Consider the following 42,065-nt stretch of genomic DNA (forward strand, 5'->3'; position numbering starts at 1 on the left):
AACTCCGCCAGGGTGACCGAGGGCCAACCGGGCGAGTCCAGGCGGAACTTCGCCAGCCAGCGCCCGAGCTTGCCCGGCTCGGGCGGGCTTGCGCAGCAGGCGCGGGCGTAGAGCCTCACAGCGCGCTGGCAGACATCACCGACCACGCCACTGGAGTCGTCAATATTCCTCTCCATCTGCTTGCGCAGGCGGGTGGTGATGTGGAGCAGTGCGGGCGCCGCTGCCTTAGCGCCGTCGGCAGTATCTAGCAGGGGCTCTAGCTCGTTCAGGACGTCGCCCACGTCCTTGCCGTAGTCCATGGCGTCCCGGTAGCCGAGGAAGCGGCGCACTCCGGTGACAGACTTAGCCTGCGCCATCAGGTCCGCGGCAACCGCCTCCACGTCCCCGCCGACCAGGGACGCCGTCGTGCTCAGCGAGCGGAACACCTCCGCATTGGAGTCGGCGAGATTCAGGATCAGCTCGCGCAGCTGGTCCGCATCCAGGCCATTCAGATAGGCCTCGACGGCGGTGGCCGCCTCGTCCTCAGGGGCTGGTTCCTCCGCCCCCACAGGCTCGGCCTGCACCAGGGCACCGGAACGCTCGGCCGCCTGCAGCACGGCCAGGCCGACGGCCACCAGGTGCTTACAGAAGGCGCCCGAGGCGTGGTGCGGGCAGTTGCAATCGCCCGCGACCCCGCCATCCTCATCCTGCTGCCAGGTCAACCGAACCGAATAGGGGAAGGTGCCGGAAACCGTGGCGGTAGCCTCGCCGTCAGCGATTCGAAGTTCGCCGACCGCGTCCACCAGACCCTGGCCGCGCCCGTAGACGGCCCCGTCAGCGGCCGTGGCCAGGGCCGCCTCAGTAAGCGAGCCGAGTGATTCGATGCGCATACGCCTATCGTGCCAAAGGCCGGTCAAGGTGCAACCGGGACTGCACCAGAGGTCGCCCAGCGAACCCAAATCTGTCCATCCGTGACCACTTTGGTCCAAGGTGAGCTCAGAAGCCGATCGGGAACGTCGAGCTTTCCCCATTCTGGCGCCACTTGCTCATCTAGCAACGCGTGGGCCGTCACTCAAAGTGGTCACCGATGGACATTGAACTCTTCTCATCGGGTTCAGGATGTGGACGCCGGCATCGGAATCAAGACACCCGTCAAGGGCACAAGCGTCGACACCACCGCCGCCCTGGTCATCCTCAACCTGAACAACAGCCTCCCCTACTGAGAAAGGCTCACCGACATCCGCGAGTGCGCCGATTGTCCAATAAGCGAGTGCGTCGCCAGCGGGGTACGGTCCTCAGCAGCCTGCGCCTGCAGCCGCGGACACGCGATTGCGGCAGCATTGCCGAACGGGGAGACCCCTGTCGTTGAAGACCGGCGGCAGCGTCTCCTCAAACCGATGGAGGCGCTCTCGTTCACGCAGTCCCACGATCGCCGGGTCCCATCCCAGGATGGCGCAGACCGCGCTCACAAGTACTGCCCTGCGCCCGGCTGCGGCTCGAGGGCGCCGCCGAGGTCGCGGAAGCACCGGCATCGCGTCCATGCCTCGCGGTCGCCGATCACGTATATGCCCCTAAGGCTCCGACTTGCACGCAACCTATCCGAACCCGGCTCCCGAAACCGCATGATTCCGCGGTTTCACCGAAACAGCCTTGGCGGCAGAACACCTCCAGTGTGCAACGAGGCCCTCGTTGCACACTGGAGCGTCAACACCAAACCCCGCCCCGGCCACCACTTCCGCGTGATTCCAACGAAAAGACACGATCGGCCGACTTTGTCCTGACAGCTCCAGTGTGCAACCCGCACCGGCTCCACCCGGAGCTGGCCCCGCCCGGAACCTGTGCGGCCTGCACCGGCTCCACCCGGGGCCGCCCCAGCCTGGAACCGGCTCCACTCGGGGCCCGTCCCGCTCTCCCCGCATCTCCGCCAAGCCAGTCTCACCCCGCCCAACCACCCGGCTGACGGTTCCCGTCGTACCCCTGCGGCACACTTGCCCCATGACCACCCAGCCGCACTCGCCCGCGCGCGACCTCACCGACCTGCTCGAAAGCATCGGCGCGCGCGACAGCCGGCTGATTCACCTACAGCGCACCCCGGCCCGCCCCGGTCGCCACGGCGAGTGGCCCGCCTGGGCGGACCCCGACCTGATCGCCGCCTACACCCGCCTGGGCGTAGACCGCCCCTGGACGCATCAGGTTGCCGCCGCCGAGTCCGTCCACGCCGGCCGGCACACCGTGCTCGCCACCGGCACCGGCTCGGGCAAGTCTCTGGCCGCCTGGCTACCCGTCCTCTCGGAGGTCCTGGCCGCCCAACGCGCAGACACCGATGCCCGTATCTCCGCCTACGGGCGTCGTCCCACCGCCCTGTACCTGTCCCCGACCAAGGCACTGGCCGCCGACCAGGCTGCCGCCCTGGACCGCCTGATCACCGAGTTGGAGTCGGTTCAGCGCGAGGCGGGCGTCCCGGGCGGCTCACTGCGCACTGTGCACGCCGCCACCTGCGACGGCGACACGCCTCTGCCCGAGCGCGACTGGGCCCGCGCCCACGCCGACGTCATACTCACCAACCCCGACTTCCTGCACTTCTCGCTCCTGCCCGGCCACGAGCGCTGGAACCGCCTGCTGCGCTCGCTGCGCTACGTGGTGGTCGACGAGTGCCATGCCTACCGCGGCATTCTCGGCGCCCACGTGGCCCTGGTGCTGCGTAGGCTGCTGCGGCTGGTGCGCCGCCTGCGCCCGCACGGCCCCGAGCCCGTGGTGCTGTGCGCGTCGGCGACGGCGGCCGAGCCGGCACTCACGGCCGCCCGCCTGATCGGGGCGGAGCCCGAGGCCATCACCGCCATCGCCGACGACGCCGCCCCCACCGGCGAGCACACCCTCGCCCTGTGGCAGCCGGCCCTGCTGGATCCCTGGGCGGCCTGGGAGAACTCGGTGGCGGCCCTGGCGCAGGCGAGTGACTTCCCCGCCGCCGATCCCTTCCTGAACCGCCCGGGCGGCGTAACCGCATCTTCGGTGGAAGGCGATCCCTCCTCGGCGCAGACACCGACCAGCCAGGCAGGCCCGCCGCGCCCACCGGCGCCATCCCCCGCCTCCCGGCCCGCCGCGCCCGTCGGCCCGGACACGGACGATCCGACGGAGGATCCGGCGGCGCGGCGCAGCGCGGTGGTTGAGGCCGCCGAGCTGCTCGTGGACCTGCTCAGTGTGGGCGCGCGGGCGTTGGTGTTCGTGCGCTCGCGCCGCAGCGCCGAGATCGTGGCCGAACGGGCCCGGCACACGCTCGGCCTGTCCCAACCGGAGCTGGCGGACACGGTCGCCGCCTACCGGGGCGGCTACCTGCCCGAGGAGCGTCGCACCCTGGAGCAGGATCTGCGCCGCGGCCGCCTGCGGGCGCTGGCCACCACCAACGCCCTCGAACTGGGCATCGACGTCACCGGCCTGGACGCCGTGATCATCGCCGGCTGGCCGGGCACCCGGGTGAGCCTGTGGCAGCAGGCGGGCCGGGCCGGGCGCGCCGGCGGCCGCGGCGTGGCGGTGCTGATCGCCTCCGACAACCCGTTGGACGCCTACCTGGTCCACCATCCCGAGGATGTGTTCGCCGCCCCGGAGGCCACCGTATTCGACCCCGCCAACCCCTACGTGCTGGCCCCGCACCTGTGCGCGGCGGCCTCGGAGTCGCCCCTGCGGGAGGAGGACCTGCCCCTGTTCGGCCTGCCCGACGACTCCCTGCTGACGGAGCTGGCCGCCCGCGGGGCGCTGCGACGCCGCCCGACCGGCTGGTTCTGGAACACCAACCTGCCGGGCCGGGCGCAGGACCTGACCTCCCTGCGCGGCGACGGGCCGGCGGACGTGCCCGTGGTGGAGGAGTCGACCGGCGCCGTCGTCGGCACCGTGTCCGGGTCGTCCGCGGACTCCACCGTCCATCCTGGGGCGGTCTACATCCACCAGGGCCGCACCTACCTGGTGGAGGAGCTGACCGAGGAGGCGGCCGTCGTCAGCCGCAAGACGGCGGTCGGGTATCGCACGCGGGCGCGCGAGCAGAGCTCGGTGCGCATAGTCGCCGAGCGGGAGCGGCAGCAGTGGGCCGACGGCGTGGTGTGGGCCTTCGGCTCGGTGGAGGTCACCAGCCAGGTGGTCGGCTACAACAAGCTGGCGCTGCCGGGCATGGAGGTGGTCTCTCAGCATCCGCTGTCCATGCCCGAGCATGTGCTGCCGACGGCGTCGGTGTGGTGGACGGTGCCGGTGGAGCTCACCGCCCGCGCGGGGCTGGAGGCCGCGGAGTTGCCGGGCGCCCTGCATGCTGCGGAGCACGCCATGATCGGGATGCTGCCGCTGCTGGCCACCTGCGACCGTTGGGACATCGGCGGGCTGTCGACGGCGCTGCACCCGCAGACGCTGACGCCCACGGTGTTCGTGCACGACGCCCAGGCCGGTGGCGCAGGCTTCGCCGAGCGCGGCTTCAGGGCGGGGCGCGCCTGGCTGGAGGCGACGCTCGCAGTGGTCTCCGAGTGCTCGTGCACCGCCGGCTGCCCGAGCTGCGTGCAGTCACCGAAGTGCGGCAACAACAACGAGCCGCTGGACAAGGCGGGCGCGATCGCACTGCTGCAACTGCTGCTGGATGCGATCCCCGACGACGTCGCGGCCGCGTAATTCCGTCGGGGTTCGTTCACGCGGTGGCGGTCACGCCACCCCCGAGTTGTGTGCCCGCAAACGCCGCCGCCATGACGGCGGCGTAGAGCGCCGGTGACATTGGCCCGGCCGCCTCGAACGGCGTCCCGTGCCCGGTTCGGCGTCAGGTCGCTGAGCTCATGGAAGTTCCCGGCGGCGTCGGGAACCCTGCGCTCGACGCGGCGTCAGGCCACGGCCAGCAGCCAGGCGAGCCAGCCGCCCGCGGCCAAGTAGGGCCCGAAGGCGAGCGTGTCCTTGCGCCCGGCCCGGCGCGTGACCAGGAGTCCGATGGCCACGAGTCCGGCGAGTATGAAGCCCAGCAGCAGGCCGGCGACCACCCAATCCACCGCGATGTAGCCCAGCCACAGCCCCAGCAGGGCGCATAGTTTGACGTCCCCGAGTCCCATGCCGGAGGCGGGAATCAGCCACATCGCGAAGACGGCGGCCCCGGCTCCGAATGCGCACAGCACCGCCCGCCCCACCGTCCATGGTTCCGCAGCTGACGGTGCAATCAAGGCCATGTTTCCCAGGGCTCGTATAGCCATGACCGCCAGTAGCCAGAGCGCGGCGGTACCGAGCAGGCGATTGGGCAGCCGGTGGCAGACGGCGTCGACGCTGCCGGCCACACCCAGCAGGGCCACCACCGGCAGGGCGAGGGCTGTGTAGCCCACCGCCCCGTGGCCAAGTCCCCAAGCCAGGGTCACCGCGCACAGGATCGCCGCCAACACGCCCTGGGGACGGCGTTCCAGCAGACCCCGGGAGCGGACTCGCACAGCAGTCACATCGGTCATCCCACCCGCGCCGGTGGGCTCGGCCTCCGTGCCGGCCGCTTGGGCGCTTCGCCCGTCGGCGCACCCGTCTTCAGCGCGGCCGTCCTCGCCGGCGGTTTCGTCGGCTCCGCTGCCGCCGGCACCGCCGGTGGCAGCGTCGCTCCGACCGGCGTCCTCTTCTGAGGCCTGTTCCAACCGGTCGACGTAGCCCCGAGCAAAGCCGGAGGCGGGCCAGACGGCCACTCCTACGGATGCGACGGCCATGAGACAGACCGCCACCACGGGCAACACGGCAGCTGCGTTCACCATCCCACCTTCTCATGTCACGACGCCCTGGCACGGCCCCGCTGCGCTCCAATCATCGGGGGCGCTCGCCCCAAAACCCGCCCGCGTCGGTAGCGGCACCCGCGGTATGCCACCACCGACGCGACGGTTTTGCGCCGCTCGGTGCCCGCTATGAGCCAGCCGGCACCGGTCGGCCGGTCCTCCGGCACCGGGCGAACCCGGCCGAGTACCAACGAGGCGCGCCCAACCGTAAACCGGGCGAGGGTCGCCACCGTGACGCACCCGCCCGGCCACCGGTCATAGCGGGTTGACCGGTCCGGCGCGGGCGGCGGCGTCGGCCCGGCGTGGAACTCCGAGGATCCGGGTGAGCACCCCGACCGCTACGGTGACGTCCTCGCCGTCGACGGTGCAGGCGGCGAGTTCGGCGCCGTTGGCCCGGGCCACTCGCTGGGCGGTGGCGCAGGGGTCGGCCGGTGCGACCACGGAGGTCAGCGCCGTCGCCCCGGCGAGTGCGGCCAGGTCGGCGGCCGCCCGGGCCCGACCGCCGGCGGCCTGGGCCTGAATCAGCCCGGTGGCACCGAGCGCAAGGCACAGGGCGACGGCGATGATGCCGAGCACCATAACCGTGCCAGAGCCACGATCAGGCGCCCGCGCCAAGGCGTCGCCCGCCTGCTCGGGTCCGGCCACCGAGTGGCCCAGGCAGGACCGGCGGGAGCAGGTGCCGTTCATCTCCGAACCGCCCCCGCCGACGCCGGTAGACGGCGGCGGTGTCTCGGCCCGACTCATGGCGCACCTGCCTCGCCCCAGGTCGGCTCGGTGTAGGCGCAGGCCCGGGAGCGGGCCGTGAGGCCCAGGCCGCCCAGCGGTCCCGGAACCCGACGGCTCGCTGTCACGCAGGTAAGGTCGCCGGTCTCGACGCTCACCGTCACCGGTCCGCCCGCGCGCTGGGCGGCGCCGGCGACGTCACTGGACCCGATGGCGGCCTGCCGGGCGGCAACCCGGGCGGCGTCGGTGACCCGCAGCTGGGTGACACCGGCGTTGACGGTGGCGAGCACCAGCAGCAGGACGAGCACAACGGCCGGCATGGTCACGGCGAGCTCTGCCGTCACCATGCCGCACTCGCCGCCACGGGGTCCGCGTCCACGACAGCCTCTCGGGCCATGACAGCAGTGACAGCCGGGGCGCCGTCGGCAGGTTTCGCAGCCTCGTTCCGCCGGGCTTCCGCGGCCGACCGGCTCGGCCTGATCCCGTTCTGCGGCGTCGCGCGGGCGGTTCGCGGGCGCGGCTCCCTCTGGGCGTTGCGGCGTCCACATGACCGCCTCAGCCCACCGACAGCGCGGACTCGATGATGCCCTGCAAGACGCCGGTCAGGCTCCCCGAGCGCATGATCGCCAACAACAAGCCGGCGAAGGCCGCCGCTGCCAGAGTACCGATCGCGTATTCGGCGGTCGCCATGCCCGCTTCGCCGTCCCGGTCGGCGGCGTCGGCCTCGTTCAAGCCGGGCGGGGTGCCGTGGGCGAGGACCCACGCGTTGTGCAAGGTCAACAAGGTGTGCTTCATGATCTCCTCCTGGAGGGGTTGGGGCCGGCCGACGTTGGCCGCGCCCGCGGGCACCGTGCCCGCGTCACCAGCGTCAGGCACCCGCCTCGGCGGCGCATCTGGGCCTTTTGATCTCTGTGGATTAGGGGTGCACGAACCGCACCTGTGGACACTGGCGGCGTCGGCATGCACCTTTCCGGGCGCACTACATGCCGATCACGATTCTCAACATCGGGTTGATGAGCGATTGCGATTCCATGCTTCTGGGCAACGGCCGGTGCACAGGCCGGTACGGTGCTGATCGCCTGAGTTCCCCTCAGCTCCCATGAATCCCATCCACAGGAAGTCTCCATGTCGGCAGTGTCCGCCCACTCCCCTTCGGCTCGGTTCCCGCACGTCCTTCTTCGTGAACGTTGCCGAGCCGCATTCTTTGCTGCTATTGCCGCGTTGTTCCTAGCCGGCCCGACGCTAGTGGCCTGCGGCGTCTCCCCCGAATCCGAAGCGCAGCCGACACAGACCACCGCCGCCGCCCTGATTATCCCGGACCTGGTCGGGATGGATGGGAAGGAGGCTGCGGAAGCACTCGAACGGGCAGGATTCATCGAAAGGCCTACCTTCGCCGACATCGACGGTGAGGAGACGGTCATCATCCTCGAGAACTGGTCGGTCAGGGAGCAAAACCCCGCCGCCGGGACAACGGCCACCGCCGACCAGGTAATCACCCTCACGGTGAACCACGACGCCGCCGATGCGGCCGCTTCTGCGTCAGCCTCCGCGGCAGCGGCGGCAGAGGCAGAAGCCTCCGCTTCCGCCGCGGCCTCGGCCTCCGCTGCTGCGGCCGAGAAGGCCGCCCAGGAAGAAACAGCACGACAGGCCGAACAAGCCACTCAAGAGGCTGCACAGGCCGAACAAGCTGCCCCCGCGCCAGCGCCTCTGATGCCACAGCAGGACACGTCGGCGTACTACCAGAATTGCAGCGAGGCCAGGGCAGCGGGCGCCGCACCGATCTATGCCGGCGAACCCGGCTACCGCAGCGCACTTGATCGCGACAATGACGGAATCGCCTGCGAGTAACGCGGCACACGAAATCGAGTCGGCGTTTTGAAGCTCACCAGGACGCCATCATCAGCCCGGCAGGATATGCGATAGAGCCTTCTCCCGCCTCCCATGCGTCCAGATGGCCCTACCCGTGCCTCCCAGAGTCGGCATCCTCGAGTCCAGACTGGGCAAGACGCAGTAGCTGCGAACCTCCCATCTCGACACCGCGCACAGCCGAAAGGATCTTCATGCACGTCTCTGCTCACTCGCTCTCTCGCCGTGGTCTACTGCAGGGTATGCCCGTCGCCCTGACCGGCCTGGCGCTGGCGGCATGCGCCTCCGGCGAAGGCACCAACGCGTCGCCGGCGACGGTTTCCCCGACAGCCACAAACCCCGGCCCTACCACCGGCAGCCCACAACCCACCCAGGAGACCAACATGCCCGCAACACAACCCGCCTCGATCCGCATCACCTTCGGAGGCGCCCTCGACGGCACCGTCATGGAGGCGACTCTCGACGACAACGCCGCCACCCGCTCCCTACTCGCTCAGCTACCACTGGAGCTCAGCTTCTCCGACTACGGCGGCCAGGAACTAACCGCCTCCCTGCCGCAGGACCTGGACACCACGGGCATGAGCGCCGGCGCCCCGCAGCCGGGCGACATCGGCTGGTACGAACCCGGCAAGGTGCTCGTCCTGTACTACACGGCCGTCGGCTCCTGGCCGGGCCTGTACGTCATCGGACACACCGACTACGACGTCGTCCTCCTCGCCAGGCAGGCCGACCTGCCGGCGTCGATCACCCTGGCGCAGTGACGCGCCGGCCGAGCCGCCACTGACGCGTGTATGCGCCGAGGTGCGGGCAAGCCGCCGGGGATGGGCCGCCGATATCGGCCCGGTCGGGGCCGTGACGGCGCGATACTTGGGATCATGCTCCAGCCGTACTCCCCCTCCGCCGAACCACTCACCCGCATGGCGGACGGGACCGTCAAGCAGATCAGTCCCTTCACCGGCACCGAGGTGTGGACCGTACCCGGACGCGGCAACCGCCCCATCTCCCACCCCGCCGCCGAGGTCCACACGCTCACGCAGGCCGAGCGCACTCGCGCCTGCAAGTTCTGCCCGGCGCACTACACCGAGACTCCGCCGGAGAAGTCCCGCGTCGTGGCCACGCCCAACGGCGGCTTCGAGCGGATCGACGCCCTGCCCGCCGCCGAGCTGTTCGACACGGTCGCCGAGTTCCGCCGCATCCCGAACCTGTTCGAGATCCTGTCCTACGACTACTGGCACGCCAACCACGGCTATGAAGTGCCCGACGCCGCCCGGGAACGCATGGAGGCCTACCTGGCCGATCCGGCCGGCGCCGACCACGTGGCCCGGGTGGCCCGCGCCAAGCTGCGCGCCTCCGGCCAGAACCCCGACACCTGGGAGACCATGGACGCGGACGCTCGCCGACAGTACCTGGCGGCATTCTTCGCCGGCGGTCACGACGTGATCGTGGCGCGGCGGCACTACACCGACGACGCCGTCGACTCCTCCTCCCTGGCCGGCTCGGGCACCCTCACCCCGGCCGAGCACCGCGCCTACATCCGCCTGGCCGTGCAGGCCACGCACGACCTGTATCAGGCCAACCGCTGGGTTCGCTATGTGGCGGTGTTCCAGAACTGGCTGCGCCCGGCCGGCGCGTCATTCGATCACCTGCACAAGCAGCTGGTGGGCATCGACGAGCGGGGCGTGTCCTCCGAATTGGAGTTGCAGCGGGTGCGCGCCAACCCGAACCTGTACAACGAGATGGGGGTGGACTACGCCGCCTACCGGGGCCTGCTGGTGGCGTCCAATGAACACGCGGTGGCCTTTGCCGGCTTCGGGCACCGCTACCCGACGCTGGAGGTGTATTCGACGTCGCCCACCTGCGAGCCGTGGCTAATGAGTCGGGATGAGGTGGATGCCGTCTCCGACCTGCTGCACGCGCTGCATGCGGCTACGGGCGCGGACGTGCCCAGCAACGAGGAGTGGCACCACAAGCCGATCGACGTCGACCAACCGATGCCCTGGCACATCACCCTGAAGTGGCGGGTGTCTACCCTGGCGGGCTTCGAGGGCGGCACCAAGGTGTACCTCAACACGATCGACCCGTGGACGCTGCGCGACCGCGTGGTGTCCCGCCTGGAGGACCTGCGGGCCGACCGCCTGATCGCCCCGATGGCGGTGGGCGAGGAGTGCCCGACGACGCCGAACCGACTGCTGTACAACCCGGTGCTGACGCGTTGAGGCCCAGCTATTGCCAAGTGGGGCCTCCGTACGTACATCATCCGTACAAGGAGGAACCATCATGCCGCCCGCTAAGACCCAGCGGATCGACCTGCGCGCCACACCGCGCCAAGAGGCCCTGATCCAACAAGCCGCAGCCCAAACGGACCGCACCGTCAGCGAGTTCATACTCTCGTCCGCAACCATGGAAGCCGAGCGAGTCACGACGAGCCGCCGCTGGTTCACCGTTGACGACCCCACATTCGAACAAGTCATGCAGGTGCTCGACGCTCCCCTGACCGACACCTGGGGCTTGCCCCTGTTGTGTGGACACGAGGGGTTGGTTTATGCGGCGTGTTCCAACGTAGTGGCTGGCGTCGCGGGTGTGTGGTGGTTCTCGTAGGTGTTCGGGGGCAGGTTGTCGCAGTAGGAGTGCCGTCGCACGGTGTTGTACCGGGTCAGCCACCGGAAGACCTGCCGCCGGCAGGTCAGCTCGTCAGGCCAGGCGCGTTGGTCCATGAGCACTTCCCGTTTGAACGCGGCGTTGAAGGACTCGGCCAGGGCGCTGGTTGGCACTGGTGCCCACCGCACCCATCGACTGGGTAACACCAAGGTCCTTGCAGGCCTTGTGGAAGTCCTTGGGCGTGTAGACGCTGCCGTGGTCGGAGTGGAAGATGGCGCCCTGCAGGCTCCCTCGGGTGTGTGCGGCCGCCCGTAGGGCGTCGACCACGAGGGACGTGTGCATGTGGTCGCGCACCGCCCAGCCGACCAGGCGCCTGCCATACGCGGTCGATGACGGTGGCCAGGTACAGGTTGCTCCCGCCAGCCAGCGGCAGATAGGTGGGGGCACCTCCCACGCAGTGGGGGAATGTCCCCTACGTACTTGCGGTTGGGCGCATCCGCTGTGAAATCCCGCCCCATCAGATCGGGGTACTTCGACGCCGCCTGGTCCCGGTGCGGTGGTACGCACCCGGCGCCGCTTGCGGTACCCCGCAATGCCGCCGGCCCGCATCAGACGCGCCACCCGCCTTGCGGTTGATGCGTCTGTCGTCGCCCTTGTCGATCCCTTCGCCTGGTTCGGCGGCGGGTCCTGGGGGCTCCCATGGGCCGGTCACCGTGGATGATCTGCCGTATCCGCTCGGCCCGGGGCGGCATCGGCCGCGGCCCGCTCGGCTCGTCTGGGACCGGCCTGTTTCCAGGCGTAAAAGGAGGAGCGGGCTACCCCCGAGCAACTCGCACAGCCGCTCCCGCCCCATAGGTGGCTGCATGGTCGGCGACGAAACCGGGCAGGCGGCCTCTACCGGATCGTCTCCCCCGCGAAACATGCTTGGCCGCCTGCCGGGAAGATCTCCCGCTCCCGGGTCAGCTTGGCCCGCTCCGCCCGCAAGGCGGCGTTCTCCGCCACTCGGGCGGGCGACCCGCTCCTCCACCGACTCCCCAGCCGACGCCGACGTCTGGGCCCTGTCCCCAGTCTTGCTGTTGGGTTTGAGAGGGCTGGGGGCCGGTGCCCCGTCCGGACCGGTCTTCCGCCCGGTACCCCAACGGTGCAACCAGCCGCGCAGCGTCCCGCGGGAGACCCCCAGGTCCTGGGCGATACCACGCACGCATCGCCCCCGGGGTCGTCTCGTACAAGTCCACGCACCTGACGGCGCAAGCTCATCCGAGTAACTCTTCAACCCACAGGTCAGATCATCTCGCTCTCCCCAGCCACACAGAGCCGGAATCAGCGTGTCCAACAAACAGGGCCAAGGCCCCCAAGACAAACGCCACAACCAAGCCATACTCGCACTCGCCCACCGCCGCATCCTCATCCTATACGCCATGATCCGAGACGGCTCCCTCTACGACCCACCAGCCCAACAACTACCCACCGCCGCTTGACAAGCCACGTAGGGGCACCCCCCCGCCGCCGGCATAAGGCGCATGCCATGCTGCGAACAGCACGAGCGATGATCGAGCATCACTCCAATCCTTTCTCGCGGCCATGCTCGAACCCTTCCGTAGAAGGCTCTCGAGCCTCGTTCGAGACCACGCTAAGGTCGGGGTCTGCAATCCAGCTCTTGAACTTCGCGATGTTTTCAGGACTAGAAAGCAGCTCCTCTTCATTAACATGAGAGCCGTCTTGATTATCATAATCCATCCAGGTATAATCATATGGCTTCCCACTGGGATCCGTATATGCGCCGGCCGGCAAATACCCCCGCTCATCGAGCTTCGCATAAGTTTCAGCGAATAGCCGATCCTTAACAGCAGTCTGCATGTCCTTCGCATCTTTTTTGGCCTGTTCAGAATTGGACGGTAAGGCGTCGCCGCCCGCGTCGAGCATGTAGGACTCGACAATGCTTAACGCCTTACTAGCCACAGCGGACTGCGGCCCCGGGATGAAGCTCAGCCCTTTACCAAAGGCACCGAGGATCATTTGGTTGGTCGCGTCTTTTTCGGCCGCCTCGTCGCCGCGCCCCTTCTCCGCCGCACCTTGAATGTATCCAAGCAAACAGCCATCGTAATAACGCGTTTGGGAAACCTGATCATACGCGTCCTGGTAGGTCGCGTCCGCAGGCAACTCATCCAGCGAGCTATCCAGGCGCTGCGACGTATACCTACCTGCCGCGTCCGAAACGGTCAGCAGCGCAACATCATCCTTAAGCGTCTCCTGCAATAATAGTCTGATTTCATCCCAGTGAAGTTCATCCCATCTAGTTGGTTGATCCTGAAGGAACCGAGTTGGCGGCTGTGAGTCATCTCGTCCACTCGCAGCCTGATCGATCTCGTGCATGGAGTTTGCTAGTACCACGGCCGCGTTCTGCCGCGAAGTATCCGTCCACAAGCCGTCCTCACGCCCAGCCATGTCGACCACCGCCTGCTCCGTAATCCACGCAGCACGCTCGTCCTTCGTCCCCGTCGTCAACTGCCGATGCTCCGAAGCGCCCGCGAACGCAGCGCTCAGTGCCTCAAAACTGGTCGAGTCCCAATCGCGATCCTTAAGCCACTCCCAAGTAGTACCATCAACCTCCACGGTCTGCTCGATTGCACGATCATCAACCGGCGGCGCCAGGAACTCCAAAGCCGCGTCAGGCTGCCGCCCCATCGCAGTCAGAATCCCAGTCATCGGATCCCAATCACCCACAGGGCCTTTTGGTCGTGGCGCATTCATCCGTTGCGACTGCCACACCGGGTAACCTTCGCAAGTCTTCTCGTGTGCCTCCACGGCATACCCCAGTTCCTGGAGGAAGTACTTGTTGAACACCCCACCGGCCTGCACGGCCTCGCCATCGAGCTCGGCCGTATTCGCAGCCGTCCGATTAGCCCCTTCCAGCAGCAGGTTGAAGCCGAGAGGCATGTAGTAGGGCTGATCTTCGTCCGTGACAAGTTCAGCCAGCTCCTCCGCATACTCCGAACGGTGCTGCGGAGTCCAGGCCGACGAGCTCGTGGCGGTGCCGAAGCAGATCGACAGCGTCGCCTGAGCGGACAACCACGCATCGTTGGTCCGATCCAAGCGTGTGCTGTAGTCGGTGTCAAGATCGTTCGGATCATAGTCGGGCACATTCTCAAGCTGAGACTGCCGGTGCTTATCAATCGCGTACGCCAGATCCGCCATACCCTCAGGTCCCATGGCGTCGGCGAAGGCGGCGGCATATACCTCGTCGTTCTGATGATCTGCCACAGACCCATTCATCAGGTCCAGCAGCTCATCGGGATCGGCGTTCTTCGCCTTCTCCGCATCGATTTCAGCCTGCACCAGCGAACTGAGATCACTGACCGAGCTGATCGTCACGGTGTCTGGCAGATTATAAGTAATGACACCGTCCGCGTTCATGCTGCCGACGCCGGACTCGTTGACAGCCACGATGGCATTCTTGGCCTCCTCCAACGTGTCGGCCCTGCCGTTGAGGTTACCGATCACTTTATCGGCGGCGGGCGGAAAGTCCTCGATGTCCATCGGATCATGCTCCGCCTCGAACTCGCTATCGATCCTCGACTTGGCGGCGTCACACTCGTCCGCGAGAGCGCGGATATTCTGTATCACTGATTCCAGCTTACTGGGATCCATATGTAGCACGGCCATTTGTTGCTACCCTCCTTCGGGTTGGACTGTCAGTCTGGTTGCGGCGCCGCACCTAAACGCCGCCATTGGGCCAGTTGGCGTCCGGATCGTCCTCCTCCACCTCCATTTCCAGGGCGTCCCTTTTATTCCGGACATCCCGGAACAGATTGCTGAATACGGCATCAACCGCGTCCACATCCGCCTTGGCGTCTTCAGCCATCTCATCCGCCAACGGTCCCGTCCAGGTGTCTGACGCATTGACCGTTGCCATTATTTCCGCGCCTTTTGAGGGCCCCGCGTAGCGCGGCACCAAGGTGCCGTCAAAGCCAAGCCTCGTGTTCTGGTTGGACACATACTCGCACAGGCGTCCGAGCGCCTGACGCCGCAGATTCTCCGCCATCAGACTAGCCCCTGTTTCCGGTGCAGGTGGACGCATTCATTGGCTCGAGAGTCCGGACCGCCATGGCCGCTTCGCGTGTATTCGCGAAGACGCGCACTGGTGCCAGCGGCACGCCTCGATTACGAGCGCGCTCGTTCGGGTAAGAACGTCGGTCGGATACATGTTTCACGTTCTCTCCTAATGTCGGATACATGCAGGATCATGTATGCATAGGAGAGTACGTGGACAAGTACATCCATCAAATGGGCAGGTCTGCCCATAGCCACCCGCGCAACGGCAAAAGCCGGTGACCCGTCTTCGGGTGGTCGGTGGCGTGGCGCCTCAGCGTCGTCCGCCATTCACGGCGATGGATAGCCCCTGATTACGCATGGCCCGCCGCCAATGGCGCGGGCACGCCACCACCTCAGAGTCCGAGCGCGCTGCGCTCCTCGGTGCCGACCCAGCCGACGCGTCCCTCCAACGCCCGGAACCAGCGGGCCAGCGCCGGCCAGAAGGCGATCGACGGCGCCTCGCCGCCGGGGTAGTAGGCGCGCCCGCCGTACTCGTAGGCCTGCACGGTGGTGAACAGACGGATGTCGCTTCCGGTAGGGGCGGCGCCGCACAGGAACTGCTCCACGGACACCACGGCAGACAGCGGCGGCACATCCTGCACGGTCAGGGCCGCCTCGCGGGAGGCCTCCATCTTGGTGGCGCGGGCCAGCAGAGTGTCGACCACGTCGAAGGCCAGCAACACATTGTTGGCGGCCGTCGTCGCCTCCTCGGTGTCCTTGGAGTGGGTGGCGGTGGCGTGCGGCCGGTTGATGTGCTCGCCGATCCACTTGTCCCAGGCGTCGGTGGAGTTACGCCGGTCCAGTGGGTACAGATCGGGGGCGCCGGCGCGGTGCAGCGGCTTCCAGGCGGTGGCCAGGTCGAAGAGCAGGTCCCCGGAGTCATCGACGACGACGTGCCCGGTGGTGGTGTCCACCAGCGCCGGGACCGTGGGCGGCGGGGTATAGCCGGGGGTGCCGGCGTAGACCTCGGCGATCGAGGTGGCGCCGCCGAGGGCCGGGTCGGGGCCGGGCTCGCCGTCGGGGCCGGTCAGTTCCCAGAAGCCGTCGGCGCCGCGACCGTAGCTCCAAGAGACGGGAATCGCCTCCGTGAGGCCCAGCAGCCGACGAGCAATGAGGACGCGACGGCACCACGGACAGGAGGCGGAGGCGACCAGCCGGTAACGGCCGGCCTCTACCGGCAGATCACCTTCAGTGAAGCGGTGCGAGTGGGCAAGAGCCATGGGTGCCTCCCGGGGCATGGAAACGAACGTCATACGGGCTCAACCCAATGGTGGCCCCTGTGCCCGCCTCCCGTCAGCCCCTTCACCGGAGGCGAACCCACATTGTGAGATTACTGCACTACCGGGCCCGGGATGAGCCATTTCAGCCGAACTGGGCGCGTGACTTCAACCGACCTCGGTGAACAGACCGGGACGGTTGGCCCATCCGGCGCTCCACTCATCCGGTACCCCACCCGCCCGGCGCCCGGCCGATAACGCCCCGCGCCTCCAGTTCCCCGCCCGGCGGCCGTCCGCTCAAGCGGCCTGCCGGCGGGCGGCACGGCGGCGGGCCTGCGCGTCCGGGTCGGGTACGGGCACCGCCGCCACCAGGCGGCGGGTGTACTCCTGGCGCGGGTGGGCGAGCACCTGCGCCGTCGCGCCCTGCTCGACGACCCGCCCCTGCGACAGCACCACGGTCCGCGTGGCCAGGGAGTCGACCACGGCCAGGTCGTGGGAGACGAACAGGCAGGCGAAGCCCAGCTCCGACTGCAGCTCGCGCAGCAGCTCCAGCACCACCGCCTGCACCGACACGTCCAGGGCGCTGGTCGGCTCGTCGGCGATCACCAGGCGCGGTTCCAGCGCCAGCGCCCGGGCGATGGCGACGCGCTGGCGTTGCCCGCCACTCATCTCGTGCGGGTAGCGGTCGGCCAGATCGGCCGGCAGGCGCACGGCCTCCAGCAGTTCACGCACCCGCGCCCGCCGGGCACCGGAGTCGTACCCGCCGTGCACCACCATCGGCTCGGCGATGGCCGAGCCCGCCGTGCGCCGCGGGTTCAGGGAGGAGGCGGGATTCTGGTAGACGACGCCGGTGGCGCGGCGGGCCGGCAGCAGGGCCCGTCGTCCGGCTCCGGCCACCTCCACGCCGCACACCCGCACCGACCCGGCCGCGATCGGCACCAGCCCGGTCAGGGTGCCGGCGATGGTGGACTTGCCGGAACCGGACTCACCCACCAGCCCGAGCACCTCGCCGGCGCCGATGCGCAGGGAGACGTCCCGGACGGCGTGCACCCGGTGCCGGTGACTGCGGTAGACCACGTTCAGGCCATCAATCTCGACTACGGGCTCGGCCTGCGACGCGTGGTCGGCGGCCGCACCGGTGATCGGCGTCGGAATGTCCGCTCCGGCGTCGGGCGCGGTCGTGGCGGGCGACGCCGCGGTCGCCTCGTCCTGTGACGCCCCGTCGGCCGGGGCAGCCCGGCGCAGGGACTCCAGCCGCGGCACCGCGTCGAGCAGGGCACGAGTGTAGGGGTGATGCGGGTGGGCGAACAGCTCACGGGTGCCGCCGCGCTCCACGATCCGCCCCTGCCGCATGACGGCGACGTCGTCGGCCACATCCGCCACCACGCCCATGTCGTGGGTGATCAGCAGGACGGCGACGCCGGAGTCCGTCAGCTCTCGCAGCAGGTCGAGGATGCCGGCCTGCACGGTCACATCCAGGGCCGTGGTCGGCTCGTCGGCGATGAGCACCGGCGGGTCGGCGGCCATGGCCAGGGCGATGCAGGCGCGCTGGAGCTGCCCGCCGGACAACTGGTGGGGGTAGGAGCGGGCGACCCGCTCGACCTGCTCGCCCTCGCCCAGACCCACGCGCCCCAGCAGCTCCAGCACCCGGGCGTACACCCGGCGACGGCGGGGGCGGTCGGTGGCGTGCGCGCGGATCGCCTCGCCGATCTGGGAGGCGATGGTCTCCAGCGGGTCCAGCGCCGTCGTCGGCTCCTGGAAGATGGTGCCCACCAGGCGCCCGCGCACGTCGTCGAGCACCTGCCGGGGTGCCCCGACCAGTTGCGTGCCCGGAGCGTCGGGGGCGCCCGGGCGCGGGTCGGTCACGACGGCGGAGCCGATGACGACGGCGGTGTCCGGCAGCAGGCCGAGCGCCCCCATGGCCGTCACGGACTTGCCCGAACCGGACTCCCCGACCAGGGCGAGCACCCGACCGGGCACCAGATCCAGGTCGATGTCGGCGCTGGCGTGCTCAACGGTGCCGGCGAAGGAGACGCCCAGGCCGCGCAGCGACAGCGCGGGGGTCGGCGCCGTCCGGCCGGACTCGGTCTGCTGCTCCCCGCCGCGCACTACTCGCTCACCCCGAGCACCAGGTAGTTGGGGTAGGCCGGGAAGGGCGCGACGAAGAAGCCCGTCACCTTCGATCCGGGCAGGAAGGAGTTGCGGCGGTTGACCAGAGGCACGGCGGGAACGTCCTCGGCGATGCGCCGGTCCAGGGCCGCCCACTTGGTGGCCGCCGCCTCCGGGTCGCTCTCCTGGGAGGCCTCGGTGATCAGCTGGTCCACCTCGGGGTCGGAGTAGCGGGAGATGTTGTAGCCGCCCTGGCCGATCTCGGAGGAGGCGTACAGGGGCTGGATGTTGGCGTTGGCCGAGGGGTAGTCGGGGTTCCAGGAGACGACGGTCAGGTCGTAGGTGGATCCGTCACCCTGAGTGGCCCGCTCGGTGTAGGCGTCGGAGGACTGCGGATCGATGGTGACCTTCAGCCCCAGTTCGGTCAGCGACTGCTGCACGGCCTCGGAGATCGCCAGGCGGGCCTCGTTGTTCTGGGACAGCAGGACCAGCTCGGGCACGTCCTTGCCCTCCAGCAGGGACTTGGCCTGCTCCAGGTCCGTGGGGTAGAGGTCGTAGTCCTCCTGGCCGGGGATGCCCGGGGTGATGTAGGTGGTGGCGATGCCGGCACCGAGCTCCCCTCCCAGGGCGCGCTGCACCGCGGTCTTGTCGACGGCGTAGGCGATGGCCTTGCGGACATCCGGGTCGGTGATGCGCTCGGTGTTGATCGCCAGGTACAGCAGCGGGCCGGGGTCGGAGGTGGCCAGGCGGGCGGAGGCATTGGGGTCCGCACTGACCTGGGCGAGCTTGGAGGCGGTCAGCAGCTGGGCGGAGAAGGCGTTCTGGTCGTCGCCGGAGTCGGCGATCAGCCGCTGGCTGACGGTGTCCTCATCCTGCCCCAGGGAGAAGACGATCTGCTCCGGGAGGGCGGTGCGCACCTCGTCGGTGGCGGCCGACCAGTTCTCGTTGCGGGCCAGGGTCACGGAGTTGCCCTGCTGGTAGGACTCCACCCGGTAGGGGCCGGAGGCGACGGGGGCCTGGGCGTAGGTGGCCGGGTCGTCGCTGTCCTCGGGGACGGGTGCGAAGGCCGGCAGGGAGACGATCCAGGGCCAGTCGCCGTAGGGGTGGTCGAGGTGGAAGATGATGGTGCGCTCGTCGGGGGTCTCGATGGAGTCCAGGTGCTCGCCGTCGTAGGGGCCGGTGTAGCCCTCGGCGTCGGCCAGCAGGGTCTTGTGGTAGCCGAGTCCGCCGGACAGGGCGGAGGCGAAAGACCGTTCGAGACCGTACTTGATGTGGGCGGAGGTGATCGGGGTGCCGTCCTCGAGGGTGATGCCCTCCTTGAGGGTGTAGGTCCAGGTCAGGCCGTCCTCGGAGATCGTGCCGGTGTCGGTGGCCAGGTCCGGGACGACGGCGGGGACGCCGTCGGCGGTGATGTCCCAGGTGGTCAGGCGGCGGTGCACCAGACCCAGGGAGGTGATGGCCAGGGACTGGCTCTTGGCGGGGTCCCAGTTGATGTCGGTGTCGGTGCTGAGCACGTACAGGGTGCCGCCGGCGGAGGCCGTGGCGGCGGTGGCGGTGGCCGTTGAGCGGGAGTTGGCGCCGCAGGCGGCCAGCGCCAGGGCGAGACCGGAGACGCCGGCGCCGGCCAGCAGGCCGCGGCGGGACACGGCGAAGCGTCCACGACCGGCGGGCCGGGTCTCGGGGTGCCGCGTGGAGGCCGGCTGCGTCGTCGTCGGGCGGGTGGAGGACATGGGGGTTCCTTTCGGGTAGAAATCGAGCGCAGAGCGAGTAAGGGTGTGGGAATGGGCGGGTTCAGACCCGCGGGTCGATGACGGCCGCGAAGGCGTCAACCAGGAGGTTCGCGACGATCACGAAGGCGGCGGCCACGAGCGTGACCCCCATGATCACGGGCAGGTCGGTGGTACTGACCGCGTCCATGAGCAGGGCGCCGAGCCCCTGCATGGAGAAGACGCGCTCGGTGATGACGGCGCCGCCGAGCATGCCGCCCAGGTCGAGGGCGAAATAGGTGACCACCGGCAGAGACACGTTGTGCATGACGTGGCGGCCGATGACGCGCCGCTCGGGCAGGCCCACGGCGCGGGCCGTGCGCACATAGTCCTCACCGAGGTTCTCCAGCATCTCTCCGCGCACCATGCGCGCGTAGACGGCGGCGGAGATCAGGGCCAGCACGCACCAGGGCAGGATCAGGTGCCAGGCCCAGTCGAGGGGGTTTTCACTCAGGGGCACGTAGCCGGATACGGGCACCATGTCCAGGGTGAAGCCGAACAGGAGGATGCCCAGCAGGCCGAGCAGGTAGGAGGGCGCCGAGACACCCAGGACGGTTCCGGCCATGATGGTGCGGTCCAGTCGGGTGCCGCGCCGCAGCGCGGACACGACACCCGCGGCCACGCCGATGACCAGCCAGAGCACCGCCGCACCGATCGCGATGGAGGCGGTGACCGGCAGCCGTGAGGCGATCAGCTCCGTGACCGGCGTCGACAGGCGGAAGGAGTAGCCCAGGCAGGGGGCGGCGCAGGTGATGGCGGCGGCACCGGAGCCGAAGGTGCGGCCGGTGACGATACCGGTCAGGTAGTGCCAGAACTGGGTGTACCAGGGCTGGTCGTATCCCATGAACTCGCGGGCACGCGCCAGGTTCTCCGGTGTGCAGGGCTTGCCGCAGGCCAGGGCGGCGGGGTCGGAGGGCCACAGGGAGAAGATCGCGAAGGTGATGAAGGCGATCACCACCAGCACCAGCAGCGTCTGGACGGTGCGGGAGGCAAGGAAGCGCAGGCGGTTCATCGGGCCTCACCAGTCCTGGGGTCGAGGGCGTCGCGCAGGCCGTCACCGAAGAGGTTGAAGGCGAGGGTGACGAGGAACAGGGCCGCCCCGGGGAACAGCAGGTACCAGGGGTCGGTGCTCACCCAGGTGACGGCGCTGCCGATGGCCCGTCCCCAGGACGGGGTCGGTGGGCTCACGCCGACGCCGAGGAAGGACAGGGCCGCCTCGGCGGTGATCTTCCCGGGGATGGACAGGGTGGTGAACACGATGATGGTGGCCACCAGGCCGGGCAGGATCTGCCGGGTCACCACGTGCCATTGGGAGGCGCCCATGGCGCGGGAGGCTCCGACGTAGGTGCGTGAGCGCAGGGACAGGGCGCGGCTGCGCAGCACGCGGGCGGTCGACGGCCAGCCGAGGATCCCGATGATGAGGATCATGATGGGCACGCGCGGAGCGGTGGCCGGGACGATCGCAGAGACGGCGATCATGAACACCAGGTGCGGGAAACCGAGCGTGATGTCGGTCAGGCGCGAGACCAGGGCATCCCACCAGCCGCCGAAGTAGCCGGCGGACACGCCCAGTGCGATGGCCACGACCATGGACAGGACGGTGGCGCCCATGCCGATGGAGAAGGAGGTGCGGGTGCCCTCGACGACGATGGCGAACAAATCCCGGCCGGTCTGCGGCTCCACGCCGAAGGGGTGCGCGGCGCTGATGCCGCCGAAGCGGCCGAGCGGCAGGCCGGAGGCGTCCAGCGCGTCGAGGTCGTAGGTGTAGGGGTCCACGCCGAAGGCGCGCGTGATCCACGGCGCGAACAAGGCGACCAGGGTGGTCAGGGCGACGATGATCGCGCCGAGTGTGGCGGCCCGGTCGGCGCGCAGGCGGTTCAACAGCTGCCGGGAGGTGGAGGGGGCCGCCGGGCCGAGCGGCGTCGGGGGCGTGAGGGGCGCGCCCTCTGCGGGCGTGGCGGCGGAGAGAGTACGGGCGTCCCGGGTGGACGTGTGCACGGGGAACCTCACATAAGGGCTGGGGAACGCGTCAGCGCTCGGAGTGGACGGCGAATGGGCGTAGAGCTGTCGTCAGCGACAGCAACAACACATTCGCATGGCCAGCATGTGAGGTGGTTCCTCCGGGGATCGGGTTGCGGTCGACGTGCTCCGGGGAGCCGGTTCGACCGTCGACGCCGGGTGTCGGCGTCGGGGCGTGACGCTAGCAGCGTGCAGAGCGATCACGCGAGTCGCCACGGCATTGTGAGACCAGCCTCTCACCTGCCCTCGCCCGCCCCTCTCACCGAGGTCGGTGGCTCTTACGTGCCGAGATCGGTGGTTATGACGAGGTCTCGCGCTCAGGCCCGCACCACCGCGGTGCGACGCCGGTCCAGGCGAACGGTTATCTCCTGCCCCGCCCGCACCGGCTCCGCATCGCCATCGGCGAGCACGGCCATGGCGGGCTCGCCGGCGATTTCGACCTCCACTACGCGCCGTCCGCCGCGCATGCGTACCGCGGCCACCCGCGCCCGCGCGCTGAGTTCGTAGCCGCCCGGTCCCGAGGTGGCGGCCCCACCACCTGGAGTCCCGCCGTCGTCCGCGTTCCCGGCGTCGCCCTGCGCAACCGCTAGCGCACCGGGCGCCAGCGCCAGAAGCTCACCCGGCCGCCCCGCCAGGAGGTCGGCCCAGCCGAGGTGGGCGGCGGCGTCGGCGTCGAGCAGCGGTGCGAAGCCGAGGAACCGGGCGACACGCGCACTGCCGGGGTCGGCCCACAGCCGCTCCGGGGTGTCCAGACGCAGCAGCCGGCCGGAGGCCATGACACCGACCCGGTCGGCGACGGTCATGGCCTCGTCCTGGTCGTGGGTGACATACAGGGCGGTGGTGCCCTGCGCCTTCAGGATGGTGCGCAGGTCGGTGGCGAGCTGCTCGCGCAGGGCGCGATCGAGGGCGGACAGCGGCTCATCCAGGAGCAGTAGCCGCGGGCGCGGCGCGAGGGCGCGGGCGAGCACGACCCGTTGCGCCTGCCCGCCAGACAGGGTGGTCACCGCCCGGTCCCCGTATCCGGGCAGGCCGACGACGTCGAGCACCTCCTCCACCCGGCGCGCCCGCTCGGGACGCGGCAGGCCGGCCAGCCCGTAGGCGATGTTGCCGGCGACGTCGCGGAAGGGAAACAGCTGTCCGTCCTGGAACATGAGCCCGAAGCCGCGTCGGTGCACGGGCACCGGGACGACGTCGTCGCCGTCCCAGGTGATGGTGCCGGCGGCGATGTCCTCCAGGCCGGCGACGGCGCGCAGCAGGGAGGACTTCCCGCTGCCGGAGGCGCCCAGCAGAGCGAGGATCTGGCCGCGCGGCACGTCGAGGTCGACGGCGTCGACGGCGGTCAGGGGTGCCGCGCCGCGGGTGGCCGGGTAGACGACGCGCAGGCCGCGCACACGCAGGCCCGAGGCGGCGGGCGCGGGTTCGGATGCGGGGGCGGGAACCGCAGGGGCAACGGTCATGCGGATTCTCCTGGGTTGTGTGCGGGCATCATTTGTGCCGGTCGCAGCGTGTTACCGGTGCGGTCTCGGTGGGGAGGCGCGGGACGGGAGAGCGCCGCGGAGGTCTGGAGACGCTCGCAGGCGAGCATGAGGGCGGCGGCGCCGACCGCCAGCACCACCCCGGCGGCCAGCCCCATGCCCTGATTCTGCGCGCCCGGGGAGCCGACCAGCCGGTAGACGACCACCGGGAGGGTGGGTCCCTGCGGGCGGGCCAGGAACGACGTCGCCCCGAACTCCCCCAGACTGGTGGCCAGGGCGAATCCCGCGGCCAACCCCCCGGCGCGCAGCAGGTGCGGCCCGTCCACGCTGGCCAGCACCCGGCCCGGACCGGCGCCGAGCGTGGCCGCGACCTCCCGCTGACGCGGGTCGATCGCCCGCATGCCGGGCAGCAGGGTGCGCACCACCAGTGGCACGGCGACCACGGCCTGTGCCAGCGGCAGAATCCACCAGCTGCGGGTCAACCCGGTCGGGGCCAGGGTGATCAGGAAGCCGAAGCCCACCGTCACCGCGGACACCCCCAGCGGCAGCATGAACACGGCGTCGAACAGCGCGATCCCGCGCCTGAGCAGCCGCGAGCGCGGGTTGCGGGACAGCACCAGGCACACGGCCACCCCCACCGCCAGGGCGATCACCGTGGCGGCCACGGCCACCCGCAGGGAGTTGCCGGCCGCCTCCCACACCGATACCAGCAGGGCGTTGTCGCCGCCGGTGGTGGACAGGTCGGTGTAGTTGGCGAGCGTCCAGTGCCCGGCCCGGCGCAGCGAGCGGATCACCAGCACCGCCATGGGCATCACCAGGAGACCACAGATGGTCAGGGCGGTCACGGCCAGGGCCGGGGCGTCGGCGGCGCGCAGCGGCGTCGCGGGCACATCGGTGCGCAGCGCCAGGTGGGCCTGGCGGGCGCGGCGGGCCCGCTCCCCCACCCACAGGGCGGCGACGATCACCACCAGCTGCACCACCGACAGCACGGCCGCGGCCCGCAGGTCCAGGTAGCGGGCGGTGAGCTGATAGATCTCGGTCTCGATGGTGCCCGCGCCGGTGCCGCCCAGCACCAGCACCACCCCGTAGGCGGTGGCACACAGCAGGAAGACGGTCGCGGCGGCGGAGGCGACGGCGGGCAGCAGGCTCGGCAGGGTGACGGTGCGCCACGCCCGCCACGCCGACGCGCCCAGGGTGCGGGCCGCCTCCACGGCGCGTGGGTCGAGCCGGCACCACATGGTGCCGACGTTGCGCACCACGTATCCGTAGTTGAAGAACACCAGGGCGGCGATCACGGCGGTGCGGGTGCCGTCCAGGTGCAGCCCGCCGAGTGGCCCGCCGGTGGTCACCAGGGCGTGGAATGCGGTGCCGACGACGACGCTGGGCAGCACGAAGGGAACCGTGACCACGCCGCGCAGCAGGCCCTGGCCGGGGAAGCGGCGCCGGTAGAGCACCAGCGCCCCCGGGATGCCGAGCGCCACGCAGATGACGGTGGCGGCGGTGGCCTGGATGAGGGTCTGGCCGATGATCCGCCAGGTGCGCGGCCGGGACAGCACCTCGCCGAAGCCGCCCAGGTCGAGGGTGCCGTCGGGGGCCAGGCCGCGGGCCAGCAGCGTCAGCACGGGCCAGGCGAAGAACACGCCAAGGAAGGCCAGCGGGGCGGCGACGGCGAGCGTCCATCCGATCCGCTCCCCCGCCGTCGCCCGCGGACCCCGGGCACTCGGTCCGGCCACCGCCGTTGTCACTGGCAGCCCTCCGTTCCCACCGTCACTGGCCGACGGCCTCCGCCCAGGTGGTCAGCCACTCCTGCTGGTGGTCGGCGATGTCATCGGGGTCGACGACGATCGGATCTTCAGCAGTGGCACCGAAATCGGCCAGGTCGTCCGCGAGGGCGGCATCGGGGTCCACCGGGTACATGTACATGGCGTCGGGGATGGCCTCCTGCACCTGGCGCGACAGCATCCAGGCGACGAAGGCGGCGGCCCCGTCGGGGTTGGCGGCCCCGGCCAGCACGCCCGCGTACTCGACCTGGCGAGTGGCGGTGCGCGACATTGCGGCGGTGGTGGGGATGCCGTCGTCGTTGAGGGTGGCGGCGGGCGAGGAGGAGTAGGAGACGACGATCGGGTAGGCGCCATCGCCGCCGCCGGCGGTGAAGTCGGTGTAGTAGGCGTCCGACCAGCCCTCGTCGATCTTGGTGCCGTTGGCGACCAGGTCCTTCCAGTACTGGGCGAAGCCGTCCTCGCCGAAGTGGCCGATGGTGGCCAGCAGGAAGGCCATGCCGGTGGAGGAGGTGGTGGGGTTGATGGCGACGAACATGTCCTTGTAGACCGGGTCGGTCAGGTCCTCGAAGACGGTGGGTATCTCCAGGCCTCGGTCGGAGAGCCAGAAGGTGTCGACGTTGACGCACACCTCCCCGAAGTCGATGGGCACGAGCGCCGGGGTGTCGTCGACGATGTAGGGGGCGAGGTAGTCCGCGGCGCCGTCGGGCAGGTTCAGGGCGGTGGTGGTGTCGATGACGCCCTCGGCGAGGATGCGGGAGGCCATGGTGTTGTTGATGCCGAAGACGGCGTCGCCGAGCGGGGCGTCCTTGGTGAGGATCAGCTTGTTGGCGACCTCGCCGCCGTCGCCGGAGCGGGCGATCTCCAGGGTGTAGCCGGTGTCGTCCTTGAAGGCGGTGATGAGCTCGTCGGGCAGGTCGAAGGAGTCGTAGGTGACGACGGTGACGGTGTCACCGCCCGCCGCCGTGCCTCCCGTACTCGGGCCGTTGTTCCCGGAGCCGCAGGCCGCGAGCGCCAGGCCGACGGCGGTGGCGGCGCCCCCGGTGAGCAGGGCGCGGCGGCTGGGGCGGATGGTGGTGAGCGACCGGGCGCTGCGCGTCGAGGCAGCGCCGTCAATCTGGTTGGTGTTCACGATGGTCCTCCTGGATGGGCTCTCCGGAGGGCCCGGGCGCAGCCGGTGCGCCCGGGGAGATTCTCGACTTCCTTCGCCGGTGCGAACCGGGGCAGGTTCGAGGGTCTGCGGCTGCCCGCACTCTCAGCGCCGTGGCCGCAGGCGGGCAAGCCCGCCGACGACGGGCGCTCCCCTGTCGTTGCGGGAACAGCCTACCGCGACGACGATGCTCGCCCGACATCCCGCACCGGCCCGGGCGGCACCAGGCGCGTCTGCCCGCGTGGCACTCATGCGGGCGGCGCAGCGGTGGCCACGTCCCGTTGCGCCGCCGACGGGCAACTGTGAAAACGCTGCCGACTGCCCGTGTAATGCACTGGTCCGGGTGCGTCCACGCACCGCCCGCCCGATGCATGTGACAGGATCAGGGCGGGGTCGGCGACCAGCGACAGCGCCGACGTCGCCGACAGGTGTCCAGTCATCAAGCAGATCTCAGGAAGTCACCACCATGAAGAACAGTCTCGGTTGGACGGTTGCCTCCGCCCTGTCACTCCTGGTCTCCGGCACTGTTGCCGAGAAGGCCGTGGCCGCCGGGTGGAAGGCCGTAACCGGCAAGCCGGCTCCGCGGGAGGAGGACCAGGTGCTCAGCTACCGCCTGGGTGAAGTGGTCGCATTCGCGGTGATCTCCGGCGCCGTCATGACACTGACCCGGCAGCTGACGCTGCGGCAGGCCGCCAAGATCCACGCCCGCCGCAGCGGGGACGTGCCCGGCGCGGGCGAAGCGCCGGCGCTGGAGGCCTGAGGGCGGGTGGTGGTACCCACCGCCGCCCCTGCGGGTATGCGACTCCACCATCGACGCCGTCAGTGACTGCGGCGCAGCGGGGTGACGGTGGCGTCGCCCCGGTCGGTCGCCGTCGTCGACCCGGTGCCCTCTGATGGGCTGTCCCAGTCGGGGCTGAAGGGGGCCGGCAGCGGCGCGAACCAGTTGTCGAAGTGATCGGGCGCGTCGGCGGCCGGGACCAGGCCCATGGCGATCAGCGCGTGAGCGGGCTGGTCGGGGCCGGACAGGGCGTCCACCCAGCCCTCCCAACGGTCCTCGTCGATGTCGGCGCCGCGCGAGTCGGCGATGACGCCGCCGAGGTTGAAGATGTCGTGGAGCACGAGGGCGTCGGCCAGGTTGCGCACCAGCGGCTCACCGTCCGCAGGGCCGGCGTCGGTCAAACGCAGGGTCATGTCCCGGGCGGTGCCGCGCAACTGGAAGACGAACTCGTAGTCGTAGCGGGTCAGCCACAACTGCGGCAGGGTGGAGCCGATGTGGGTCTCGTCGAGCTGGCCCAGGTGGGCGCCGCGGGGAAGCGATGCCAGGCCCTCGAGGTCCTCGGCGACGGACATGTCGAACAGGAAGGTCCCCAGGGCGAAGCAGCGGGCGGCGTCCTCCCCGAGCATGCGGGCCAACCGCGGGGAGTAGACCTCGGAAAACACCGTAGGGATGTCATCCCAGTCGGGGATGGGGAGCTCGGCGGCGGCCTGGGCGGCCAGGTCCTCGGCGTCTAGGCCTTCGAAGGCGTCGTAGGCTTCGTCAGGGATGTCGTATCCAGGGATGCCGAAGGCGGTGCCGAGGTCGCCGGGGCCACCAGCCATGCCCATTGGCGTTGCGCCGCTTTGCAGGTAGGCGCGAAGGCCGTCCAGTGCGGCCACGTGGGTGGGCGGCTCCCATTCGAGGGCCTCCCACACGCCCGCCTGCTTGTCGCCGCGCACCTGGGTGCGGCCGGCCTCGTAGTTGCGCCAGGTCTGCTCGGAAACGCCGGCGCGTGCTGCCATCACCGGCACGCTCAGCCCCAGTTCCTGTCGGCGCTCCCGCATAGCCTGGGCGATGTCGGGATCGTCGGGCTCGTGATGGTCGTCGTTCTCGCGGCGTGGGCTCATGGATGCGCTCCCTGGGGTCCGGTATTGGCTGAGTTGCTGAGTCTCATGACGCCAGCGGTCCGCTATCGCGCCGACAAGCTGCCGAGCGGCGCGGTCACGGTGCGCCCAGACGACCGTGCACCGCCAGTCTCACGCAGCGTATCGGGAACGGGCGAGCGAGGCCAGCGGCGGGCCTGTCGGCCGCGGCGGGCACCAAGCGCGTACCGACACCCGACTGTCCGGCGCGCGCCGGGCGGGAGACTCATTTCGGCGCCGCGAGCCGCAGTGGATCGGCGCGAGCACTCCTCACGTGAATCCCTGTCAGCGCAAACTCGTTGCAGGCAGGTACAACGGCGTGATCCGAGGTCACATGGGCCACCGGACCAGGCCGACCGTCAGCCTGGTCCCGAGAACGTCATCGTCGGCGTAGGTAACGTGGACAACGAGCCAGATTGACCTTCGCGCCCCTGCCTTCCGCCAGAGGCGCGAAGAAGAACTCATCGGGAACCTTGAGATCGGGGTGCACCCCGAAGGAACGACGCTCTTCCGGAGCCACGACCCTCAGCGTGGCGACGGGCCTGCCACCCCGAGCCACCGCACGCACGCCGCCGCCTCCACCGGATACGCACCCCGCACCTGTCACAAAATGCACCACTTTCGGACCGCGTCACTGCCAGAAACATACCGAAACCGCGGAAATCCGCGGACGCAGCTGACACGGCCGGCGGCCGCAGAACTGAAAGTGGTGCATCCAATGACACCCCCGACCCCACCAGCCACCTCACCCGAGCACCACCCCCCACCCCAACCACCTCACCCGCACCCCGACCCCCCTTCCCACCCGCATCCCAGCCGCCATGTTCATGGGTCTGCAGGCACTCGCCCCGGTACCGCGTGCGCTGGCAGCCGCAGCCCGTTACACTGTCCACCACAGTGGACAGACTCATTGGACAGAACAGGTGGCCATAATCGTGTCAACCACCCCCAATCGGCGTTATCTCAGCACTCATCCATGGATCACCTTCAGCTTCAGTGCGGACAGAGTGAGTCCCAGGACCTGGGTTCTGTTAGGCGAGGCCGCCTCGAAATGTGAGCACCTGGCCGGATCGGCCATGCCCCCCTCGTTCGCAGAAGGGCTCAACCGGATCAGCCTGGAGCGCGGCGCGTACGGCACAACCAGCATCGAAGGCAACACCCTGACCGAAGCCGAAGTACGCGACATCGTCGAGGGGGCAGCCAACACTCCACCGTCGCGCGCGTATCAGCGCCAGGAGATCGAGAACCTGGTGTCTTTGTTCAACGACATCATCCAAGAGTGCCTGCCCGACAACGCCCCGCCGCTGTCGGCCACGCGATTGAAGGCTCAACATGCTCGTCTGATGGTAGGTCAGCCGGCGAAGGAGGACGTTGTTCCCGGCGAGTTCCGTACGCACGATGTGCTGGTCGGACGCTATCGCGGCGCGCCACCGGAAGACTGCGAGTATCTAGTCGATCGTCTGTGCGAATGGCTGAACAACGAGCTCTCCCAGTTGGGTGACGACCCCGCCCTGCGGACGCCCATGGCCTTCATACTGGCCACGCTGGCCCACCTGCACCTGACTTGGATTCACCCCTTCGGCGACGGGAACGGACGCATGTCCCGCCTGCTGGAGTTTGAACTGCTCATACGTGCCGGAGTTCCCGTACCCGCCGCCCATCTCTTGTCCGATCACTACAACAAGACCCGCGACATGTATTACTCCATCTTGGAGCAGACCAGCGTACGCCCCGGTTACCCGGCAGAGGACTTCGTCCACTACGCAGCCCAGGGCCTTGTGGATGGTCTACGCGAGCAGATCGCGCAAGTGCAAGAGATGCAGTTATCCATCATGTGGCAGTCCTACGTCCACGATCGGTTCCATGGTCAGCACACCCAAGCGCGAACCAGGATGAGAGACCTCGTACTGGCCCTGCCCGCCGACCGTTGGACCCCAATCGGCGATGTGACGACCCTTGACCGAGGTCTCGCCGAGGCGTATCGGAACAAGACTTCGAAGACCGTTACGCGCGACGTCAACGGGCTGGTCAAGATGGGGCTGGTCGAGAAACAGCGTGGCCGCGGCGTGCGCCCCCGCGTCGAGGTCATGTCCGCATTCCTTCCTCCGCGACGTGACCCATCAGCGGGCCAATGAGATGATCCGCTCAGCAGCAGTGCTTCCGACGCGTCGTCAGCACCGCTTGTCATTTCGCCGCAGCCTCTCAAGGCGTTCAGCGCGCAAGCGCTTTGACGGGCGCTTGCGCGACGCGGCACGGCGCAGCCCTCTGAGCCGCGCCTTCACAGCACTCTCACCCATCCCCATGGGTACAAGTCTTTTCTCCTGCGCGCGCAGCCACACCAGCTCGTCGCTACGGCGCAACGCCCGACGCGCGCGAATCACGGTGACTGGATGCTTGGCCGCATCAACTCCACGCATGATCACCACCGACCAGGCAAGCACAAGCAGCACGAATACAGCCAGTGCAGCAGGAATAGTCACCGGACTAGACATCACTATCCAATACACCATAAAACACATGACCGTCACCACTGCACAGAAACATCCCGCGAATCCAGAAACTATCACAAGAAAAACACCCTGAGCTCGACCCCAGCTCCAGGCGTAGGCGACAAAATATACACAAAAGGCGTCAAGCAAAGCCAACACAGAAAACATACCAAGAAACCGCGCTGGCGCGTACGGCAGGAATGTTCCCGCCAGCAGCGGACCAATAAGCAGCATCAACCCGAAAGCAATCCAGCGACCAACGTGCGCCGCCTTGCCGCGCGCCTGCACCACGTCACGCGCTTCCACGTCTGACGCAACCTTGACTCGAATCAAGCGGTAAGCCCGCTCATACTCCCACCGTATTGCACGACGCCGACGTTCAACATCTTCTAGCACATACTCAACAACACGGCCATACAGCCAAATCGGAATAACAACCGATGCCGCCACAACAAACCATAGAGGCACAGCCGACTCTGACAGCACAAGTACAGGTCGACTTAGAACCGCCGTACGGCTTGGAGTCCACAGCAGGAGAACACCAAGAATTGGAACCCACAGACAGTACATCAGCGACCATAAGCATAACGCCCCTAGGGGTGACCCAAAGACGCGACGAGCAACCGTCTCATCAGAGTCACCACCCTGCCCAATTCGCGCACGAGCTCGAAATCCGAGCACCGCAACGCCGCCGCACTCGACGGCAAACATCCCTGAAACCAAGGTCATCCCTGTAGACACCGACATGTCCAGCCCGTAAGGGCACTGATTGAGGCCTTCCACTCCGGGACTTGCAGTGGTAGCAAGACACCGCCTGCCGGCTTCCCGTATGTCCATTATTGTCGCGAGAAACACCTCTGGGGAATATTCGAGATGATTCTCGATCAGCACACACAGCATCCATATACAAGTAGCCAGCATGCCAGGCACGACGAGCATAGGGAGGTTGCTACCATGCTCCCAGAGTAGGCCTCGTTCGTAACGCTTGTCTCTTTTCTCCCTCGAGCCGACTCGACCGTTCTCGCCCTTCTTAAGACTTCGGTCTGACCCGAGGTCGGGAGGGACGGCCACGGAGTCATCTTTCTCCGCCGCGAATGCAGCCTTGAATCGGCTCAGGAAGCGGTGCAGGCCGTCGGCCTGTTCGCTACCCACGACATTCTTGGCACAATTCGTTGGCTCGCTCTTCTGCGGGGCAGGTTCCTGCTCGGGCTCCTTCGTATCGTTCCCGTCATCCAGGGACGCCGTGCCCCGCGGCTGCGAACCATCACCACGCACGTCTTCGCGCTCACTCATGACCGCCTCGGTTCTCGCCGGCCGGTCAGGGTCTTGGGCGGGGCCGGCGGTTCCCGCCCACAGTCACAGTGCCACGGGGGTCCGACACGAACTACCGGCCTACGTGAGGCAGGGACGAGGCTGGGCTAGACCGCCTGAGACTGCCCGGCGCGCGCATTCGACACTCACGCTCCGCCACCTCGCCCTTCCACCATCCTCGTGACCGACCGCCAACCAGTTACTCACGGGACCAAGCAGAGCAAGGCGCTCCGCCTCCCCACTCCCTTGGTTCTCGCCCTGGGACATGGTGCCCCGGTACGACCGCGGCGCCCGTCTGCCGGCCCGCTCAGCCGCTAGCCACCTGCTCGTTGACGTGCGGCTCCAGGGTGCGTGTCTGGTCCCCGATGGCGCAGGCGAGCAACGGCTCGTCCAGGCGCAGCCCGAGCTCGACGTTAGCCTCTTCCGCGCTACGCGACACATTCGCACTCGCGACGACCACGATCCGCGACTCTCGCGAGCAGTCCCAGATGAGGCACCGAACCACTTTCGTCGGCACCTGAGATGAGTCCCGTCGCGGGGTTGACCTTCAGAGGAGGGGGGTGGCACACTAACGTCGCCGCCGCATCAAGGTGCGGACAGGAAGTTAACGCCGGTGCGCCTGTGACGTCACAGGGCCCGGCGTTCGCGCTACCTCCTGGGATGAATCGTCTCGATTCGCACGTGCGGTTCGAGCAGCGCCCATGCCGTAGTTTTACCCATGCAGGCATCGCCGTAAGCTCCCAGAACCTGATCCGGCACCCACAGCATGGGTTGTTGGCTCCCATACTCGTGCCGAAGTTTGAAGTCAGCGCTAACCATCCCGCTCTTACGGGCAACAGCGAAAACCGCTCGGTCTTTGTCATCTTGCTTCTGCTGCCGACGCTCCAGGACTAGTTCGTCTACGCCGTAGCCTCCCGACAAAATGGTCATCAGCGTCATAAGCGCCTGTTGACGCGCCGACTCTTCACGCACACCCTCAGCAAGGGGACGCGCCGCGACAATCAAGTGGCCTCCGCCGTGTGAACTGATTATGCGGCACGCCTCCTCCTGAACTCGAGGAATGGAATCTCGCCAGTGCAGTTTCCTTCCCCGCACGAGAGCCATCAGCTCGGAGGCAAGATCAGGGGCGGCATCATCACGAATATAAGCACCCAAGAGATATGTTGGCTTCCGCACGCCTCTTCTGCGGATGCTCTCATCGCCGTACGCCACCTTCGCCATGGGCAAATAGTAGCCATGCCCTCAGACACTAACCGTGTCTGAGTCGCGATCACGAAGCCTGCGTTAACCGGCCACCCGTTCATAGACGTGCGGCTCCAGGGCGCGCATCTGGTCCTCGATGGCGCGGGCCAGCAGCGGCTCGTCCAGGCGCAGGCCGAGCTCGACGTTCCGCTCCTCCGCGGAGCGCGACATATTCGCGCTCGTGACCACCACGATCTGGTGATCCACCACCACGAACTTGGCGTGATTTCGCGGCCGCTTCCCGTCCTCACCGGCCCGCGTCCGCATCACCACGGCGCCTTTCAGCTCGCGCGCGACCTGCGCGGTGGTGGGCACCCACGGCTTGGACTCGGCGTCGGCCACGTCGGTGTCCAGGTACAGGCGCACACTCACCTCCGGCCGCGCCGCCACCTCCTTCAGCGCCTCCCACAGCGCCGAGGAACGCGCAATGTTGTAGGTGGAGCAGGTGACCGACCCGTAGGCCCGCGTCACCAGCTCGTGGATAAGCCCGGTCAGGTGCCCCGTCACCCCAAAAGCTCCAGGCCCTCCGGGAACCGTCCACACCGGGGTGACGGAGGTCGGGTGCGCCAGCGCGCCCTCGATGGCGCGCAGCACCGCCGCGGTCCGTTCCCGCTCCAACATGCCGAGCCCGGCCCGGCCCATCAGCTCCCGCACTCGACGTCGCCGCGACGCCTCCACAGCCCCGAGCGCCTGCGTCAGGGTCTCGCCCGCCTCCAGGCTCGCAGCGACGGCCCGCGCCTGGGCCCCGCTCAGGACCGACCCAAGCTCGACGACGGCGTCCCGCCGCCACCGGATCGGTCAAGTAGTTGCCGAGCGTGCGGGCGAAGGCCCACGGGCTGGACAAGAAGCGCTTCTTCAGCAGCAGGGCGGCAATATCCAGGCTGCGCCGCCCCTGCTGGCGGCCCGAGGCGCGCAGCAGCGAGTCCAGCTTGGCGTAGGCCTCCTCCTCATCGGCGGCGGCCGCATACTCCACGGAGTTGACCTTTAGGCGCTTGAAGTCGCGGTCCGGCACGTCCGCCTTCAGGCGCCGCACCGTCACCTCATCCAGGGCCCTGCGGTCGATCTCGGCGCCGCGGGCGAAGCGGCGCGGGTCGATCATCTCCAGCAGGGCGGTGAAGGACTCGGTGTAACCGTTGTGCGGCGTGGCGGACAGGAACAGGCGGTGCTCACACTTCTCGGCCAGGCGGCGCAGCGCCCGAGTGCGCTGGGAATCCACCGCGTAACCGCGGCCGCCGCCAACGGCCGAGGGCGCCGCCGGGGCCACGTGGTGGGCCTCATCCACCACCAGCACGTCGAAGGCGTAGTTGCGGGCGCTGCCCGGGCGGCCGGCGTCATCCAGGACCTCGCGCAGCAGACGCTGGGCACGCACGCCCGGCAGCCAGGCCATAGACACGATCACCCGCGGATACAGGCGCAGCGGGTTTGCAGCCAGGCCGTAGGTGCGGCGGTCAGCGGCAATCCGGGCGGAGTCGACGATCACGAACTCCAGGCCGAACTTCTCACGCATCTCATCGCGCCACTTCAGGGCCAGGCTCGGCGGGCACACAATGATGACCGAGCGGGCCCGGTGCCGCAGCAGCAGTTCCTCGATGGCCAGGCCGGCCTCAATGGTCTTGCCCAGGCCCACGTCGTCGGCGAGCAGGAGGTTGGTGCGCGCGGCCTCCAGGGCGCGGCGCAGAGGCTCGAGCTGGTAGGGCTCCAGGGTGGCGCCCGAGCGGAAGGGCGCCTGGTAGGCCTTGGCATCGGCGGAGGTGACCGCGCCCCAGCGCACGGCGTCGACGAAGGCACCCAGGGTGTCCGGGTCGTCGAAGGAGTCGGCGGAGATCGTCTCCGGCAGGCCGCGGTCCGGACGAGTTGCCGACCTCCAGCTCCCAGATTACGGTCAGCTCCTCACCCATACGATCCTCGGCCAGCGATTGCAGTGAGACCAGGTGCTCCAGGCCGGTGCGTGAATCGTCGGCGGGGCTGTGGGGCAGGCCCTGCTCGCGCACGTCGGTGACGGCCCAGGTGGCGCCCCGCACCTGCACCACCTGCCCGGGTTCGGGCAGGGCCGGTGCAGCGTCAGTGCTGGAATCCAGGCTGTAGCTTGCAGTCGCGCCCGTGGGCCGGGGTGAAGTGTGCGTAGTCATCGGTGCCTGTTCGTGCGGGAGCGCCCGTTGCCTGTGGCCGGGCGCGAGACGAGCACACTGTAGCCGTGGCTGCCACCACCTGCGCGCATACGAGCACCATCCAACGAAGCCGAGCCCGTTCCGAGATCCACTACGAGTGCATCAAAGCGGAACTCGCCTCACCCGCCAGGCCGTCACCTTGCCCCTTCGGCCTTGAGACGCCTGCCTCTTGGGCTCAGTTCCGCCCTCCCAGCACACACGGAGGAGACTCTCGGCACTCTCAAGAATTTTACGTAAATACAATAATTCATCGATGCGGTAACTACTTGCCGATCCGGAAAGTACTTGCTACTGTTGCGGCATGCACTCCAGACCGAACCTCACACCTGACCGCACCGCGAGCAGCGACCCGGACACCCCCAGCAGCACAGGCGGTGCCCACATCCCGTTGACACCGCCTTCTCGCCCATCTCACACCACCCGCCACCATCCTGCTGCACTGGCAGGCCTGGCCACTGTCATCCTCGCGCTGCTGGCCATCCTTGCCGCAGGCGTCGTCCGCGGCTCTGAGGACATGGTCAGCACCGGCGTCATAGGACTCCTCGCCACGATCTCCTGTGCGACGGCCCCCTGGGTCACCGCCCGAGCAGCAACACCCGCCTCCACCACGAAGGAGCACTCCCGTGCCTGACAATGACCTCCAGTCCACCGACCCTCAGCAGACGGGCCTGGAGTCCTCGGACTCTCGCCCCTCAGAATTCCTGAGCGTGAACCCCCAGCAGGCGCGCGACCTACTGCGCCAGGCCGATCACCTGGGCGCCGCTGCAGTCTCAGGAGCCGGAACCCCCTACGCGTTCTTCCTCGTCGGCCTCGGCTCGCTCTGCTCCATGCTGACCGTCGCCATCTACCTGATCAGCCTCACCGACGAGCGGCTGTTCCTGCTCCCCCTGACCGTCTTCCTGATCTGGCTGGCCATCCTCATCGCCGCCATGATCATGACCGCGCGCGCCACCAGCCTAGGTTTCACCCGCCGGTGGGCCGTCTCCACACGCTCCTGGGTCGCCGTCTGGGCAGTGACACTCTTCGGCAGCACCGTCATTTGGAAGGGCGAGCTGTGGTTCACCATACTCGCGGTCCTGGCACAAATCGCCGTGACTGTGTGGGGTGCAGTGCGGGAGGTCCGATGACCGGCTCGGCCACAGACTCCACAGCCCCCGCCGCCGGGGATACCCCCCGGCACCCACGTCACCAGCTTGTCGACGCGCTCATGCACCCCGTGCGCTTCTCCCTGGTAGCCGCCCTGGCCAATGTGGAGCAGGTCGACTTCCCCACGCTGCGCGACACCCTCCAAGTCAGCGACTCGGTACTCAGCCGTCAGGCCTCCCAGCTGGAGGAACTGGGAATCGTCGCCATCCGTAAGGGGTACGTGGGCAAGCGGCCCCGCACCTGGATGTCCCTGACCCAGGAGGGCCGCACACGCTGGCAGGCCCACCTCACGGCGCTCCAGGCGATCGCCGGGCCATAACCCGTGCCCCGCCACCCATGCCCGGCCCCGGCCGCTTGCCCCGGCACCGCATCGGACTGCTAGCTGTACTTCCTCGGCTAGGTCATGTTGTGTAAGTCGTTCGTGCTGGTGGGGCGGTGCTGGCGGTGTGGGTGGGTCTTGCGCCGCCCACCCCCCGTTGGACCGCTGTAACCGGCGGCTACGGCGGTCCAACCGGGGAACAGCGGTCCAACTGGAAGACTCAACAGCACAGCCACACACCGCCACCCAACCGCGCACCGCCGCCTCCACCCGATACACACCCCGCACCTGTCACAAAATGCACCACTTTCAGACCGCACCACCGCCAGGATCACGCTAAAACTGCGGAAATCCACGGACGCAGCTCACGCAGGCAGCGGTCACAGAGCTGAAAGTGGTGCATCCAATGACACCCCCGACCCCACCAGCCACCGACAACCACACCCAGCCACCGACAATCCGACGCCCCACCCCAACACTCAACACCCCCCGCCCCAGCCACCTCCCCCACACCCCGACATCCCTTCCCACTCGCATCCCAGCCGGCCCTTCGTGACGCCTGCGCACCCGCACCCGTCCGCTTGCGTAGGCTGACGCCATGAATTGGCTGATGGGCATCCGCGTCGTGTGCACCGTCATCGTCGCAGTTGCGACGGTGGTCGGCGTCTTCGTGTTCGGCCGGGCCTGTTGCACCATCGCCAACCGTATGGGCGTGGGCCGCCCCGTCCCCCGCGAGCGCCTGCGCCCCATCGGCCGCCGCCTGATGCGCATGCTCGGTGAGGTCGTCGGCCACACCGCCTTCAAGGGCCGCCCCTGGATCCGGGCCGCGCACTGGCTGGTGATGGTCAGCTTCCCGCTGCTGTTCCTGACCCTGGTCACCGGCTACGGCCAGGTACTGGCCGGCCCGCACTGGGAGTTGCCGTGGCTGGGCCACCAGGCCTGGTGGGCGTGGGTGGTGGAAGGCATCGCCTGGCTGAGCCTGGCGGGCATCGTCCACCTGATCACGGTGCGCCGCCGCCTGACTCGCCGCCGGGCCGCCGCGCCCCCCTTCGACGCCGACTCCGCCGGCGGCACCCGCACCCGCACCTCCCGTTTCGCCGGCTCCAGCCAGGGGCAGGCGCACTTCGTGGAGGCCGTCGTGACCGGCGTGGTGGCCTGCGTACTGGCGCTGCGGATGCTGGAGCACGCCCAGCTGGCACTCTCCCCCGACCCGGCCGATGCCGCCCTCGCCCACTGGACGCACTTCCCACTGACCGCCTGGACCGGCCCACTGCTGGCACCACTGAGCGCAGATGCCCTGGCGGCCGCGATCACGGTGGTGGCAACCGTCAAGATCGTCATCTCCATGTGGTGGTTCGTGGTGGTCGGCCTGCAGCCGTCGATGGGCGTGGCCTGGCACCGCTTCCTGGCCTTCGTGAACCTCTACGCACGCCGCAACACCGACGGCACCAAGGCGCTCGGCCCCGCCCAACCGCTGCTGCTACCCGACGGCCGGCCGCTGACCGCCGACACCCTGGACGACCTCGACGCCGCCATGGAGGCTGCCGAGGAGGCGGGCACCGAGGTCAAGCTCGGCGTGGAGCGCATTGAGGACTTCACCTGGAAGGGCCTGCTGGACTTCTCCACCTGCACCGAGTGCGGCCGCTGCCAGGACCTGTGCCCGGCGTGGAACACCGGCAAGCCCCTGTCCCCGAAGCTGTTCACCCTGGCCCTGCGCGACCACCACGCCGCCGTCGCCCCTTACCTGCGGGCGGCGAGCGCACTCGGCGTCGAGCCCGACGAGGTCACCGAGGAGATGCTCGCCGAGCGCCGCAGTGCCCGCGGCCCGCTCGGGCGGCTGGCGGGCATGACCGACGGCCTGGAGGACGACGACGATCTGGGCCTGGCTCCGGGCAGCGCCCACACCGGCGACGTGCTGGGCGCCCTGCTGGCCGCCAAGGCCGCCCCGAGCGACACGGGTGTGGCCACGCGTCCGGCGCCGCTGGCCGGCGAGGTGATCCCCGCGGACGTGCTGTGGTCGTGCACCACCTGCGGGGCGTGCGTGGATCAGTGCCCGGTGGACATCGAGCACCTGGATCACGTGATCGACGTGCGCCGTCAGCAGGTGCTCATGGCCTCGGCCTTCCCCAAGGAGTTGGGGCAGATGTTCCGCAAGCTGGAGTCCAAGGGCAACCCCTGGGGCCTGGCGGCGCGCAAGCGCATGGATTGGGCCAAGGGCCTGGACTTCGACGTGCCGGTCGTCGGCGTGGACGTGGAGGACGCCTCCGAGGTCGACTACCTGTTCTGGGTGGGCTGCGCGGGCGCCTACGAGGACCGGGCGAAGAAGACGACGCGGGCGGTCGCCGAGCTGCTGCACACCGCCGGGGTGTCCTTCGCTGTCCTGGGCGACGCGGAGGCCTGCACCGGCGACCCGGCCCGCCGCGCCGGCAATGAGATCCTGTTCCAGACGCTGGCGGCGCAGAACGTCGAGACGCTCAACGAGGCCGGCGCGCAGAAGATCGTGGTCACCTGCGCCCACTGCTTCAACACGCTGGCCCGCGAGTACCCGCAGGTGGGCGGGCACTACGAGGTGCTGCACTACACGCAGCTGCTCAGCCGGCTGGTGCGCGAGGGCCGGTTGCGTCCCGCCCCGCCGCAGGCCGCCCGTCCCGACGACGCTGCGGCGCCCGCTCCGGAGTCGTCCGCGACGACGCCGTCATCCACGCCGCCCGCAGCCCCGACCGTCACCTACCACGACGCCTGCTACCTGGGCCGCCACAACCGCATCTATTCCCCGCCGCGCGAGTTGCTGGAGGCGACCGGCGCCACCACCGTGGAGATGCCGCGCAGCCACGAGCGCGGCTTCTGCTGCGGCGGCGGCGGGGCGCGGGCCTTCATGGAGGAGTCGATCGGCACCCGCATCGCGGTGGAGCGCTCGCGCGAGGCGATCGGCACCGGCGCGCAGGTGATCGCGACGGCCTGTCCGTTCTGCACCACTATGCTCTCCGACGGCGTCGCCTCCGAGGGCGCCGACGTGCGCGTCACGGACGTGGCCACCCTGATGCTGGAGTCCGTCCGCCGCGGCCAGCAGCCGACGCCGGCCTGAGCGCCTAGAAGTCGGTCGCGACGCTTACCCCGGTCAAGGCGGCACGAATGGCGCCCGGGCGCACGTCTCCCTCCCGCAGGATCGTCGCCCGGCCGTCCTGAACCTTGACGATCGTCGACGATGCCGTGGTGCCCTGATGCCCGCCCTCGAGGATCAGGTCCACCGCGTCGCCGATCTGCTCGCTCGCGAGTTTCAGGTCCACCAGGACGCCGTCGGCCCTCCCGGACAGGTTCGCCGAGGTCATCGCCACCGGCCGACCGACGAGGTCCAATAGTCGTTGCAGGGTCGGGTTGGACAACACCCCGAGCGCAACCGTGCTGCCTCCGCGCACCAGGAAGTCGGGCACCGCGTCGCTGCGCGGCAGGACCAGGTTGAAAGGACCGGGCCAGAACGCCGCCGCCAGTGCCTGAACCGTGGCCCTGTCCGCCGCGGGTACCCGCGTGTAGCGTTCCCAGTCCCCGGAGTTCCGCAGGAACAGGGTCAGTGGGGAGGTCGCCGGGCGGCGCTTGATGGCGAAGGCCCGCTCGATGGCAGCCTCGTTCCAGGCGTCGAGTGTCAGCGCCAGATTCGTGTCCGAGGGCGCCACGATAACGCCCCCGGCCAACACCACCCGGGCCGCGCGTCGAAGGTTCTCCTCCGTAGCGGCAACCACCTTCGGATGGTGGAGGGCGCCGGCACTCGTCTCAATCATCGGTCGCCGCCTCCAAACGAGGATCAGGGAGTCGCATCGAGTCATTCTCCCCCCGCCCGGCGGGACGGGCGAGTCGAACAGGGTCCCGGTCAACGGGTGCGGGTCGGGCACGGCTCAGCTCCGGTAGGGGTCGATGTGCAGACGCATGCCGCGCGGGTCGCGCACCAGTCCGGCCGTCTCCAGCAGGTCGCCGACCACCGGGTCCAGTGCGGAGACGCCGTTGAGGGCCTCCACCACGCGCTTGCCGGTGCGCGGGGTCTCCCGCAGCTCGGCGCGGGTCTCGGCGGCGACGACGGCGGCCAGCGCCCGTTCCAGTTCCGCCCGGATCGTGGTGTAGCAGGTGAGGGCGCGCAGCCGCTCGGCGGCATGCAGCACCGGCCGCCCGCCTATCAGGACGACGCGCGTGCCCTGCCGCGCCGCCGGGCGCGGCAACTCCTCATCTGCGACATCCGCGGCCCGCGCGGCCAAGTCGGGCGGCAGCGCCGGCTCGGGCCAGGGGACGACGCCGCCCATGAGGCAGGCGGGGTCCTTCAGATCCAGCACCGCCACCGATTCGGGGCGGGAGGCGGAAGACTGCTCCGGCGCCCGCCCGGCCGCGGGCTCGTCCGACGGCGTGAACTGTGCGGCGGTTGGCGTGCCCGCGGCCGCGCCGTCGAGTCCGCCGTCACGCCCCGCCAGGGCGCGCAGCCGGTCGACGGTCTCCCGGCCGGCGAACTGACTCGGCCCGAGCCCGGTGACGAAGGCGCCGCGCAGCACGACGCCGGTGTCCTCCATGCGTCGCAGCACCGGCAGCAGCGGGGTGATGCCGCCCGGGATACCGGCGGCGAGCGCCACGTCTCGGCTGACGATGCCGTAGCGGTCGAGCAGGGATTCGACGTCGGCCACGGCCTGCTCCTCGGCCGTGACCTGCGGCGGGGCGAGCCGACGCCAGGAGGCGGTCGCGAGCGCGGCGGCGAGCGCCGGGTTGTGGGCCGCCGTCGGGCTGCCGCCGGCGGCGGAGAGCCCACCGGCTGTCGAGGCCGATGAGGGTCGCAGCGCGTCCGGGGGCGGCAGCGGCCCCGACGTGGACGGCGTCGACTGCGCCGCCCCGGCAGATCCGGCCGGGCGGGCGCGTTCGGTGAGATAACCCGTGCGGTAGCCGCCGTAGCGGCGGGTGCGGCGACTGCGCACACGCCGCGGCGGCG

At 69.1% G+C, this 42,065-nt stretch carries 33 protein-coding genes, 4 pseudogenes and 1 riboswitch; of the genes and pseudogenes, 13 read left to right on the top strand and 24 right to left on the bottom strand.

The window, feature by feature from the left end; genetic code table 11:
- Positions 1–869, bottom strand: an 869-nt coding sequence (locus tag DRB06_RS16065; protein ID WP_111819394.1) for an SWIM zinc finger domain-containing protein, incomplete at its 3' end; no start/stop codon positions are given.
- 204 nt (positions 870–1,073) lie between these two features.
- Here DRB06_RS16065 and DRB06_RS16545 point away from each other — a divergent pair.
- Both DRB06_RS16545 and DRB06_RS06035 read left to right on the top strand, forming a co-directional pair.
- Complete coding sequence (locus tag DRB06_RS16545; protein WP_258522159.1) at positions 1,074–1,202, top strand: hypothetical protein; 129 nt, start codon at positions 1,074–1,076, stop codon at positions 1,200–1,202.
- A 772-nt stretch (positions 1,203–1,974) separates the two neighbouring features.
- A complete protein-coding gene (locus DRB06_RS06035) occupies positions 1,975–4,623 on the top strand; it encodes a DEAD/DEAH box helicase (protein ID WP_111819395.1) in 2,649 nt (882 codons plus the stop codon).
- A gap of 203 nt (positions 4,624–4,826) precedes the next feature.
- Here the strand turns inward: DRB06_RS06035 and DRB06_RS06040 are convergent, their stop codons facing one another.
- From DRB06_RS06040 to DRB06_RS06055, 4 genes are all read right to left on the bottom strand, one after another.
- Positions 4,827–5,720 (bottom strand): A24 family peptidase, encoded by an 894-nt coding sequence (locus tag DRB06_RS06040; protein WP_111819396.1) that lies wholly within the window; start codon positions 5,718–5,720, stop codon positions 4,827–4,829.
- Positions 5,721–5,993: 273 nt separating this feature from the next.
- The gene (locus DRB06_RS06045) at positions 5,994–6,482 is read right to left on the bottom strand and encodes an Rv3654c family TadE-like protein (protein ID WP_395994429.1); all 489 of its coding nucleotides are present in this window, start codon (positions 6,480–6,482) and stop codon (positions 5,994–5,996) included.
- Positions 6,479–6,808, bottom strand: a complete 330-nt coding sequence (locus tag DRB06_RS06050; RefSeq protein WP_111819398.1) for a TadE family type IV pilus minor pilin — start codon at positions 6,806–6,808, stop codon at positions 6,479–6,481. Before DRB06_RS06050 ends, DRB06_RS06045 begins: the two co-directional genes overlap by 4 nt.
- A gap of 208 nt (positions 6,809–7,016) precedes the next feature.
- Positions 7,017–7,256, bottom strand: a complete 240-nt coding sequence (locus DRB06_RS06055; RefSeq protein WP_073330380.1) for a DUF4244 domain-containing protein — start codon at positions 7,254–7,256, stop codon at positions 7,017–7,019.
- Between the two features lie 330 nt (positions 7,257–7,586).
- Here DRB06_RS06055 and DRB06_RS16550 point away from each other — a divergent pair, with 330 nt between their 5' ends.
- The 4 genes from DRB06_RS16550 to DRB06_RS06075 all read left to right on the top strand — a co-directional run bounded on the left by DRB06_RS16550 (position 7,587) and on the right by DRB06_RS06075 (position 10,925).
- The gene (locus tag DRB06_RS16550) at positions 7,587–8,309 is read left to right on the top strand and encodes an excalibur calcium-binding domain-containing protein (RefSeq protein WP_111819399.1); all 723 of its coding nucleotides are present in this window, start codon (positions 7,587–7,589) and stop codon (positions 8,307–8,309) included.
- Between the two features lie 212 nt (positions 8,310–8,521).
- Complete coding sequence (locus DRB06_RS06065; RefSeq protein ID WP_083565776.1) at positions 8,522–9,088, top strand: cyclophilin-like fold protein; 567 nt, start codon at positions 8,522–8,524, stop codon at positions 9,086–9,088.
- A gap of 114 nt (positions 9,089–9,202) precedes the next feature.
- A complete protein-coding gene (locus DRB06_RS06070) occupies positions 9,203–10,543 on the top strand; it encodes a DUF4921 family protein (protein ID WP_111819400.1) in 1,341 nt (446 codons plus the stop codon).
- A 61-nt stretch (positions 10,544–10,604) separates the two neighbouring features.
- Entirely contained in the window at positions 10,605–10,925 is a 321-nt protein-coding gene (locus tag DRB06_RS06075; RefSeq protein WP_111819401.1) for a DUF1778 domain-containing protein, read from the top strand.
- Here DRB06_RS06075 and DRB06_RS16925 read toward each other — a convergent pair.
- Positions 10,868–12,160: pseudogene (locus tag DRB06_RS16925) on the bottom strand (IS3 family transposase). The gene DRB06_RS06075 and the pseudogene DRB06_RS16925 overlap by 58 nt on opposite strands.
- Before the next feature lie 117 nt (positions 12,161–12,277).
- Here DRB06_RS16925 and DRB06_RS16560 point away from each other — a divergent pair.
- Positions 12,278–12,403 (top strand): annotated as a pseudogene (locus DRB06_RS16560) (IS110 family transposase); the annotation flags it as partial.
- A 79-nt stretch (positions 12,404–12,482) separates the two neighbouring features.
- Here the strand turns inward: DRB06_RS16560 and DRB06_RS06090 are convergent.
- From DRB06_RS06090 to DRB06_RS06135, 10 genes are all read right to left on the bottom strand, one after another.
- Positions 12,483–14,588 carry a DUF6571 family protein gene (locus DRB06_RS06090; protein WP_111819404.1) on the bottom strand — a complete coding sequence of 702 codons (2,106 nt, stop codon included), beginning with the start codon at positions 14,586–14,588 and terminating at the stop codon, positions 12,483–12,485.
- A 52-nt stretch (positions 14,589–14,640) separates the two neighbouring features.
- On the bottom strand, positions 14,641–14,967 hold the full coding sequence (locus DRB06_RS15795) for a hypothetical protein (RefSeq protein ID WP_073330390.1): 327 nt from the start codon (positions 14,965–14,967) through the stop codon (positions 14,641–14,643).
- A gap of 403 nt (positions 14,968–15,370) precedes the next feature.
- On the bottom strand, positions 15,371–16,237 hold the full coding sequence (locus tag DRB06_RS06100) for a glutathione transferase (RefSeq protein ID WP_083565777.1): 867 nt from the start codon (positions 16,235–16,237) through the stop codon (positions 15,371–15,373).
- A gap of 294 nt (positions 16,238–16,531) precedes the next feature.
- Positions 16,532–18,343, bottom strand: coding sequence for an ABC transporter ATP-binding protein (locus DRB06_RS06105; RefSeq protein ID WP_108965648.1), 1,812 nt, complete (start codon positions 18,341–18,343; stop codon positions 16,532–16,534).
- Positions 18,343–20,073 (bottom strand): ABC transporter substrate-binding protein, encoded by a 1,731-nt coding sequence (locus tag DRB06_RS06110; protein ID WP_108965646.1) that lies wholly within the window; start codon positions 20,071–20,073, stop codon positions 18,343–18,345. The genes DRB06_RS06105 and DRB06_RS06110 overlap by 1 nt, the downstream gene beginning before the upstream one ends.
- A 61-nt stretch (positions 20,074–20,134) precedes the next feature.
- Complete coding sequence (locus DRB06_RS06115; protein ID WP_111819406.1) at positions 20,135–21,121, bottom strand: ABC transporter permease; 987 nt, start codon at positions 21,119–21,121, stop codon at positions 20,135–20,137.
- Positions 21,118–22,107, bottom strand: coding sequence for an ABC transporter permease (locus DRB06_RS06120; protein ID WP_083565779.1), 990 nt, complete (start codon positions 22,105–22,107; stop codon positions 21,118–21,120). The genes DRB06_RS06115 and DRB06_RS06120 overlap by 4 nt, the downstream gene beginning before the upstream one ends.
- Before the next feature lie 338 nt (positions 22,108–22,445).
- Positions 22,446–23,585, bottom strand: coding sequence for an ABC transporter ATP-binding protein (locus DRB06_RS06125; RefSeq protein ID WP_111819407.1), 1,140 nt, complete (start codon positions 23,583–23,585; stop codon positions 22,446–22,448).
- Positions 23,582–25,348 carry an iron ABC transporter permease gene (locus tag DRB06_RS06130; protein WP_111819408.1) on the bottom strand — a complete coding sequence of 589 codons (1,767 nt, stop codon included), beginning with the start codon at positions 25,346–25,348 and terminating at the stop codon, positions 23,582–23,584. Before DRB06_RS06130 ends, DRB06_RS06125 begins: the two co-directional genes overlap by 4 nt.
- 22 nt (positions 25,349–25,370) lie before the next feature.
- Complete coding sequence (locus DRB06_RS06135; RefSeq protein ID WP_309300325.1) at positions 25,371–26,513, bottom strand: thiamine ABC transporter substrate-binding protein; 1,143 nt, start codon at positions 26,511–26,513, stop codon at positions 25,371–25,373.
- A gap of 51 nt (positions 26,514–26,564) precedes the next feature.
- Positions 26,565–26,697, bottom strand: a riboswitch (TPP riboswitch).
- Positions 26,698–26,997: 300 nt separating this feature from the next.
- On the opposite strand from DRB06_RS06135, the gene DRB06_RS06140 reads away from it, so the two are divergent.
- Positions 26,998–27,291, top strand: coding sequence for a DUF4235 domain-containing protein (locus DRB06_RS06140; protein WP_111819409.1), 294 nt, complete (start codon positions 26,998–27,000; stop codon positions 27,289–27,291).
- Positions 27,292–27,350: 59 nt separating this feature from the next.
- On the opposite strand, the gene DRB06_RS06145 is transcribed toward DRB06_RS06140, so the two are convergent.
- Complete coding sequence (locus tag DRB06_RS06145) at positions 27,351–28,415, bottom strand: DNA-binding transcriptional regulator (protein ID WP_111819410.1); 1,065 nt, start codon at positions 28,413–28,415, stop codon at positions 27,351–27,353.
- 950 nt (positions 28,416–29,365) lie between these two features.
- On the opposite strand from DRB06_RS06145, the gene DRB06_RS06150 reads away from it, so the two are divergent.
- Positions 29,366–30,565 (top strand): Fic family protein, encoded by a 1,200-nt coding sequence (locus DRB06_RS06150; protein WP_181575209.1) that lies wholly within the window; start codon positions 29,366–29,368, stop codon positions 30,563–30,565.
- 36 nt (positions 30,566–30,601) lie between these two features.
- On the opposite strand, the gene DRB06_RS15800 is transcribed toward DRB06_RS06150, so the two are convergent.
- The 5 genes and pseudogenes from DRB06_RS15800 to DRB06_RS16570 all read right to left on the bottom strand — a co-directional run.
- Positions 30,602–32,212 carry a hypothetical protein gene (locus tag DRB06_RS15800; protein WP_146750817.1) on the bottom strand — a complete coding sequence of 537 codons (1,611 nt, stop codon included), beginning with the start codon at positions 32,210–32,212 and terminating at the stop codon, positions 30,602–30,604.
- A gap of 325 nt (positions 32,213–32,537) precedes the next feature.
- Positions 32,538–32,669, bottom strand: a complete 132-nt coding sequence (locus tag DRB06_RS16565) for a hypothetical protein (RefSeq protein ID WP_258522160.1) — start codon at positions 32,667–32,669, stop codon at positions 32,538–32,540.
- 209 nt (positions 32,670–32,878) lie between these two features.
- On the bottom strand, positions 32,879–33,451 hold the full coding sequence (locus DRB06_RS15805) for a hypothetical protein (protein ID WP_146750818.1): 573 nt from the start codon (positions 33,449–33,451) through the stop codon (positions 32,879–32,881).
- A 63-nt stretch (positions 33,452–33,514) separates the two neighbouring features.
- Positions 33,515–34,267, bottom strand: a complete 753-nt coding sequence (gene drmC / locus DRB06_RS06165; RefSeq protein ID WP_111819414.1) for a DISARM system phospholipase D-like protein DrmC — start codon at positions 34,265–34,267, stop codon at positions 33,515–33,517.
- A 316-nt stretch (positions 34,268–34,583) separates the two neighbouring features.
- A pseudogene (locus DRB06_RS16570) lies at positions 34,584–35,243 on the bottom strand (SNF2-related protein); the annotation flags it as partial.
- A 698-nt stretch (positions 35,244–35,941) separates the two neighbouring features.
- Between DRB06_RS16570 and DRB06_RS15810 the strand changes: the two are divergent.
- The 4 genes from DRB06_RS15810 to DRB06_RS06185 all read left to right on the top strand — a co-directional run bounded on the left by DRB06_RS15810 (position 35,942) and on the right by DRB06_RS06185 (position 40,190).
- The gene (locus DRB06_RS15810) at positions 35,942–36,271 is read left to right on the top strand and encodes a hypothetical protein (RefSeq protein ID WP_146750819.1); all 330 of its coding nucleotides are present in this window, start codon (positions 35,942–35,944) and stop codon (positions 36,269–36,271) included.
- Positions 36,264–36,767, top strand: coding sequence for a hypothetical protein (locus DRB06_RS06175; protein ID WP_111819415.1), 504 nt, complete (start codon positions 36,264–36,266; stop codon positions 36,765–36,767). Before DRB06_RS15810 ends, DRB06_RS06175 begins: the two co-directional genes overlap by 8 nt.
- Positions 36,764–37,105, top strand: a complete 342-nt coding sequence (locus tag DRB06_RS06180; protein ID WP_111819416.1) for a transcriptional regulator — start codon at positions 36,764–36,766, stop codon at positions 37,103–37,105. Before DRB06_RS06175 ends, DRB06_RS06180 begins: the two co-directional genes overlap by 4 nt.
- Before the next feature lie 598 nt (positions 37,106–37,703).
- Positions 37,704–40,190 carry a (Fe-S)-binding protein gene (locus tag DRB06_RS06185; RefSeq protein ID WP_111819417.1) on the top strand — a complete coding sequence of 829 codons (2,487 nt, stop codon included), beginning with the start codon at positions 37,704–37,706 and terminating at the stop codon, positions 40,188–40,190.
- 4 nt (positions 40,191–40,194) lie between these two features.
- Here DRB06_RS06185 and DRB06_RS06190 read toward each other — a convergent pair whose 3' ends face one another.
- Positions 40,195–40,881, bottom strand: a complete 687-nt coding sequence (locus DRB06_RS06190; RefSeq protein ID WP_111819418.1) for an L-threonylcarbamoyladenylate synthase — start codon at positions 40,879–40,881, stop codon at positions 40,195–40,197.
- A gap of 114 nt (positions 40,882–40,995) precedes the next feature.
- Positions 40,996–42,065, bottom strand: a pseudogene (locus DRB06_RS16075) (hypothetical protein); the annotation flags it as partial.

It is taken from the genome of Actinomyces sp. Z5 (assembly GCF_003287795.1).
In the GTDB taxonomy this organism is placed as follows: Bacteria; Actinomycetota; Actinomycetes; order Actinomycetales; family Actinomycetaceae; genus Actinomyces; species Actinomyces glycerinitolerans.

Excerpts from the sequence above, each read along its gene's own strand:
- DRB06_RS06050 (WP_111819398.1), bottom strand. The coding sequence starts at position 6,808 with ATGGTGACGGCAGAGCTCGCCGTGACCATGCCGGCCGTTGTGCTCGTC.
- DRB06_RS06055 (WP_073330380.1), bottom strand. The coding sequence starts at position 7,256 with ATGAAGCACACCTTGTTGACCTTGCACAACGCGTGGGTCCTCGCCCAC.
- DRB06_RS06100 (WP_083565777.1), bottom strand. The coding sequence starts at position 16,237 with ATGGCTCTTGCCCACTCGCACCGCTTCACTGAAGGTGATCTGCCGGTA.
- DRB06_RS06065 (WP_083565776.1), top strand. The coding sequence starts at position 8,522 with ATGCACGTCTCTGCTCACTCGCTCTCTCGCCGTGGTCTACTGCAGGGT.
- DRB06_RS06110 (WP_108965646.1), bottom strand. The coding sequence starts at position 20,073 with ATGTCCTCCACCCGCCCGACGACGACGCAGCCGGCCTCCACGCGGCAC.
- DRB06_RS15800 (WP_146750817.1), bottom strand. The coding sequence starts at position 32,212 with ATGAGTGAGCGCGAAGACGTGCGTGGTGATGGTTCGCAGCCGCGGGGC.
- DRB06_RS06145 (WP_111819410.1), bottom strand. The coding sequence starts at position 28,415 with ATGAGCCCACGCCGCGAGAACGACGACCATCACGAGCCCGACGATCCC.
- DRB06_RS06090 (WP_111819404.1), bottom strand. The coding sequence starts at position 14,588 with ATGGCCGTGCTACATATGGATCCCAGTAAGCTGGAATCAGTGATACAG.
- DRB06_RS06045 (WP_395994429.1), bottom strand. The coding sequence starts at position 6,482 with ATGAGTCGGGCCGAGACACCGCCGCCGTCTACCGGCGTCGGCGGGGGC.
- DRB06_RS06040 (WP_111819396.1), bottom strand. The coding sequence starts at position 5,720 with ATGGTGAACGCAGCTGCCGTGTTGCCCGTGGTGGCGGTCTGTCTCATG.
- DRB06_RS06070 (WP_111819400.1), top strand. The coding sequence starts at position 9,203 with ATGCTCCAGCCGTACTCCCCCTCCGCCGAACCACTCACCCGCATGGCG.
- DRB06_RS06190 (WP_111819418.1), bottom strand. The coding sequence starts at position 40,881 with ATGATTGAGACGAGTGCCGGCGCCCTCCACCATCCGAAGGTGGTTGCC.
- DRB06_RS15795 (WP_073330390.1), bottom strand. The coding sequence starts at position 14,967 with ATGGCGGAGAATCTGCGGCGTCAGGCGCTCGGACGCCTGTGCGAGTAT.
- DRB06_RS15810 (WP_146750819.1), top strand. The coding sequence starts at position 35,942 with ATGCACTCCAGACCGAACCTCACACCTGACCGCACCGCGAGCAGCGAC.
- DRB06_RS06075 (WP_111819401.1), top strand. The coding sequence starts at position 10,605 with ATGCCGCCCGCTAAGACCCAGCGGATCGACCTGCGCGCCACACCGCGC.
- DRB06_RS06035 (WP_111819395.1), top strand. The coding sequence starts at position 1,975 with ATGACCACCCAGCCGCACTCGCCCGCGCGCGACCTCACCGACCTGCTC.
- DRB06_RS16550 (WP_111819399.1), top strand. The coding sequence starts at position 7,587 with ATGTCGGCAGTGTCCGCCCACTCCCCTTCGGCTCGGTTCCCGCACGTC.
- DRB06_RS06115 (WP_111819406.1), bottom strand. The coding sequence starts at position 21,121 with ATGAACCGCCTGCGCTTCCTTGCCTCCCGCACCGTCCAGACGCTGCTG.
- DRB06_RS06140 (WP_111819409.1), top strand. The coding sequence starts at position 26,998 with ATGAAGAACAGTCTCGGTTGGACGGTTGCCTCCGCCCTGTCACTCCTG.
- DRB06_RS06125 (WP_111819407.1), bottom strand. The coding sequence starts at position 23,585 with ATGACCGTTGCCCCTGCGGTTCCCGCCCCCGCATCCGAACCCGCGCCC.
- DRB06_RS06180 (WP_111819416.1), top strand. The coding sequence starts at position 36,764 with ATGACCGGCTCGGCCACAGACTCCACAGCCCCCGCCGCCGGGGATACC.
- DRB06_RS06185 (WP_111819417.1), top strand. The coding sequence starts at position 37,704 with ATGAATTGGCTGATGGGCATCCGCGTCGTGTGCACCGTCATCGTCGCA.
- DRB06_RS15805 (WP_146750818.1), bottom strand. The coding sequence starts at position 33,451 with ATGGCGAAGGTGGCGTACGGCGATGAGAGCATCCGCAGAAGAGGCGTG.